We start from the raw sequence: 42,842 nt of genomic DNA, 5'->3' as shown, positions 1-42,842 counted from the left end.
TTTGCTCCTCATTCAGGAATCATCCAAAGAGCCGAGCAAAACAAGAGTTTCTACGAAGCAGTCCAACTTCACTGAGAAATCCAACCATTCCTTCACTCATGTTGGTTCAACGCGATGAAGAGAAGGGGAAAGGCGGCCACTAATCGGGCCATGCCTCGTAATAAATTCTCGCTATTCTCTGGATCCAATGCTACCCTTGGTGATTACTATATTTACGAATCACGAAGGCTCTTCGATGACAATATCGTTACCCTCAAGCTTCAACACTTTTGATCTGAAATTCTCTCCTCTCCCAAAACTTCAACAAGGAGATAAAGTAGCCATTCTCTCCCCGTCTTTCATAGCTCCTGCTTACTTTCCTCATATATATGAGCTAGGGCTTACACGACTACGAGATGTTTTTGGGTTAGAGCCAATCGCCTTCCCGTCCACAACGAATAAAGACGCTACTCATAAAGAGAAAGCTGCCGACCTCATTGAGGCTTTTGAAAGGCCTGATATCAAAGCAGTCATAGCGACGATCGGAGGCGACGATCAGATTGAGTGGGTCCGAGATCTTCCTCAAAGACCATTTCAAGAGAACCCAAAGCCTTTTTTTGGATACAGTGATAACACACATATTGCCCATCATCTTTGGCAATGTGGCGTTCCATCTTTTTACGGTGGAGCACTCTTTATCCAGTTTGCTCGTCAGTACGAGATGGACTCTTTCACTGTCGACTACCTCAAAAAAGCACTCTTCGAAAATAGTATTATTGAACTACGAGCATCAGAAACCTTTAACGACGAAGATCTTGCATGGGAAGATCCGGCAACACTCGCACAGAAAAGACGATATCAACCGAATGATGGTTGGCACTGGGACCTTGGAGAGATAGCGACTCCTGGTGATTTTTCAGGTATTACCTGGGGCGGATGCCTTGAGTCGATTGATGAGTTGCTCCGGCATAGGATGCCTCTTCCCACTCCGGAGCAGTTTACAAACATAGTGCTCTACTTCGCAACCTCTGAGGAGCTCCCTGAGGCTCCTTACGTTTCTCGGATTCTTCGAGCACTTGGTGAATTAGGAATCTTACAACGAGTTCAAGGAGTGCTTGTTGGAAGACCCAAAGCGTGGTCATTCGAAAAGCCGAACACAGATCAAATGAAAAAGGCATACACAGAGGCTCAGATGAAGGCTGTTCGAGAGACGGTGAGGCGATACAACAAGGAGGTCCCTATAGTGCAAAATATGGACTTTGGGCATACCGATCCCCAGATCTGCCTGCCAATGGGCAGCCACACGATAATCAACTGCTCAGACCAAAAGATAACTATCAGCTTTTAGAGAAGAGACGTCACAAATCAGATCGATCTCGGCACCGTTATGGGAATCGGGTTCCCCCCTTTCCGTGGAGGCCTTATCTCGTATGCGAATTCCTTAGGAGCCAAAGCAATACTTGAAAAATTGCGGCACCTCGAACGGTTTGCTCCTCATTCAGGAATCATCCAAAGAGCCGAGCAAAACAAGAGTTTCTACGAAGCAGTCCAACTTCACTGAGAAATCCAACCATTCCTTCACTCAGAAAAGGGGGAAGGCTCAGGGTGATCAGAAAGCCCTTCGTCTGCTTCCTATATGATGCACGAACGGCTCTGTTATGCAGGAGCTATTCACATTATTCAGGACACCTTCTCGATTAGAGCTTTTGCCCCAAGACGACACAGGTGGGTCTGCCCCTGGGACAGCCTCTCAATCTCGCCGCTTAGCGAATTAATAACACCGTCAAAAATGCCTATGCGGCATTTGTGCGTTCAGAGAACAGTTGAATCAGCCTAAAGCTCTCCTGATAGCTACAGCCATTCTAAACAACAGCGAATACTGCATTTTTAAGATTCTCTCCCTATTCTCATACGTTCTCCCTAAAACGCACATCTCGGTTCTTAACCTCATAAAGTAAAATTTCACACATGCGTGGGATAAAACCTCAATTTCCAGTCGGACATATGGTTTGATGAGTGGTCTTTCTGTATCGGAATCTGTACCCTTCTTTCGATGGTGTTTAGCTCGTTTATCTTCTTGTACCTCTTCCTTCCCTTGACGGTAGCAGTGTACTTTATAAGTCCTCGAACGTTACGAAATGGAGTGCTCCTGAGTGCGAGTGTCTTTTTCTATGCTTGGGGAGCACCCACACTTGTAATCCCTCTTCTCATCAGTTGCTCACTCGACTACGTGCTGAGTAATTATCTCTCTACAAACAGAAAATTAGCGCCTCAAAAACGAAAGCTCATACTTGCTCTCGCAATTACCCTAAACCTTTCTATGCTTGGGTACTTTAAGTACGCCAACTTTTTTATTGAACAACTCAACACCACTCTTGAGCGCCTCTCTCTTCACCCCTTTTCGTGGGTTGCAGTGGCACTTCCAATAGGAATTTCCTTTTTTACCTTCCAAAAGATCTCTTACCTCGTTGATGTCTACCGTGGAGTAACCCCCGTTGCTAGAAACATCTTTGACTACACCCTCTATGTACTTCTCTTCCCGCAACTCATCGCAGGGCCAATTGTTTGCTACCATGATATAGCGGAGCAACTTACGAAACGAAGAGAGACTCTTCCCCTCTTTCTCTCTGGGGTATTTCGATTTTGCCTCGGGCTGGGCAAGAAGGTCCTTATTGCAGACTCAATGGGCAGCGTTGCAGATGCCGTCTTTGCTCTTCCTGATGCTTCCCTGACCACCTCATGGGCTTGGGTGGGAATCGTCGCGTACGCATATCAGATCTACTTTGACTTCTCTGGGTACTCCGATATGGCAATTGGACTCGGCGCCATGTTCGGATTACGCTTTAAAGAAAACTTCAACCAACCATATATCAGTCAAACAGTCACTGAGTTTTGGCGGCGTTGGCACATCTCACTCACAACATTCTTTCGTGAGTATCTGTATTTTCCACTGGGTGGGAGTCGACGCTCCACTGTCGTAACATATCGCAATCTCCTCCTGGTATTTCTTCTCTCAGGACTTTGGCACGGAGCCGCATGGACTTTTATTCTCTGGGGGATATTCCACGGAGCATTCTTAATTCTTGACAGGCTCTTCTGGCTACGGCTTTCACGGACCATTCCAGCTCCTGTAAACACGCTCATTACTTTTATCATCATTCTCTTTGGTTGGTCGCTCTTTCGCGCTGAGAGCTTACCGGAGGCTTTACACTTCATGGAGATACTCCTTGGAGGCACTCCGTCCCCATACCTCCCCTCACCAGCAGGCTTTATCGTCGACAACAGGAGCTCCGTAATCTTTCTCGTGGCAACAATGCTATGTTTTACTCCCCAATTCCTTCCGCAAGCTCGCAAGCAACTCTTAGAGCTTCGAACAGAACTCTCAATACGCCGAACGCTTGCCTACGGCGGTATGAGCGTCGTGACACTACTCCTAGCCACCACGTTTCTCGCAGCGAGAGGACACACTCCATTTTTATATTTTAAGTTTTAATTATGCGGGTATCGGTTCAAAGGCTTGTAGCATTTATCATAGGAGGAGTTTTCTTCCTTCCGATCATAACTATGCTTATAGGACTCAAAAGCATTGAGCTTTCAGGGGTAACAACAGCACATGAAGAAAAAACATTTTCAGTCAGAGATCTTCTCAATCAATCCTTTCAGAGCTCATTTGAGAAGGAGTTCATTCATAAAACAGGTCTCCATGGCTACCTCATAAAATCTGACAATCAGCTGAACTATCTTGTTTTTCATCAACTCTCTTCAAATCCAAAGTCAAATGTTATACTTGGCAATGATCGTGAGCTACTAGAGCGTACCTATCTCAGAGCCAATGTTCAGCTGGGTCGGGTGCTTCAAAAGAGACAAGAGAAAGCGGTCTCGCGCCTCGTCGAGCTCCATCGGGCCCTTCAAGAACGCGACATCCCTATGCTGGTACTCGTGAGTCCGAATAAAGCAGCAATGCAACAGGAGGCGATTCCATCTCGGTATCGATTACGGCCTGTCGGTTCACACTTTGAAAATCTGAATCTTTTCGTCAAGAGTCTCACTGAAAAGGGTGTCCCATTGATAAATGGCTATGAGCACCTGAAGCGATTCTCCACCGAGCAAGGACGACCGGTTTTTGCAAATACTGGAACACACTGGAATCAACTTGGAGGATGCGTGATTGCTGCAGAGGTGTTTCGGCATGCCACAGCCCTCACGCGTGTTATACTTCCTGAGATTTCCTGCACTATCGAGGGGGAACGAACAAGACCAGCCTTTCCTGACACAGATCTCCTGCACATGACTAATCTATGGTGGCCAGAGGCACTCCTGAAACCTGCCCCGCTCGTTGTAACGCGTGGTCACTTTCCAGAAGGGAGCAAAAAGCCGCGGCTCTTAATCATCGGCTCCAGTTTTATGTGGGAGTTCCTGAGACAAGTGGAAGCTGCGAAGGTAGCAAAACAGACTGAATTCCTCTACTACTTTCAACGTCGTTCGGAAAGCTCAGCTGATCCTGGAAATCCATTAAAGAGAGCTACCTTTGATTTTGACGCTGCGCTGAAGGAGAAGACCCTAGTTCTTATTGAAATCAATCAATCTGCTCTCGGAAAAGCAAGCTTTGGATTCGCCGAACATTTTTTGCTGCATGTTTCAAATCAGAAGTTCCCCACAACGAACAAGAAGCCAAACGAAAAAAAAGCTGGGTCCTAATGAGTGGGGGCACTTGAGAAGGGGGAAGGCTCAGGGTGATCAGAAAGCCCTCCTCTGCTTCCTATATGATGCACGAACGGCTCTGTTATGCAGGAGCTGTTAAAGTTATTCAGGACACCTTCTGGATTAGAGCTTTTGCCCCGAGACGACACAGTGGGCCTGCCCCTGGGACAGCCAGATCACAAAGTTGTCCAGCGGCTTCAGTGGCTACTGCTGTACCAGCAATTTTTGCTGCTGCTTCGTAGTCTTCCCTCTGTGTTGCACGATAGATATCGATGGAAGCCCCAAGAACATTTGTCGCCGTATCAAGAGAAGGCAATCGGAAATCTGGAGTTTGAACTCCTGTTTCTGGCTCAGAATCGAACCCTTTTCTAACGAGCGAGGCTTCCATCTCCACACTGTATTCCACTCACAGCTCTTAAGCGAGAAAAGAGTACTTCCCTAGAATAAGTATTCATTCCATCGGCTTACGCCGAATCTTCGCTCTCTCGATATTCCCAGAAAAGTGTGCTCAAGACCCTTAGAGGGGATGGCGCGATTTTATGTCTCGTACCGTGGATATGATTGCATAGAGGCGAAATCCATGAGAACATTCTCATGTTTTGAATTACCGACCGCAGGTCTATGTAGCGCAGGTCTAAGGTGAAAGCGTCTGTGCCCGAGAATGTCTCTTCCCGAGAATATCTCTGGTAGCTGAAGCGCTCCTCTTGTCTTTGTCCTCCCTTCACGGTCTTGCTCAACGAGAGAAAAGCAAAGTGCGGCCTCTCGGGTAATGACTCTTTGAGTCTGTTGGGTGTGAGGGAGTTCCAGTCGTAGTTACTTGATAATCATTATTAAGAAAAGAACAACATTGGTTGTTGTTCAATGCTAGAACACCTCACCAGTCAGACTCCTCTTAAGGATTATGAAAGATGAAAAAATTGTACATTGGGAACTTAAGTTATGATGCATCAGAAGATGATCTCAAAGAGCTGTTCAGTGCTCACGGAGAGATTGCTTCTGTCAATATCATCAAAGACAAGTTCACCAATAACTCGAAAGGATTTGGCTTTATTGAAATGGAAGATGATAGCGCCGCTGAGGCTGCGATCACCGAGTTAGATGGAAATGAATTTCAAGGCAGAAAGCTCCGAGTGAGTGAAGCTCGAGCAAAAACTGAAGGCGGCGGCGGTCGCGGAGGTCGTAGAGATGGTGGTCGTGGCGGCTACGGCGGTGGCGGCGGCAGAAGAGATGGCGGTCGTGGCGGCTATGGCGGCGGCGGCGGCAACCGTGGCGATAGAGGAGACGGCGGTAACCGCTGGTAATCTCTATTCAGAATAAATCTGATATATAAAAATCCCCTCCTCCAGCCTTTACGAGCTGTGGGAGGGGATTTTTTTACCAAAGCTACGGGCATGAAACACTTCATAACAAGCGTCCTTGGAAGCCATCTCCTACGCTTTCTTCACTGGAGCATACAGTGGGAACGTGAGGGTCTGGAAGTAAATGGAATCCATTGGAGCTTCGGCCAACCAAGCATTCTCACGGTATGGCACGGTGATCAGCTCATGGCTCCCTGGGCATACCGTATCTCGCACTGGAGGTATTCTAATTCAGGGCCTCAGCCTTACTTTCTGAGGTCACTGCCACTAGGGGGAAACGCACCACGCAAGTTGAAGGCTCTTACTAGCCTGCACTCCGATGGGCGCCTTATTGCTGGCATCCTCGAAAGACTCGGTCTTTACAATATCGGAGGCTCTTCTTCTCGAGGAGCGGTGAAGGCAATGTTAACAATGAGAAAAACAATCGAAAAAGAGCAGTGCCATCTAGCGATTACACCGGATGGACCGCGAGGTCCGATATGGAAAGTAAAACTTGGGGTGATAAGTGTTGCCTCAATGACGGGGGCTCCGATCATTCCTGTTGCGTTCGGATATGAGCGCTCGTGGTCTGTAAAAAGCTGGGATAAAATGATCATTCCTAAACCAGGGACCAGAGGAAGACTCATTGGTGGCAATCCTTTTTTCGTACCAAAAAATATTTCAGCCGAAGAGCTTACTGAGTATGCGCTCCGCTTAGAAGAGGAGCTGAATCGGCTAAAGGAAGTAGCAAGTAGAACATTTATGAAGAAATGAGTGAGCAAATACGCTTTGAGTTATCGCAAAGAATACGCGGCTTAGGACAGAAAATTATGCCGCCTCTTTCTTGCGCTCCCACGCCCACTTCTTTTGAAGCCGCACTAACGCACCTCCATGTTTTTGTTCGACCTGGTCGATAAGCTGAGCAAGTGCATACTGTCCTTCCTCATCAAGAATTGAAGGATTTGGGAGCTGAGCCAGAATACTAAAGCAGATCTCTTTCTCATGTACGAGATATTTCGCTGCTCGTGAAATACGTTTTGATACATCAATAACATCAAAAATATGACTGTGGTCGAGTGCTACTCGAAAGCTCGGAGCGAGCTCACGTATCACAGCATGAACAAGACCAGGATAAATCTCTCCAGGGAAATTCTGAATGCCATAACACCAACCGTCAATTTCGATTGAAAATAACTCGTCAATATGCTCTTTCATTGATTTTTCGCTTTCCATTCTACTCCTCCAACTAAGCTGCTGCTTTTGTTGCCTCCTTTAATCCTTCCCAACGTTCCCGAAGCTCATATGTAATATTTTCATTGCGATGCTCCTCAGCCGCATGCTCCTTAGCCGCTTCTTCAATAACCCTCATATCCTCCCCGTTTACCAGCCCCAAGGACGGCAGTCTGTCTTTCGAAAATCCACCTGGCAACTCACTCGGAATATAACTTTGTGCCTTGTCCCTTATCTCTTGAAGATCTGGATGTTCTCGACCAATGGAATTACCCGTTCTGTGTTCTATTGCTGATAGCTGTCCGGCAGCTGGATCCATGAAAAGAAAATCTGGGTTATCTGCCAAAGTGCTCTGTAGTGCAGGTGAAAAATTGTAGTTCTGTAAAAATTCCTCATGAGCGCTTACTATTTCAGATAACGCAAATTCCTGCTGCGTCAGAGCACCAACTTCTGGAGCATTTGCAATCTCTTTCCCCTGCGCAAATGCAAGCATGCGGGCGACACCTACCTGTTTTCGCTCCTCGACAGTGGCTCCATTTATACCCCTCATTGCGTAGTTGGATAAATCCACTTCTTGAGAGGGATGCATGCTCTGATCCAGAGAGACGGATCCTTGCTGAGTGGCTTCCATTACGGACTCATGATCACTGCTCTCCGGAGAACCTTTCGATGTGCTGTGCTCTAACTCTTCTGCCATAAAATTCCTAAACAACCTATTTCCCGAGACAAGGTCAGGGTTCATTGATTGTTATGCGGAAGAAGATTGGAAATGTAGCAAACAAGAGATAAAATTTATGAGAAAAATTCTTATTCGTCCTACATTGGAGTTCTTCTGCTGTTATTCGGGAACCTCCCTAACTCTTAGCCCAACTTTTCTCTCCGAAACTCGCCTATTTGCAGTTGCAAAGGAGAGCAACCAAACTTAATCTCATGAGAAATCTCATGGGTGTCTATTATGCCAGTTGTTTGGAAGTTTGGGGGCTCCTCAGTTGGAAGCTCAGATAATATAAGAAGAATTATTAGTCTCGTTCATGCTACCAAGACGAATCCCCGAACTATCATTTTTTCTGCTTTAAGCGGCGTCACAGATTCGCTGCTAGAACTCGCTCAGTGTTCACCTGAACACCATTCACCTCTAGTAAATGAACTCATCGACCGCCACAGTTCGATGGCCTCTTCTCTCCTGACAGGGGATGCAGAAAAGCACTGTCTTGCTGACCTGAACGCTCTTTTTGAGGATTTACAGTCCTGCCTTGCCACCAAGCATTCTAATACTCTTCACCTGCCTGAATTCTCGGATTCTATACTTAGCTTTGGCGAACTGTTGTCAACTACTCTGTTGACCCATAGCCTGCAGTCAGCCGGAGTTCATGCTGAATTTCTCGATGCCCGCTTGTTAATTCGTACTGATGAAACTTGCGGGGGAGCTAGGCCTCTGAGACCCGCATCCTATGAGGCAATCAGAGAGTATTTTTCTCAACACCCTGCTCTTCAATGCACAACTGGTTTTATCGCAAGAAGCCAGTCAGGGAAAACTACTAATCTTGGACGAGGCGGCTCAGATTATACAGCCGCGTTAATTGCAAATGCACTCGATGCTTCCATGGTCGAGATTTGGTCTGATGTAGACGGAGTACTAACCGCAAACCCTCATTATGTCTCAGATGCTCAACTTGTTTCCGAGCTGTCTTATATAGAAGCTATGGAACTGTCTCACTTCGGTGCTAAAGTTCTCTATCCTCCTACACTTCAACCAGTAAGAGAAAAAGAGATCCCGCTGTACGTCAGAAACACTATGAATCCTCAGTGCCCAGGCACTCGAGTCTCTAATACTCCTCTCTTGGAAGAGCGTTTGCGGCCAATTACCGCAATCTCCTCCATTTCCTCTATCTCAACTCTCATTCTCTCTGGCTCAGGATTAATCGGAATCCCTGGGATTTCAAAACGTCTCTTCGGAGCACTCTCTGAAAGAGGAGTCAATATAGTACTGATTACACAAGCCTCCTCTGAGCATTCGATATGCTTTGCTGTTAAGAATGACCAAGTAGAGGCGGCAATTGATGCGACTAACGAAGAGTTTCATCAGGAACAAGTACGAGGCACCATCAATCCAGTACACTACGACAACGACTGCTCTATTATTTCTGTTGTAGGTGAAGGGATGAAACATCAGCCTGGAATCGCTGGAATTGTCTTCAGTGCACTCGGAGATCAACAGATCAATGTCATTGCGATTGCTCAAGGATGCTCTGAAGAGAATATTTCATTTGTGGTAAAAGGATCAGATGAGATTCTTGCTGTTCAAACACTCCATTCACAGTTTTTTCATGATCAGACCAAAGTACATCTTGTGATTATTGGCCCCGGAAAAGTCGGCTCGGCACTCATAGAGCAACTTGCCGCACACATTTCCGACGTAAGTACTACTCTGCGGCGTGACATACAACTTGTCGGGATTGTGAAACGAAATAAGGCATTCCTCAATAAAGCAGGAATAGCTTTTCATGAATGGAGAAAGGCAGAGCAACAGATTTCCCCTCAGCATTTTGATAGGCCCGATCAGCTTGCGACTGCTCTTACCACACTAAACCTTCCGAGGCTCATCGTGGCTGACTGCACAGCTGCTGATACTTTTCAAGATATGTATCAGACGCTTCTAAGGCATGGCATTTCAATCGTATCGGCTAATAAACACGTCCAGACAGGACCAATGCAATCTCTTGATGCAATTCATGACATTCTTCAGGAGAATTCGTCCGTTTCCTGGAGATTCGAGACAAGTGTTGGTGCTGCACTGCCCATTATCTCAACGCTCTCATCACTGATTGCTACTGGAGATTCAATCATCAAGATTGAAAGCACACTCTCGGGCTCACTCGCTTTCATACTGGATACCATGCAGAAAGGAGATTCTTTCTCGACTGCCTTCAAACAAGCTCAAATGGAAGGGTACCTTGAGCCAGATCCGAGAGAAGACTTGAGAGGATCTGATTTTAAACGAAAGCTCTTAATCCTATCTCGGCTGATCGGGATCCGAGCCGAGCTTGAAGATATAAGCGTTGACCCCTTGATTCCGAATGAGATTATTCAGGATGATGTGCCCTATGAAGAATTTCTCTTAGCTCTTCCAAAAATTGATCGATATTTTGAAGAACGATTCTCGCAGAACTCAAATGGGGAATCTCTTTTTCGTTATATTGGACGTGTGGATGGTAGAAAGAAAGAGGTCTCTATTCAACTAGAGGCGGTAAACAAAAATAGCCCTTTCTATAATTTAAGTGGGACACAAAATTTAGTGGCGTTTACCACTGAACGATACCGCAATGAGCCCATCGTTATTATGGGGCCAGGGGCTGGACCAGAAGTTACAGCCTCTGGTGTTCTCTTCGATATCATTGAGACGATACAGCACCTGAAAACAAGAGGTTCAAATTAGCAAGATGAGATATGTGAGCACACGCAGAAATTGCCAACCCGTTTCGTTCGAGGATGCAATTCTTCAAGGGTTAGCGCCTGACGGAGGACTCTATTTACCTGAGGTGACTCCTCAGCTCCCTCTCCACTTTCTCGAACATATTGCCGAATATTCCCTCCAAGAAATTGGCGAACTCACAACAAGCCTCTTCGTAGAGAATGAGGTTTCAAAAGAGGGCATCAATCACATAATTAAAAACTCGCTCACTTTCCCCGCTCCTATCACAAAACTTTCTGACTCTCTCAGCGTTTTAGAGCTCTTCCATGGGCCATCTCTCGCTTTTAAAGACTTTGGAGCACGATTTATGGCTCAGACGATGGGTTGGTTCGTTAAGCAAAAAGACAATCCACTTCATATTCTCGTTGCGACCTCAGGAGATACCGGTGGAGCAGTCGCGGATGGATTTCTTAATGTTCCGGGGATCACGGTATCAATTCTCTATCCTCATGGAGGCGTTACTGAGATTCAAGAGCGACAATTGACAACGAACGCAGGGAATGTTGAAGCATATAGAGTCGAGGGCACCTTTGATGACTGCCAACGGATGGTAAAAGAAGCATTTCTTGATAATGAGCTACAAGAGAGAAAAAATCTCTCTTCGGCAAACTCCATAAATATTGCTCGACTCATACCTCAAACCTTCTATTATCTGTATGCCCTCAGCACGATGTATTCAGCGGGCAGCCCTCAAAAAATCCCGGTTTCCTTCTCTGTCCCGAGTGGCAATCTTGGAAACATCACAGCAGGCGTGTTCGCAAAGAAAATGGGGGCTCCTATCAAACATCTCATTTCAGCCACAAATGTAAACGACACGCTCCCTCGCTATTTACAAAGCGGCTCCTTTAAACCGCGACCGGCAAAGAGTACGATTTCAAATGCTATGGATGTCGGCAATCCGAGCAACTTTGAAAGGCTGGATGCTCTTTATCAGGGAGAGCATACAGGTCTCTCTCAAGAAATATTAGGCTTTGCATTTGACGACCAGACAACTCGAGCAGAGATGAAAAAGTGCCTTGAGCAATGGTCATATCTCACAGAACCTCATACTGCTGTAGCAATATCAGCAGCTCGCGAATACCTCGAGAAACAGTGCGTTCAGTTAGCGAATGGCGAATCTGAAGTTGTTATTGCTCTTGGGACTGCCCATCCAATAAAATTTTCCGACACAGTAGAAGAAACCTGCGGAACCCTGCCACCGATGCCGGAATCAGTAAGAACAATATTTCAGAAGGAGAAGCAGTTTACAGCACTCCCGCCTTCATTTGCGAAGCTCAAAGAGTGCCTCTTATCTTCGTAAGAACAAGTCAGCTTACTGAATGATAAAGTCTATGAAGTAAACTGCTATGATAGCTGCATCTTCAAGCCCACCTGCATCGTTAATGACTTCAAGGAGCTCTTCTTTAAGAATCTCTTTACCTTCAGAGCTAATTAAATCTTCTCGGCGCTTATTCGAAATAAGCGTAAGAACAGCGTCTCGAATCATTGGCTCACGAACCCGCAACTTCCCAGGCAGATTCCCGGCTAGTGGTGCCCTCTCGCCAGAATTTGGACTTACTGGCGCTTCCTCATCTTGCTCTGGTAGTTCTCCAACAAGAGTAGGTTCATATTCGAGAAGCAATATTGTTTTGAGATAACTCCGGTTATCAGCGAGATTAATGATGAACGGCTTCATCTCCACAGTCCCGTAGGTAATCGTTACCTGCTCCTCCTCAACTTCTTCCCCCTCTGGGGTGTCTCCACCACTCATAAGGAAAAATGCAGCTCCACCACCACCTAAGAGGAGAACGACAGCAACAATGATGATCAAGAGCAACTTGCTCTTTTTCTTTCCCTCGGGTGCCTCTGCTCCACCTTCTCCCTCGGTTCCTTCTTCTTCGTCTTCTTCTGCCATTTTGCTTCTTTTCCAGTATTCCTTGTTCGAAGATCTCTCACCATAGTGTTAGATTCCTCAATACGCGACAAGGATTCACTGTAAGATCAATTATTTATCGGTTGAATTTCATAATGATGTTTCGTTAGGCGAAAAATACAGTGGAAAAGCGACAGATGGCAGGCAAGCTGCTATCCTCCTTAAGTTACATATGAAGATCCTATTTCTTGCTCCACAACCATTTTACCAAGAGCGCGGCACGCCAATCGCGGTTCGCCTTGCTTCTGAAGTGATCGCGAGACGACACGATGTTCGCGTCACCCTTATGACCTATCAAGAGGGTACAGACGTACCAATTCCGAATGTGTCCCATGTTCGAGTCTCTCCAATTCCAGCGCTCTCGAATATCCAACCAGGCTTCTCGCTCAAGAAGCTCTATACCGACCTGTTTTTCTTCGGTGCTATCCTCAAGGCGCTTTGGAAAAATCGAAATGACCAGTTTGAACTCATCCATGCGGTAGAAGAATCCGTATTTATGGCGCTCGTCATCAAGTGGGCTTTAGGAATTCCCTATATTTACGACATGGATTCAAGTCTCTCACTCCAGATTATTGAGAAAATGCCGTGGTGTAAATTCTTGGAGCCTCTGTTGCAGTGGCTTGAAAATCTGGCAATACGCAATAGTGTTGCCGTTGTTCCAGTCTGTGATGCCCTTGCGATTCTCGCAGAGTCCGGTGGTTCGAAAAGAACGCAAATACTCCCCGATATCTCACTTCTCGATTACAATCATTCTACAGATCCAGCTACTGACAGCTCTCTAGCTAGCGATGAACCGGACCTCAGAAGAGAGGCAGACATACCAGATGATGCGAGCATTATTCTTTATGTTGGGAATCTCGAAAAATACCAGGGCATCGATCTTCTCATAGAGGGGTTTGCTCATGTACATTTGAAACATCCAAATGCTTATCTTCTCATTATTGGAGGAACTGATAGACATATTACAGCGTACAGAGAAAAGATTCTGAGACTGGAGATTCCAAGCAAACGGGCACAACTTCTTGGCCCACGCCCCGTAGCAATGCTCTCTGCCTACCTCATGCAAGCTGACATTTTAACCTCGCCTCGAACGCTTGGAAACAATACGCCGATGAAGGTCTACTCTTATCTCCATGCAGGCATCCCGCTACTTGCAACAAAACTTCCGACTCACACCCAAGTTTTAACAGATGAGGTAGCGCAATTAGCAGAGCCAAGACCCGATGAGTTTGGTGAAGCGCTTGATACTCTGCTCACATCAAGAACTCGCAGAGATGAGATCAGTACAAATGCGCGAAAACTGGCAGAAGAGAAGTATACCTTTGAGGTCTTTGAGAGAAAGCTGAATCGACTCTACGACGGCGTTCACTCAGATATCAAGGAAGAACCAGCTACCTCTTTCCAGAGAAGAAGCTGACCGAGCATTGCATGAAGCGCTACCTCGACTCGGAAATGATCGTGACCTACTGAGACCTCTTTAAAGTCTGCGCTCTTAAAGCTCTCTAGCTCCTCGATATCCCACCCAGCCTCTGGACCAATTGCGAGAGCAATTCCTTCTGGAAACTGATTCGTCACTTGAGTCGCTGTGATGATGGAACGGACAAGATAAGAAGAGGCTCCAGGCTCACCTACCATGCGGACAGAAGACGCTGAGAGGTCTGACCAGAGTTCAGTAATACTATTCAGAACCTCAACTTTCGGAAGATATGCATTACCAACCTGTTCAGCGCCTTTCACAAGCTCAGCTTGTTGCCTCCGATATTGAAACATCTTTGACTGCCGATAACTTTTCTCGCCTAAGACGCTCGGGAAGAAGATTACTTTCTCTATCCGAAACATGGCAGCACATTGAAGAACCTTCTTCAATGTCTGCGGGCGACAGATCCCTTGCAATAACGTGACTGGCAAATAAGACGGTGCTTGCTCTGTCCGATCAAAAAGACAAAAAGATATTTCGCTGCTCGTTATCCGCTCACATCGTGCTTTGGCAATACCGAACGATTCTATGATGACTGGAAACTCGTCTCCGAGCTCCATTGCATGCAAATCGGAGACATACCTGAGTCGCTCACCAGAAACGACTGCCGTAGTATACTTGCCCTCCTCTTCGGCACACTCTGCTTGAAATAGAAACAGGTAGTTCATCTAGATACGTACTTCCGAACGGACTGACTTTATCTTGCGCAATCTTGTGGACAGGTAACAGGGGTTTCAGCACACGGACATCCAATGGCTTGGCATACCATTTCTTCACACCGCCCGTTACCACACCTATTCTGGCACACTCTCTTATCGGAAGGACGTGTAGGGTCTTTCTCCTGAATGGAAGGAACTTGATGGGGAACTGCAATCCCACGGGTAAACACCCTACCATCACCAGAGGAGCACTTCGGAGGCATACTCTTCATCATTGGAAATCCAGCCTCAATGCATTCCTCATAAGAACGGATCTCTCGATCAGAAGACTGCGCAAGACTACATGCCGAAAACAGAATAAGAGTAGCAACTGCCCATCCTCTCAATCCCCAGCATCGAGTTTTTGCTTTTCTCTGTTTCATACTCTTTCCTCTCCTCTCTCTCCTACACCTTCATGCTTTTTCGGAGTCATCACTTTCGGATGTCGTGATACCCATTCTACAAGCTCCTCGGCAGTTTGAGAAAATGTCGTATACTTTGTACTGAGGACAGACGCTATTCCTGCATTCGTTATTATACGATCACTCCCAAAAAACTGTGGCACATCTCCACAAAATCTGCGAACTGGAAGAACTCCACATTCTACACGCGCTATGTCTGACTGATGTAACGGCTGCTGAGGAGCTAATGTTCTATTTATCTCTTGTAGAGCTTGTTCTACGTGAGAATCGGGGACACGAAGCGGCTCATTCCCTTGCTCCGTACAGGGGATATACCAGGTGCCGACAGCAGTGTGTAATTCAGTCCCGTTTATACTGCCATTATCCTGTACCCTTACTCCCCGAGGACTAAAAAACAAGATTTGGCGAGTATCCGCGGATTCAAAACCGAGAGCATTCTCTCCCACTAAATTGCGGTGAAGCACCAGGTTAAAAGCGAGCGCCCAGTTTTCTACATCATGCTGAAGAGGCACTGGAAGCTCAATACAATTCGCCCACGGTCCAAGACAAAGAATTATGAGATTCGCTCTCTTCTTGCGTCCGTCTGCTATCTGCAGGACGTACTCATCAGCTTCCTGCTGAATGGAAACTACCTCCTGATTCTCATGAACGACTCCGCCGCAATCAATAAAACTACGGACCAGATGCGCCGCTAGCTCGGAGGGGTTAAGAATGCGAGCGTCACTCCACTGAAAGAACTTCTTTTCTTTACAATTTTTGAAAAACTGATTGAGCGCCAACTGTTCTTTGGAAGCAATTCCATTCCATTCCGTAGGAAATCCGAATAGGGTTGAGATAAATCCATACCCGATACCTGCAGTCGCTAATATACTCGCTCGCTTCATGCCACGCCCTGAAATACCGAGCGCACACCTCAAGGGAGCTACGTACTCACTGAGATTTTCCAGACAATAATTTTTTGCGGCTAGTGAACGGGCTAATCTTCTAAAATCACATTGCTGGAGATACCGTAATCCACCATGAATTATCTGATGACTATTATTTGAGGTCGCATGGTGAAGAGAGCCTCGCTCATATAGTGCAACTGAGTACCCTACACGAGCCAGCGCCTCAGCAGCTGCAGTGCCGAAGATTCCTCCTCCTACGATAGCAATCTGACTCTCACTCATTCAGCTCTTCTACCTACAATGCTCTTAGAATTTTACTCGTCGTTTTGCTTTTACAATTAACATCCCACCATGAGTAAATGGAAAGAGTGTATCGAGTACAATAGCCATGGAAAGGAGCGGGCCTACCAAACCGAGAATCAGGGAGTTCTTCTTGGCTCTTTGCAGGGTGCTTGGGGTCACGAGGTTTCCTTTCTTTCCGCCCTTGGCTGCCTTTAGTAACGTCAACCCCCCATTGATTACGGTATCAACCAACTGGGCAAAAAGGCGCGAGTAGCTGTATGATCGAGTAATATCAAAGTGAGGTGCTAAGAGCTCTGTTAGCTGTTCACCAGTATAACCTGGGCGAAGATGCCCATGAGCCTCGTCCGTTTGCCCAATCTGATGACGGAACCAACGGAGAATACCATTTTTGGGGTTCGGAACGTTAACGATTAACTCTCCGCTATCTTTCAGAACACGGTCTATCTCAGAGACAAAGGCCTTATCATCTTTTACATGCTCCAACATATCTACAACGAGAATATAATCCATGCTTTTATCAGCGAGGGGAAGCCGCTCAGCCTCTAATTTAAAAACTCGCTCTCCAACCATCATGCGAATTGATTCTACGGCTTCGTCAATGAGATCTAGACTGGACCATTCTCCGCCCAGCTGCCTTAATTTAAAACTTACTACTCCGCTATCTCCGCCAATATCACATAGGTTCTTCCCTGAGAGCTCTGATGGCAGGCATTTTTGTAGCATTCGAAACTTCTCGCGTTTCAAGGGCGAGTGCTTAAATATCTGCTGCACGAAGCGATATGCCTCGCTTTGAGTGTCACTGACCGCTGGCGCACTATGGTGATACAACACTATCCTCCGAGACGTTTCTTCCGAAAATTCTTCTTCTCAAACGAGCTACAAAATCTCTTATGAAGAACTTCAAACCACGACGCTTATTGTTCAGCCATAAAAGCGTATAACCGCCATTTCCAAGGAAAAATCGAAGCATCTTGCCTCTGATGGAGGGAAGAAAACAGGCAATATGAGTGAGCATATGAAGCTCGGTCTCTATAAACTGAAGTCCAGAGTGTCGGGGAAAATGCTTAGTCGTTCTCCCATAATTTGGAATACTCTTCCCCTGACGTCGATGAGTTTCGATCACTCTAAAAGCTCGCCAGCGTTTTTCAGTCACCATTTGCTTGTTACAACTCATGGCTTCAGCGTGCGTTAACGTTCGACATGAGATGTCCTGTGTTCTTTCTGCTGACTGAACAGCCTCCCTACCTCGATCGGTTCTGATCAAAGCAAAGCTCCATCCATCCGAAAATTGAATGTCATCCTCAGGAGGCGCCATCCATGGATCACCAACGGCAATATCCGCAAACTCTGAAAGACCATCAAAACAGGTTAGGCATCGAGAGGGCGTATAGAGTCGATACAAGATGTTAATCATTTCCATCGAAGAGGGGCGAAACCCCTTCTTCGAACCAAAATAGACGGGATAGGTGCTTCCATCTTCGTATTGAAGGTGTGGAGCTCCTGGATGCTTCCCTATACGGGAGATAAATCTCCTCGCCCCAGAGGTCTTTTCTCCAAGGGACTCCCAAATGATGCGAAAAGCTTCGTGTTCGATCGCGGCGTGACAGAACAATCCAATAGTGAGCACTATTCGCTCACGGAGTGCTTCTTGAAGCTTTGCTGCTTTCTCAAACCCATGAATCTGACACGGCAAACCAACAAGTGCATAGCGACCTGGGATACGAAGTATTTCTTCGAAGACTTGATTGGTCGGACTGATTGCATATTTCGATTTTGTAGCTCGCAGTAACTCGTCCTCTGTCCGAGCAATTACGGGCTTCCCTTTCCAAAGATGCCCTTCATCAGATTCAATAACCACAGCTCCATCAATCTTCCCTGTCTTCAGCAGGTGAATCAAAAGCGCCGTAACGAGCCCTCCGCTCGTTGAAGACTCACGAAGCGATTGCTCACTGGCATGAGCAAGCATGGCCGCCTGAAATTCACCGTGAGTTTCGTCCAAACTCGGAGTCCGACCAAATTTTTCGCGAAATTCATTCTCATAGCTAAACTCATCGCCGGGACACACCTTTACGCAAAGGTCACAATCGGTACAGGCAGAGAGATTTTGAACGGTCGGATATTCCTCTTCATCTAATCCCAGCACTTTGGTGGGGCAAATTCCAATACACGATCCACATCGATGACAAAGTCCACCGTCGATGATTCTTGAAAGCGCTCTCAGAGCCCTAGGCTGCTCTTCTTCAACAGATGGAGGCCACTCCATACTCTCAAGGAAGGGCGAGCTCTCCATTCGCAGAGGGCTCTCATTCGGTAGAATTCTCAGTCTTGTTTGCATGCGACAAAAAGTTGATGAGGGTGAAGCGCATTACCCAACTCATACCTTCCCCTGTGATGTACTCTTGAACGACACTCACCGTCCTAAAACGGTACAGCTTCAGGCGATGAATGTCCACTTAACCTATTGAAATATTTGAAAGCTACGAAATAGCTGCAAAGAAAATTTTGTGCTTCCGAGAAAGAGAATTTATACTCTCTAAAGAAGTTTAGGGGGTTATGCCACTTGGCAGGGTTGTTGAATTACCCCCATGAAGACATCAACTCTGTGAGCCCTAAAAATACTGGTGAACGATACCTTCTCTCTCTTTTGAGAGAGCAACTCTTCACGATACCCCCCCAAAAGGCCACAGCTCGTTTGCGGAAGGTACCAAGGATGGTCATATTGCTGATAATGCTAGATACGCAAGAAGTTTTCTTAGAATCTTCAAGAATCTACGTCACGTTCTGGCAAGATGGGCAATAACTTACGTAAGGATTTCAGATGGTGGGCAGTCTCTCATCATACGAAATATTTGCAGAAGAAAATCATGGACGAAGTGCAGAAAAAACCTACAGCAGAAAAGGATGAGGAAAATATGCAAGACCAAGAAGAAAATGCAATTGTAGATCGCCTTTTTCGTTCGTTCGAAGACCTTGAAAAGGCTATTGGCAGCGCTCGGAAAACACTCGAAGAGCGAGGAGAAGTACCAGAGGAAGTTGTTGCACGATTGAATTCGTACGACACCATCCTGGACAAACAACGGAAACTCGCCCATCGACTCTGCGAGAATATCAAAAAGGGAGATTGGGACGAGGTGACTCGTCAAGTCGGACTGATCAATGGTCTCTCTGGAATGATACGAGATGACGCTCGAGCCATCCTATCGTCACTCTCTTTAAATAGTGATGATGAGGTCTCAACAGATAAAATGCATTTCTGTTAAGATCATATCATCTTCTTGAATGCCGTCTGTAACCACATGGGTTACGGACGGCTAGAAACCCTCCACTGTTCGACGTTCCGCAATCCACTCCCAAAACCGTTCACTTTCAGTTCATGTCAGCCCCATGAAAAGTTTTTTGGGCAGACATATCCTCATTCCCGCTAACGGTAAAATGCGCTAAACTGACCATCTCATGAAAAAAGAGCAGCCCCCAAAGATATGTCATTCTCAGGAAACAGGCGTAGCGCTGGTTATGGTGCTCTTTGTAGTCGCTCTTTCATCAATTATCATTACTCAACTCACATACACCGGCAGCCTTGATACAAGCCTACACTTGTATTCGAAACGCTCGCTTGAAGCTGAGTACCTTCTCAAGTCAACTATAAACTTTGGCAGAGCGATTCTTAAAACAGACATATCGCCAGAAGATACAGAGCGTGATTTTTGGGCACCCTTCCTGACTGGATTAGAACTTCCGCGGGAGGTATTAAATATCGAAGACCCAGCGGTGCGGATTGAATTAGAGATTCGACCAGAGGAGGGGAAGCTCCCCCTCCGCTCCTTAGTAAGTGGAAGACGCGGCAATGAAAAATGGCGGGATGTTTTTGTCCGATTTTTTCGAAAAATGGGCTTCGATGATGACAATCTTCCTGATGAAAGTGGTCTATTCCCCGGGCGGGTCTTTAACGCGAGTGAGGTTGTTGCAAACCTGATTGACTACATGGACCCTGACAACGAGAACTATCAGGCGAACGAATTTCCTCTTGGCCTAGAGTCAACGTTAGAAAAAGACGTCTTTGCTAATCAGCATATTCGGTGGCTTGGAGAGCTTCATAACGTTCCTGGAATGAACCAGAGCAGAATTAGGCGGATCTCACCATTTTTGACGAGCTTTGGCTCTGGACGAAGGATTAACATTAACCTTGCCCCTCAAGTAGTGCTTGAGTCTCTGAGCCCTGAAATTGGCCCAGCCGAAGTTGAGGCTATATTGGAGATTCGACGGTCAGAAACCCCCTTCGATAACAAAAATCGAAAAGTCTTGTTATCTCAGATAATTGGTGCGGATATCTATGATGAAATTGCCTCGATGATCGATGTCCAGAGCCGTTGGTTTCAGATTATTGCAAAGGTTGATTACGGAGCCTCAACCTCTTTTATGAGAGCATACGTCTCTCAGACCCAGACGGGAGAACTCCCAATCGTTAGAATTTCAGAGATTTTTTCGTGAGCTATTGGATTTTTCACGCTCTTTCTGGCATCTTACAGCAGAATAGAGGGTAAGGCGGATACTTGGCCGGTGACGCAAAGCGTCAGAATCATGCCCGAGAAAAAGTGCACTCTGGCAAATAACAGCTCTCTCGCTGAAAGAGAGTGAAAGCTTGAGAGTACGCGAGAGAGTGGAGAGGTCGAAAGCTTGCGTCTCGCATGCTCCTTCGCAAAACGAGATTTAGAGAATTAGAAACAAAGAGGTCAAAAAAGATGGCACGTCGATGTGATATTTCAGGAAAACAGGGACAGTTTGGACACCGAGTGAGTCACGCAAAAAACCGTACCAAGCATCTTTTCAAGCCGAATTTACAGAGCCGCAAACTGTTTATTCCAGATGCGAGTGCTCCCGAAGGTGGAAAGTACGTTAAAGTGAAAGTTTCTACTCGCGTTATGAGAACCATCGACAAGCTTGGTGTTCGTGGTGCTCTTAAGAAGTACGGCATTAACGTGCAAGACATTCTCGCTTAGAACGACGAAAAATCCACTTCACCGAAAAATTACTGACATAAAGGCTCATCGCTATGAACGTTGAGTAAGGGCACGTGAGGGCTTCGTCCGAGACAGACCCCCGTATGACACCCCTTGTCACTTGATATTGCTGGGTTACATGACATCACTGGCGCTGCAAGCTCGGTAACCACCTAGCACTCCCATACCCGTTGAACACCGCCACAGAATCTCCCGCCGGTTTTACAGCTCGCCAACCAGCGTAGTAGAATCAAAAGTTATAGCTGGATCTTATGCAAATTACAGAAAGTATCTTTATTGGTATAACTGGCAGAGAGCCGCTCTGGTCTTTTGCCGCTGTCCTGTGACGCTCTTGTTACTACTCTATCGGCAGCTGAAGCTCCTGACTGTCTTCTGGTCCCTGAGTGTTCGTTGAGGGAAGATTGTCTACCAGCCCTGAACCTCTCCCAAGCGATGGTGTAGTCTCTCTCACCACATCCACGCTACCTGAGAGTTTATCGGCTGATGACATCCTCACTGCATCTTTCATTTGACGAGCGAGTAACTTTTCTGTGAAGCCAAAAAGAGAGTTGACCCCTATAAGAATCAGAGCCACACCAAATATCTTTTTCAAAAGAGGCGCAGAAAGATAGCTACTCGCGTAAGCCCCTAAATATGCTCCTATCAAGGCCGTTGGAAGAACTATAGCCACCAAACTCAGATCAACGCTCCCGCCCATATAGTGCCTCAAAGCTGCCACCGCAGAGCTTGGAACAATCAGAAAAAGGGAAATCCCAATGGCGGTATGTACGGGAACGGCCGCAAAGTACATGAGAGCTGGTACGTAGATAACTCCACCACCAATACCAAGCAGGCCACTTAAAAAGCCGGCCGCCGCCCCCAAAATTATGAGCACCGCACTTGATGCAAACATTGCATATCCCTTTTTATTGTATACGTCCGAATCCCCGAGAGCCCCTGTTGTAGGATACATTCGTGCGCTAAGCAAATAAACGCCAATATTTATTGGGAAATAGACTGATACCGCCCGTTTCCAGCACTCCGAGACAGGCAAGCCTCGCTTTTTCGCTCACCCACTTACGCGTATAACCTGTGAAAAATCTACTATCGGAGGCAACCCCAGATGCGAAGTGCCTAAACACCAGAACCAGCTTTTCTCGCTGATTAACTCCGTAGGAGCATAACGCACCTTCAGCACACCCCCAGACGGCTTCTATCCTAACTTCATGGATTTTGAGGAAAAACCTCCTCATCCGTATCGAATAGAAGACCTGGATTTCGAAGCTGAACACCTGCTTGCTTTACCCGTAACCAGATATCGCGAGCAATCTCTTTCGAATCCTTATCAAGAAGCTCTTCAATATTAGAGATATTGAAGATGTAGTTCATGACGCTGATAACATTCACTGGAGATGCTTGGTCATCTTCCATACGGTCGCGGATTGAAAGAAGGAACTCCTTCAAATCCTTACTGTTTGTAATTTCACCTTGATACGAGCTACGGGAGCCACCAGTAGAAGTGCCAGTTTGAGCCTTCGAATTTTTCTTTTTTGAACCAGAAGCCGCCATCGTATTTTTCTCCAATTCTATTCGTTACTGAGATACTTCCCCATGCTACCAATGAAAGGCAAGTCTAAAAAGTCCCAAGACGGCATTTCTAGAGGCCACCTGAGCAAGGACATACTAAAAAACGCCCCTCGTATTCCTAAGATGGGGAATTACCCTCATTCGGCTCAATCTTTTATCAATATTCGCTCTTTCGATAACTCTCTACTTTAAAACGCATCTACAGGAGCAAATTCAATCGCTGCTCCATAGCGCAAAGGGTCTGGATCAAGGGGATCTACAAGGATCGGCTCACTGACGAGGACCCCCTGCACTCTGATACGCCGCGGCTCTATCCCAAATCTGGCCAGCTGATTTCCTAACTCCTCTGCTCGGCGCTCTGCAAGATAACGACCATACTCGTTATTCACATCTTTCGACTTCACGTAGGAATAGACTCGAAATCTTGACCAACCAAATCTATCTCGGTGAATTGCTACGAGCTCCTCAAGAATAGGAAGGGCAGATGGTCGAAGAACAATCTCATCGGGCTGAAAAAACATATCGGCTGGGAATATATCGCGTGATGGATGAATCTCTTTCTTCCGTTCATAGTGATGCGCAAGCACCTCATGCGCGAATGCCCTTGCACGCTCACGACGGATATCGCGAGCCACCTGCATCAGGTCCTCCTCAAAGCTATCCTGGACAGCCCCCTGAATTCCTCCGAAGACAATACCGAAGCCCGCACCAATCAGTGCTCCCGGACCAGTAGCTGAGGCCACCTGAGCACCAGTAATCGCTCCCGTTCCTGCACCAGAAAGAGCGCCAAGTAGCGCCCCCTGCGACTGCTTATCAGGTCCTGGACGAGGTGTCGTGCAAGCAACCAAAGTTACGCACACTCCACATAAAAGAAAAAACAAAACAACACAGCGTGCCCTGAGGCTTCGTTTTGATACTGAAAGATTCATAACTCCTTCTCCTTCGGAATCTCATCAAATGCCAGGTCTCTCATCGTATATTGAGATAAGTACGGACTAGACCCAGCGTTTCTTTTTATCTCGGCAATTGCCTCGCTATTCCCTACCACAACAATTCTAAGCTCGCTTAAGTTCCACCATCGATTTGCCGCACTACTCACTGCATCACGAGAAACGGCAAAAATATTATCAACATATGCCTCATCATAGTCGGCAGGATAGTTGAAGTAATCGAGCAGAACCATGCGTTCCAAAACCTGCCCTGGAGAAGTAAAGCGAAAGACAAAACCGCTTTGTGCTGCATGCTGCACCACAGCTAATTCCTCGGCCGAAGGTGCAGCATTCCGTATCAAATCTAATTCATCAAACGCTCGCTCCAAGGCATCATAGGCTGATTCTGATTTTGTCTGGATGAAAAGCGTGTTCTTTCCCTCTTGATAGCCAGGAGATACGAATCCATAAACAACGTAGGCCAATCCGAGATCCGCTCTGATTTTTTTTGCAAGACGAGAATCCAATCCATCTCCAAGAATACTATTCAAAAGACTAATTGCGTACTTATCCTCGGTATGACGCTCAGGACCAGCTTGCACCATCTGGATGACGGCCTGAGTATGATTTCCTTCAACAAAATATATTCCGGGGGGTGCGACTTCAATATTCCGTTTCGGCTCGGGAAGTAGAGACCCACGAGGAGTCCACTTTGAAAGATATTTGGTAACGAGCTTATCTACCTCATCCCGCGAAACATCTCCTGTTATGACGAGAACAGCACCATCTGGCCTTACATAACGACGATGTGCCCTCAACAGTGCAAGCCGATTCAACTGCTCAACATCGCTCGACTCACTAACCGAGCCGAATGGCGACTTACGATACAGAAGGTAATTTGAGGTAATGCTCGCAATAGAGTTCGGATCATCATCACTACGCCGAATAGACTCTAGAAACTGTGTTTTTAAGACCTCCAGTCGCTTTTCATCAAATCGAGGATGGAGCAAGACATCCGTAAACAAAGCGAATACCTGGTCAAGATCGACAGAGAGCGAGTTAAATGAAACTTTGCCAAACTCAGCTGAGTATCCAGAGCTAATGGACGCCGCCAATTCACGTAAACGCACATCAAGTTGTTCAGCTGAAAGCTTCTTTGTTCCGCCGAATCGAAGCATTTCTCCCATGGCATCAAGAGAGCGGTACTCAGATTCTTCGGCATGGAAGATTCCACCTTTCAGAAAGAGTGCTCCAGAGACCATCGGCAACTCATCGTCTCGAATAAACATAACCTTCAAACCATTATCAATCTGCCACATCTCTGGCTGTGGGTACTGAATAGCTACTGGCTCTGGAAGTTTCCCGCTAAACTCTTGAAAGGCTCTTTGATGCGAACTCTGAAAAATACATCCCGAAAGACACACTGGAAGTGCAGCAAGGGCTACTCCCAGGAGCATTTTCAATTTCACCCAACGTCTTAGCCTTAAAAGAGAATGACACTGCAAAAGAGAATGACACTGCAAAAGAGGGGCACGCTGTAACATCCACGTTTTCATAGATTGCCATCCTTTCGTGAAAGAAAGCCGACGGTACGAGTTTTTTTCGTTAACAGCTCTTGCGCCACACTCCTTACTTCTTCTGGGGTGGCTGCTAACATTTGTGAATACCAGTCAAACATGACACGCCAACTACCAAACTGCTGCTCCAACTCAGCGAGCTGTTTTGCAAGGCCCATATTACTCACCAGACCCAGCATCGCATTTTTCATCAACGTCCTCTTGATAATCGTCAGCTCTTCAGCAGGGACTTCCTGCTGAAGAAGTTCTCGAAGGCTCTTGTCGAATGCCCGCAGTAGAGTTTGATTAGAATGCGATGCCGTGGGCTCACCATAGATCACGGCCAAATTGGGATATGCAACGCTAGGAGCTTCAAAAAACCCAAGGCTTGAAGCAATCTTTTTCTCAAGAACCAGCTCGCGAAAAATTGGAGACACTCGGCTGCCCATTGCATACTCGAGAAAAAGAGAAATTGCTACGTCCTGTGGATCGGGATACACGGGTTTTTTGTAACCGATAAACAGAGACGGCTCTGCATCATGAATGACTGTAAATCGCTTCTCACCATTTTGTTTCGGCTCAATTTCCGTCGGGCCCTCTGGACGCGGTCCGCGCAAGACCCGGCCAAAGTACTTTTCGATAATGGGCAAAGCCTGATCACTTGATAGTGCACCAACGATACTCACTACAATGTTAGAAGCAACGTAGTACTTTTTATGGAGATCCAAAACGTCTTGCGGCTGAATACGACGAATATCCCCTTCATACCCAATTACTGGATTGCGGTAAGGGTGCCGTTGAAACGCCTGGCTTAATAAGTGCTCATACAACTTTCCAGACGGGCTATTCTCATATCTCCCCCGACGCTCCTCTATGACAACATCGCGCTCTTTAAAAAACTGGCGGGCGACCGGACGCATTAGCCTCTCTGACTCCATCCAGCACCAAAATTCAAAAGAAGTAACCGGAAAGCTCGTGAAGTAATTTGTTAACTCCTTCCCCGTGGTCGCGTTCATCCCATGAGCACCCCACTTCCGGTAGAGATTCGTGAATTCTTCTACCCTCCATAGACGGTTTAACTCATCCAAGAGACTTGTCTTCATCGCAAGTTCTTCACTTGAGAGCGCTTCCCCGAAGTCACTTTTCCCGTAGAGCTTCTCAAGCTCTTTTAACAGCTCTCTTTCCCGCTCATAGTTAGAGGTTCCGATTTCTGGAGTTCCCTTAAACGCAAGGTGTTCAAACAAGTGTGAGGCTCCCGTCTTGCCGAGCACTTCATTCACTCCCCCTACCCGTACCGAGACGACTCCCGAGAACACAGGAGCAACATCTCGCGTATAAAACAATACCCGCAAACCATTGTCTAAAACGAACTCCTCTACACCCTCTTCAAGTCGTTCGAAAGACTGCACACTGAGAAGCTTATCGCCCGCTTGCTCGTTGGAATCAGCGTGAGAAAAAGGAAGACAAGTTATCAGAGGGAAAAGAATGAAAAATAAAAAACTTTTATAAAGAGTCAGCATAACACCAATGAGGAGATTTTTTCTGCAGAATAAACTGCCAAATCAATAGTCTCACTCCTCTCACAATCGGACAAGCATGCATCTTCAGAAGTCACCAAAAAGAGTTCTGAACAGGTGGGTAAGTGCGCACTAAAAATTTCGAGCTCGCTATCCTCCCTCTTCTGAACAATGCCTTAAGCGCTCTGAGAAATAGGTATTCGAATCTGCGCGGTCGTTCCACCCCCTTCCCGCTCATGAAGAGCGAAACTTCCGCTAAACAGCTCAATGTAACGGCTCACGAGAGCGAGGCCTAGCCCCCCGCCCTGTTGCTCCAACGTCTCTCTTCCTACCTGACCAAACATCTCCATCGCCTGCTCTACCTGCGAAGACGAGACACCAATTCCCCTATCATGGACCTCCAGCACTAAATATCCATCTTCACGTCTTAACTGCACTTCGATAGCACCTCCCTTACTCGAAAATTTCCCAGCATTCTCGAAGATTCGCACCATGACGTCCTGAAATTGCGGTCGATAAAGATAGGCTTTCTGATGAGGAGCCTGATTCTTGAAAGAAAATGAGCATTCATTACAGAGCTCAGCGTCATACTGTGACTCCATCGTCTCCTGAACGAGATCCGCCACCACCATATGCTCAGCTCGTTCCTGAAATAATCGACCTGCTATGCCAGCTTCTACTTGTTGGATGAGCATAAAATCATTCACGAGACGCTCGAGACGCTGCCCTCCTCGATAGATAGCCTCAAGCAATGTTCGCGTTCGGTCTTCCGAGAGCGATTCAGCATGTTCCAGCAAGAGCTCTGCCCCTGTATTAATCGCTACTAAAGGTGTACGAAACTCATGTGAGAGAGTATGAATAACCCGTTTTTGAAATTTCTCTTGGAGTTGCACTCCTCGCGCATGTAATTCACTTGAACGCGTTAGTTTTCCACGAACAACCGCAAGGAGGTGCTCTGGATCAAATGGCTTGGTCACGTAGTCATCCACTCCACTCTTCAAGCCAGCATGAACCTCTTCCTTTTCTGCTAACGCTGACAAGAAAACAAATGGGATATGAGAGGCCTCGGGAATTGCGCGAACTTCTTTCAGAAAATCAAATCCTCCCAGCTGAGGCATCATGACATCACAAATAACGATATCGCATCTTCCTTTTTGAACGAGGTCTAGAGCTGCCACTCCGTTCATCGCAGATTGCACTTGAAACCCGTTCGCACGAAAAAGCGTTCTGAGCATTTGAAGAATAGTCTCGTTATCATCAACGAGCAGGATTGATGGAAGATTTGATTCTTCGTCTGACAACATCATGAAAACCACACTAAGAACACACACTTTCTCGGCTGATACATGGAAAGGTCGGCATATTTTTCAGATATCTTGACGGAAATCTTCTATAACCCATTAAGATTACATATAGTGATTTCCTCTGGAAAGTCTGGGTATCCACCTGAAAAAATGGACAAAATCTGGTCAACTCGATAAGCTTTCCACCTTAATTTTACGGAGAAATGAATACATGGAAAATGCATCAATTTTTGCCCTTTTCCCCGGACAAGGCGCTCAAATGGTCGGTATGGGCAAGAGCTTCTTCGAGAATTCTTCACATGCAAAAGAACGGTTCCAAGAAGCAGATGACGCGCTCTCCATGAAGCTATCAACGGTTTGTTTTGAGGGACCGATAGAACAACTTACGAAAACCGAGATTACTCAGCCCGCCCTACTCACCGTCAGTGTAATCGCTTATGAAGCCTGGAGACAGAAAAATCCTGATATCCAGATTAAAGTAGCTGCAGGACATAGCCTTGGCGAATACTCTGCGCTCGTGGCAAGCGGAGCAATTTCATTCCGAGATGCACTCCTCCTCGTCCATAATAGGGGGAAATTCATGCAAGGAGCAGTGAAAGAAGGCGAAGGCAGTATGATTGCTGTACTCGGCAAAGAGCTGAGCGAAATTAAGGCTGCTATTACCGACTGCGCAGGGACGACAGTACAAATGGCTAATATCAATGCTCCTGGACAAGTGGTACTTGCTGGTACGGCGGGTGATATTGAAATTTTTTGTGAAAAAAATCCTGCGTGGAAGATAAAGAAACTTCAGGTGAGCGCTCCGTTCCACTGTAGCCTTATGAAGCCAGCTGAAGAACAACTGGCCCCGTTACTTGCTGAGGTAGAGCTTCATACCCCTCAGTTTCCAATCGTTCAAAATGTCTCTGCTGCACTCACGGAAGATCCGAAGATAATTCGAGAAAACCTTGTAAAACAGGTATGTGGTTCGGTACGGTGGGTTGAATGTGTAGAAAGTGCGATTCAATTATGCGGAGTAACGAATAGTGTTGAGTTTGGCAGCGGTAAAGTTCTCACTGGTCTCATGCGTCGCATCAACAAAACCGTTCAGACGATGAACATATGTGAGTATGAGGATATTGTCTGAAATATCGCAACGAGCAGAGCACATGAGTAGCATTGCTCCGATGAAGATGTCTAACAGGAAAATAATCGATATCATTCAAAAAGTGGCATAACAAACGAAAAAGAAATGACGACAAAAACTCTACAAAATCTCCAGAATCCACTGCTTTCTCTGATCGGTAACACACCACTCGTCCGTTTAGATCTCCCGACCGAGGCCACCGTATACGCAAAATTAGAGTTTCTTAACCCTGGGGGAAGTATCAAGGACCGAGCTGCCCTGTACATGGTAGAAGATGCCGAAGAACGTGGGCTCTTAAAGCCAGGAGGAACTATCGTTGAGGGCTCGTCGGGCAATCAGGGAATTGCTCTTGCAATGATAGGAGCCGTCAAGGGATATCGTGTCATCATCGTTGTTCCAAAACACACCAGCTCTGAGAAGAAAGCTGCTCTCCGAGCCTATGGCGCAGAGCTCCACATCGCTCCTGATGCTTCTAGTCACGATGATCCTGACTCGTACAGCAAGAGAGCGCAGAAGCTGGCTCAAGAGATCCCTGGGGCGTTCATGCCAAATCAATATTACAACGTAAAAAACGCAGAAGCACACTACGCGTCCACTGGCCCCGAGATATGGGAACAGACAAATGGAGAGATAACTCATTTCTTTTGTGGGATGGGGAGTTGCGGAACAATCTCTGGCACTTCAAAGTTTCTGAAAGAGAAAAACTCCCAAATAGTAGTAACAGGTGCGGACTCTGCCCATTCGCTTCTCTCTGCAAAAACTCCTCGAGCTTATGCAGTTGAGGGTATCGGAGTAGATGTCTTCTCAGAGGTTCTACAGCGCCAACTTGTTGATACCGTGGTGCCCATTTATGATGAGCATGCCTTTCAAACGGCTCGAGAGTATGCTCGGAAGGGATATCTGGTCGGACCAAGTAGTGGCGCAGTGCTCTATGCGCTGTCGACACAACTTCAACACCTAAAACGAGACGATGTGGCTGTTTGTATCCTGGCAGACTCAGGCAGAGCCTACTTAAGTAAACTCTTCTCTATACAGATGAGTGCTGCGGACCTCGAGGCCTATCACGAGGAACGAGAAGCAGAGCGTTCTGTTGCTCTCTAAGGCGAGACCAGCTCCAACACTCGAAAACATGAACGTTGATTCAAATCGAAATTGACAAGGTCAGTGCGGAACCCACTGTGTAATCAGCACATAAGACGGGACACTTCGATATAAACCGCACTCATTCACGAAACAAATCATTCGACCCTCACGAATAACAATGAGAACGAGACATCCTTTCACTTAACGCTGGAGTTGAATATGAATATTAATCCGTCGCTGCAATCACTCTCAAGAATCGATTTTGCTTTAACACCTCAACGAATCAATACGTTAAATGGTGAGATGGGACTCGATAACTCTGCTCCACCCCCGCTTGATAGCGATCCTTTCAAGATTGGAAATACCGGGGAAATTGATGAGGAAGCCTTTCAGCATGCGCTTGTTCGTTACCTACTTGAAGAGCAAGATCAATCTCTGGCAAGTGCTTATGAGAAGCAATTTAAGAAAGCACAAAAACAAGGACTCTCAGCTGAAGATGCGGTTAAATCTGCCCTCTCATCGCTTGTAGAGAACGGTCTGGTTACGAAAGATGTAGCAGAACGTGTTAACGGAATTTCATTTCGCGCTGCACAACTCGATGAACGGCTTGATGCGTTGTATGACGGCCGCGGTGGACCAGGCGATGATACAATTGCAACGGCGTCTGTGTCCCAGGCTACGCGTAAAGCAATCGATATCCTAAGTCGCGAAAAATCGGGAGAACTCAACATCGGGAGCCGCGCTTTAAATGCGCCATCAAACACCCTGCCTTCAACTCACAACATTGGAACGCATGCCTCTGGCGGGTCTGGCGAATTCCTTTGGAAACCAAGCTCAGAGAGCGATGGAAAGCTCGTGGTACTCTTTCCATCTCAATATACAGGGAATATTCTCTCGGCCGGCATCTATGAAGCAATGCCTCCCTCAAAAGAAAATCTTGTTGAGGAAGGGCGATTTAGTGGGGATTCTCATAATGGAGGTCGAGCGCATTTTCGATTTTCGCGCTCCGGAAAGAGCTACCCTGATAATGTTTATGTCGTTGCACAGCTAACGGACGGAAGAACGATTTCTTTTCCGATCGCTGATGGCGCAGCAAGAGTCAGTCGTTAAAGCAAACAACTGTGCTTCAACAATACAACGCTGGCATCCTGCATATTGATCATTGTCGAGGATCTCGCAAACTAACCTATCGACTGAGTTCGCAGATGATACGCACAGTTCTTTGAGCAGGTCTCTCCATAACTGAGAGACCTGCACTCCGCACACACAATGGCTTCTGATTCGCAAAGAGCACAGCTCACACGTACATTGCCCGGATCTCCACAGTGCGGACATAATTTGAAGGTAGTCGATGGAAGCAGCTCCTGATTCACTGCAACGCGGTGATCAAATACGAAGCACTCCCCTTCATACTTTGAATTGGGATATTTTTGGAGGTAGTTAAGGATACCTCCCTCTAGCTGATAGACATCTTCATAGCCTCTTGACTGCATTTCGAGAATTGCTTTTTCACACCGAATACCTCCGGTACAATACATCAAAACTTTCTTTTCTTTCGGAATCTCAGCTCGATCGATAAAGTTGCCAAACTCACTGAACATGTGCATTTCCGGATCAATGGCACCTTCAAACTTGCCAACCTCAACCTCATAGCTATTCCTCGTGTCGATCAGAACGTAATCCTCTTCACTTTGGAGCACCTTCTCCCACTCCTCTGGTGAAAGGTGATTGTTGTTTGATGAAGCAGGCACAAATTCTGGTCTTTTCAGAGTAACAATCTCGTCACGTCGCTTAATCTTAAATCGCTTAAATGGAATGCTTGCCGCTCTACTATCTTTGAAAATAGTATCTTGAAATCCATCGATTGAACGAATAAGTGCTTTAAACGAGCCGATGGTATCATCTGAGCCAGCAACGGTCGCATTTAACCCCTCTGCACCCGAAATAATCAGCCCAAATAAGCCACTCGACTCAGAAAACGTAAAGATTTTTTGTTCCCATTCGTTGAGCGTTTCTTCACTAAGGGGAGCAAAGGTATAAAATGTCGTGACTGCAATGGGATACTTTTCACTATTCATTTCTATCTCTCAGGCTTTCAATCAGTATGATTTTGCAATTATCGCCTCGCGCTGAGCAGGTCGGCCCGAAACGACACACTTTCCTTCAGCATGGTTGCCATCGAATGGGAGACATCGAATAGATAGCTTCATTTGGGCTAGCGTTTGTTCCGTATCTGGATCGCCACACCAGGGAGCCCGTACAAATCCTCCGTGAATTTCGGGCTTCTCGACATTTTGCGGAGTAAAGAACTCCTTCATCTCGTCAAGGCTGGTGATATCAGTATTGACATGCGAGTCACGATACGATTTGGCCTCAGAAAAGAGGGTGTTTTGGATAGTCTCCAGAATCTCTGGCACGCGCGAGACAAACTCTCTTCTATCGAAGAACTCTTTATCCTTTACTCCACGGTCTCGTCGATAACAAACGACTTTATCACTCTCGATATCTCGTGGACCTACTTCTATTCGTATCGGAACACCCTTTTTAACCCATTGCCAGGACTTTTCTCCACCTCGAAGATCTCTTTTATCAACCACCACTCGAACACGCTCGTCAGAATAGCGAAGGGAGGAAAGCTCCTTTTGAAGGCTCTCAGCAAATGCAAGAACACTTTCCCGATGCTCATCTTTTGGAATAACGGGGAGAATAACAATTTGTTGTGGAGCTAATTTTGGAGGCAAGCGTAATCCATCATCATCCCCGTGAGTCATGATCAGTCCGCCCACTAGTCTGGTGGAAACGCCCCAAGACGTAGTGTATCCAAATTGGATTTCTCCACTTTCGTCTACAAATCGAATTCCAGACGCTTTTGAAAAGTTTTGTCCAAGGTAATGTGAGGTGCCTGCCTGCAGTGCCTTCCGATCTTGCATCATACTTTCGATACAGAACGTTCTCTCAGCCCCTGGGAACCGTTCGCCTGCACTTTTCTCGCCCGTGAAGACTGGCATCGCCATTACATCCTCTGCCAACTCACGATACACCTCTAACATGTTCATCGTCTCTTCCATCGCTTCTGCCTCTGAAGCGTGTACGGTATGCCCTTCCTGCCAGAGAAATTCTGAAGTTCTCAGAAACAACCTTGTCCGCATCTCCCAGCGCATCACATTCGCCCACTGATTGATCAACAAGGGAAGGTCTCTATACGACTGAACCCATTTGGCGAAGGTTTCTCCGATAATCGTCTCCGATGTTGGTCGAATGACGAATGGTTCATCAAGCTCACCTGCTGGGATGAGCTTTCCATCTCTTTCTTCTAATCGATGATGAGTAACGACCGCACACTCCTTTGCAAATCCTTCGACATGCTCAGCCTCTCGCTCAAGAAAGCTTAGCGGAATAAGAAGTGGAAAGTATGCATTTTCATGGCCTGTAGCCTTGATTCGATCATCGAGCTCTCTTTGAATTCGTTCCCAGATTCCGTATCCCCAAGGCTTAATGACCATACATCCACGGACCGGTGAGTTCTCAGCTAAATCAGCAGCTCGGACTATTTGTTGGTACCACTCAGGGTAATCTTCTCCCCTCCGCGGAGAGATTGCATTCTTCTCGCTTTTCGTCATAACACTCTGTAGAGCTCCAAGTACATCATGGTAGTGAACAATAGTATGGACGCTTGCTCAATATTTCTCAATACTTACTCTTTTTAGAACTCGCCCTTTGTTGAATGCGCCGCTATAATAACGGTAATAAGGGTTGAATCCAAAGGAGATGGTATTCACTGAGTGTCGCCGTCCAAAGGCACTCTCGCTAATTCCTAAGCGGGCATAGCAGGAGTTATCAGCAATGGAACCATTCTTGTTGTTGAGGGCTGTATCGGGGGAATAGAAAATAGGCATGAGATACACTGGAGTAAAACTACTGGAGCAACTCCGCGCGTTCACGAGACAGAGTAGCGTTTGCGGCCTTTCAAACGATGAAGTTGAATATTTTTTCTCGCGTGATCCCCTATTACGACAGGCTATTGAGCAAGCAATCGACAATATTCAATTCATCGATCTGGAGTTTCCTGGACTGAAAGAACTCACCGAAGATGCGCTTCAACAATCTTTGGGACAAGATTTCTTAAATTTCTATCCTCCCGAGACTTCAAGCCCATACGTTCCACTTGCTGCACGCGGGCCTTGGATAGTTACCGCTGGTGGAGCCGTTATCTATGAAGCTGGTGGGTATGGAATGCTCGGGCATGGCCATGATCCAGACTGCATAAGAGAAGCAATGGCAACTCGTCAAACAATGGCGAATATCATGACACCCTCTTTTTCTCAGCATCGCACCGGCAAACAGTTAAAGGCCTTGATTGGTCACAAACACTCAACGCAGCAGTGTCCATTCTCTAAATTTATCTTTATGAACAGCGGTTCCGAGGCGATGGGAGTCGCTCTGAGAATCTCCGATGCACATGCGAAGAAAGCCACAGATACTGGGGGACAGCATAGAGGGAAACGTGTCCGAATAATGAGTTTTCGAGGCTCATTCCATGGCCGCACTTACCGCGCTGCGCGAATCTCAGGTTCAACCAGTAATAAATATGAGGCTGCATTGGCGTCCTTCTCAGATCATTCAGACTGGATTGAAGTCCCCGTAAACGATGTGAGTCGATTTCACGAACTTTTTGACAATCTCGTTCGAGAAGAATGCTTCATCGAATCCCTGGTCCTTGAACCTGTCATGGGGGAAGGGAATCCAGGCTATCCGCTCTCCCGTGAATTTTATGATGCTGCGAGAGCACGGACGAAAGAACACGGATCGTTCCTCATCATCGACTCAATCCAAGCTGGTCTAAGGGCTCATGGAGTCTTAAGTGTTATTGACTATCCAGAGTTTGAAACCTGCGAACCGCCTGATATGGAGGTGTACTCTAAGGCTCTCAATGGCGGGCAATATCCACTTTCCGTTTTGGCAATGCAACAGTGGGCTGCTGACGAATATGCGTTAGGCACGTATGGAAATACAATGACGGCAGCTCCTCGCGCACTTGATGTTGCTTCTCAAGTCTTAAAGGCATGCTCCCCATCTTTGGAAAAGAATATCTGCTCGAAAGGGAAAGAGTTTCTTACAAAGCTGCAAGCACTTCAGCAAGAGCTTCCCGACTTAATTCTAAAAGTTCAGGGCACAGGACTCCTCTTGTCAGCAGAACTCTCGCCAGAGATTCTTGTCGTTGGAAATGATGGGGCTGAGCAACGGCTGAGAAGAACAGGAGTAAATGTCATCCATGGAGGAAAGAACTCCCTCCGTTATACGCCCTGGTTTTTAATCTCCTCAGATGAGATTGACCTCGTAATCAGAAAATCTCGAGAAACGATTTTAAGTCTTGTCAGTAAGTAGAGAGGGAAGATTCTTGATAAGATTCGGATTAGTCCGTCCGTCTTTCTAATTCCTGCCTGATTCTTCGAAGCGTAACTTTGCTAAAATGATGTTCTGCACCCTCCACATCATGTTCGGCTATCTCTCTTGGCACTCCTAATGATACAAAAAAATCAACTAGCATCTCATGACGAGCTTTGGATGCGATAGCGAGCTTTCTTCCTTTGGCCGTAAGTTCTACTGGCTTTTGACGTGCCGTTTTCAGATATCCAAGTGCCTGCAATCGCTTAATCGTCCGAAGTGCCGTAACGTGGGAGATGCCGAGGTGCTCTGCTATTGTGCCGGTACGGGCCTCACCAATCCGTTGTTCAAGTTCGTATACGAGCTCAGTATAATCTTCCGCGGCCTCAAGATTGTGTTGCTCTCGCTTCGTCTCGAAGTGGCTTGCCCGAAAACTCAAACTCTTCGCATCTGAGGAATCTCTGGGCTCACGCCGCTTTTTACTATCTTTGTTCGGTTTTCTCCTCATCTTCTCTCTTCCACCATAAAAGCACCCAGATAAAACCTTGATTTGTCCTCTCGAGACCTTGACATGTAGCATATGCTACACTGATAATAGTAAGGTACGCAAAGAAAAACGAATATGAATACTTATGGGTCTAGGAAGCTTCTGTGCTCCAACTGGAATGCAAACTGCACAGCGGACCCTACGCGCTTTGACGCTTCCTTCAAGCATCATGCTCTCATCACCCTCCGAATAACTACAGCTCTTGTTCTTTGCATTCTGCTCTCGCCCTCCACCTCATATTCAGATACCAGAACACCAATCATTGTTACTACCACCGGCATGTTAGGAGACACGATAAGAAATCTCGTTCAAGAGCATGCGCACGTTCAACATCTGATGCGTTCTGGAGTTGACCCTCATATGTACAAGCCAACGAGGGACAACATCGCATCTTTATTAAAAGCAGATCTTATCTTTCTCAACGGCCTGAAACTTGAAGGTCGTTTTGCACATGCCTTAGAGCGAATTCAAAAAGTAAAGCAGAATGTGATTGCTGTTGGAGATTTGCTCAATCCCCTCCTTCTTCACGCACCGGAGGAATACACTAAAGCTTATGACCCGCATATATGGATGGATCCCATCCTCTGGAAAGAAGTAACAAGAATCATTTCGGATTCACTGATTACGCATTTCCCAAACATGGAATCCGTCATTCGTAAAAACACGAATAATTATCTCTCTCAACTTGATGAACTCAACGCATTTGCTTCGGATTCAATTCGCTTAATTCCTGAGCGCAAAAGAGTGCTTGTGACCGCTCATGATGCATTTCACTATTTTGGGACTCGCTACCGCGTTCGTGTAATTGGCATTCAAGGAATCAGCACTGAATCTGAGGCAGGGATTCGCGATATTAAGGGAATAGTCAGCCAACTGATCGAACGTGAAGTGCCAGCCGTATTCATTGAAAGTACTGTTTCCGACCGCAATGTAAGAGCAATCAGAGAGGGAAGCGAGGCACAAGGACATACCGTACAACTCGGAGGCACGCTTTTCTCTGATGCGATGGGTGAAGAAGGAACCCCAGAAGGGACTTACATAGGAATGATAAAACACAACATTACTACTTTCGTAACTGCTATGCGAAAAGAGCCCAATCAGTCACACAAGGAGGATCTCTCGTGAGTGGAAAGAAACAAATCGGAAGAACTCAAACTCTTGAGGCTATGCCCGAGCATAGCGCAGCAAATCCTCTCTCCGTGCATTCCATGACCGTTGCATACGACCAAAGACCCGTCCTATGGGATATGGAGTTTGATTGCCCTACCGGAAAACTCACTGCGATTGTCGGACCCAACGGGGCAGGCAAATCGACTCTGATCAAGGCCTGCCTAGAACTGATCCCCCGTGCGACGGGAATTGTTGAGTTTTGGGGCAAAGCATATCACGAGGTACAGCATCGCATCGGATATATCCCTCAGAGAGAATCCGTAGATTGGAATTTCCCTATATCGGCGCTTGAAGTTGTCTGTATGGGGCGGTACCGAAAAATTGGTTGGCTAAAAAGAGTGAAAAAAGCAGATCAAGAGGCTGCTCGGCACTACCTCCATCAAGTCGGTCTTTCTGACTTTGCCTCTCGGCAAATTAATCAACTTTCCGGCGGCCAACAACAACGAGTCTTTCTGGCAAGAGCGCTTGCTCAGGAAGCAGAGTTATACTTCATGGACGAACCATTCGCAGGTGTTGATGCAACAACGGAAAAAGCAATTATCGAAATTCTCCACACACTGCGAAAAAGTGGTAAATCTGTCATTGCGGTACACCATGATCTTTCAACGGTCAAAGAATACTTCCAGCATGTACTCATGCTTAATACTCGTATCATTGCTCATGGCGCAGTTGAGAATGTTTTCAATGAGTCCAACCTCAGAAAAACATTTGGTGGAAAACTATCTCTCCTCGATGAAGTGGGTGAGGCGCTTGCCAGAGCGACCAGAGGAGAAAAGCTTCCCGAGTAGTGGGGCGCGTTAAGTAAGAGCTATGGCAACACCCCTCTCCACAGCACATTTCAGTGAATCCGCCCTTTGGAGCGAATGGATCAGTATCGTATCATTTCAGAGTGGCTTAAATGCGAATCTGGTCCTGCTCGGCACCTCGGTACTGGGAATCGCTGCAGGGGTCGTTGGAACGATGAGCATCCTCCGAAAACGAGCACTCATGGCAGATGCGATTGCTCACTGCACACTTCCAGGCCTAGCTCTTGCATTCCTCCTTGGAACGACAATCGGAGTCAATGGGAAGCACCTGCCCTCACTTCTTGTGGGAGCAAGTTTTACAGGGATATTAGGTGTAGGACTTGTGCAGTGGATCGTTCGCTCTTCTCGTCTCCATGAAGACACTGCTATCGGTGTTGTACTCAGCTCTTTTTTTGGGCTGGGCATTGTCCTGATTAGCGTAATTCAAGTGCTCGGGACTGGCGACGAGGGCGGTCTTAGCCACTTTATTTTTGGACAAACTGCTTCGTTAAATTATGATGATGCACGTCTCTTACTGTTGATTGCCTGCCTTGTCACCATTGGAGCTCTTATTCCACTCAAAGAGATAAGACTTATTTGCTTTGATGAAGATTTTGCGCGCTCTGATGGCTGGCCAGTACACCTTCTTGATTTATATCTTATGACACTCCTCGTGGTCGTAGCAGTGGCAGGGCTACACGTTGTGGGAGTACTCCTCATTGTGTCACTTCTCATAATTCCTCCTGCAGCAGCACGTTTCTGGACCGATCGGCTAACTACCATGACCCTGCTCAGCGCAATAATTGGTGGTGCAAGCGGTTTTTTCGGCTCAGGACTCTCCGCCCTTCTTCCTCGTCTCCCGGCAGGGGCTGTGATTACCCTTACCGCAGGAGTATTCTTCTTCTGTAGCCTACTCTTCGCACCTCAGCGAGGTCTTATCGCATCAGGATTCAGACAACTTCGGTTACGATTACGAGTATTGCGGGATCACGTTCTGAGAGAGGTTATTGGCTGTCTTTCAGAAAAGAACACTCCCTTCGATTCTTCACCACTCCCACTCATACGCTATAGCGAGCTAAGCATAGCTCAAAACTGGTCTCTCAGTCTTCGCATCATTCATTCACTCCTGTTTTGTCTTCGAGGGCTTGCATACTTTTCTTCTCAGGGCATACAACTCACTACGAAAGGATACCGCATAGGACAGATGCGAGAAAAAAGTCATCACTTATGGGAGGCCTATCTCTCCTCCGTCCAGGAGGAGCTTCCTCCTTCTCATCTCGATCTCTCTGCTGATTATGTCGAGCACTTCATATCTTCAGATATTCTTGAAAAACTAGAAAAGAGATCTCAAGGTGCAGGCCAAGACCCCATTGATGAGAATGAGCAGGGGCAAGAATTATGACTTCCTGGGAATTCATCGCTATTGACCTTCCTCCACTCCTTACTGCGATCCTATCCTCAAGCGCATGTGGACTTCTTGGGAATTATCTGATCTTACGGCGACAAAGTCTCATGGGAGATGCGATTGCTCACTCTGTTCTTCCAGGAATTGTTATTGCTTTTCTTCTTTCCTCTCATCGAAGCAGCCTATCAGTATTTTTGGGAGCAGCTATTGCGGGTGTCGTAAGCGCACTTTGCATCGAATTCCTCCGTCGGAATCGCTTTGTTGAAACAAGTGCAACAATTGGGATAGTCTTCCCACTTTTTTTCGCCTTGGGCGTATTACTAATAGAGCAAGCGGCTGCACGACATGTGGATCTCGATGCTGATTGCTTACTCTACGGGCAACTTGAAAGCATATTCTGGCTTCCACCATCCGATATCACCACATTGCTAACGGCATCATCTCTTCAATTGCTTCCAGAGGAGCTGATAACTTCAGCGCTCTGCTTTCTTTCGGTTCTCTTCATCATCCTCCTATTCAAGAAAGAGCTAACTCTCTCCTCCTTTGATCCAACACTTGCGACTTCAATGGGATTTTCAAGCAACATGCTTAACAACCTGCTGATGCTTGTGCTGGCGGTTGCCGTGGTGGCTTCCTTTAAAGCGGTCGGTTCTATTCTTGTTATTGCGATGATTATTTCTCCAGCTGCATGTGCGCGACTGTTCACCGATAAGTTGAATACGCAACTCATGCTCAGCGTTCTGTTTGCAATACTCATGAGCGTAGGAGGATATTGTGTAGCAGTATTTCTGCCTCTCATTCTTGGGAGCTCCTCCTCATTGAATGCTGCTGGGATGATTGCTGCACTGGGAGGCATCCTCCTGATCGGCTCAATTTGCTTCTCACCTCGCTATGGGACTATAGGGCGTCGTTATAGAAAAAATGTGCTGCAAAATAGAATCCTACAAGAAGATATTCTCGCCGCGCTATTCCGTTTAGAGGAAGACGCTAGTAAAGAAACTCGTCTCTTCTCACAAGCAGCCGTCCAAGAGATTCTTAAAAAGTCATCTGCTACATCCGATACTGCGGACTATAGAAAGCGAGAACGGCGCACCGTCAAGAGACTTGTTGATAACAATTTTCTTGTCAGGAAGGGAGCGCTTGTCGGGCTCACAGCAGATGGTCGAAATGAAGCGCGAAAACTGATCAGAACTCATCGATTACTCGAGAGCTACCTTGTTGAAGAAGCCGGAGTTGAGCCGGATCATGTCCATGAAACTGCTGAAGCTCTTGAACACTTTACCTCGGAATCACAAGACCACGCTCTCGCTCGTGCAACGCCTGAGCCCAGGAATGACCCTCATGGGAAACGTATTCCTCTCTCTCCTTCAAAAATAGCGAGCAGAGAGATTGATAAAAGTTAACATTCGTACCCTTTCGCCAAGAAATTATTGTGCTGAGATGCCAAAATTGATAGTTCTCTTGTTAAGGATCGTCTCTCCTCCTGGGGTCACAAAAAGCGATGCTCTCAGGTTTTGTCTCCTGAGATTCATTGTCTCGAAAAACTCGTAGGTTGTCGTAGGTCGGGTTATCGTAGGTCGGGTTATCGTAGGTCGGTTATCGGAAGTAGGTTGTCTGAGTGGGATACCGGAGGGAGAAACCATGAAGGGAGTTGCTATACGAGTGGCTGTCGACGGCAGCAGCTGCGCTCTCCGAAATATGCTATTTCCCCCTCGTCTATCAGAGCAAGGAGTATGATAGTAAGGAGCCGCCGTCGAAAGGAACCATTGGTGGAACCAAGGAACCATTAGGGCAAGAGGGCTGTAATACTCTAGGCACGTGTCACTACAGGCATGTAGCACGAGGAAAAAGAATAGCTCATGAAGATAAAGAACATGAAGTTAAGGATACTGTTAATATGAATTGGAATAGGCGGCATAATGGAAACGGACCTGAAAGATCTTTTGAGGAATACCTGCAAGATATCATTGACCGACCGAGTGCACTGCTCTTTGTTATCCTCGCTATTGTAATCGGCTCGGGTATTTTCTCCTCTTACTACATGGTCCGACCCCAAGAGAAGGGGGTAGTAACTCGCTTTGGTGAATTCATTCGGATTGCTGATGAAGGTCTGCACTTCAAGCTGCCATTTGGTGTGGATCGGGTTGTCCTTGTTCCGACGAAAGTTCAAGAAGAAGCTTTTGGGTTTACCCCGACGGGACGAGAGCTCGGGTTGGATAGGAGAACGACAGACTCTCGCTCAAGAGATAATATTTTCCTGCGTTCCTCACGAACGAGCGGGAAACGGAATGTCGACGAAGAGTCGCTCATGCTTACTGGAGATCTGAACGTAGCCGACGTTGAGTGGGTTGTACAATATCGTGTTATTAATCCCAAAGACTTCCTTTTCAACGTTGCGGACCCAGTAAAGAACATTCGTGACCTCACTCAGACCACTATGCGTAAGGTCGTTGGCGATAGGTCTATTAACGATATTCTCACTACGGGTCGAGGAGAAATACAGTCGGCCGTACAGGTTGATATGCAAAAAGTTATTGATGAGACCTACAAAATGGGAATCTCGATAGAGGAAGTAATTCTTCAGGACGTGGCTCCCCCAGAGCCCGTACAACCGTCTTTCAACCAGGTCAATTCGGCACTTCAAGAGCAAAAGCAAGAGATAAACAAAGCTCTCGAGGATCAGAACAGCAAAATCCCTGCAGCGCATGGTGAAGCAAACCGAAGAATTTCTGAAGCACGCGGTTACCGAGAGGCAGTTGTGAATCGCGCCATCGGTGATGCTTCCCGATTCGAGCAAATCTTAGAAGAATATGAAAAAGCTCCGGCAGTAACGCGAACACGTATTTATCTTGAACTTGTACAAGACATGTTTAAAAAGGTCCGTAATTTCACCGTGGTCGACCCTGCGATAAAGGGACTGCTTCCTATTTTTTCATCACCTCAGGACAGTGGAAGAATCGGGGGGACATCCCAAGGAAGAGCCTCTCTATCTCCATCTTCAATGGGGGCACCATTAAATCAGGGAAATGAAGG

39 protein-coding genes are annotated in these 42,842 nt (G+C 46.6%); 21 read left to right on the top strand and 18 right to left on the bottom strand.

What is annotated here, in order from left to right; translation table 11 throughout:
- The first annotated feature begins 187 nt into the window (after positions 1 to 187).
- The 3 genes from EBR25_04365 to EBR25_04355 all read left to right on the top strand — a co-directional run bounded on the left by EBR25_04365 (position 188) and on the right by EBR25_04355 (position 4,677).
- A complete protein-coding gene (locus EBR25_04365) occupies positions 188 to 1,327 on the top strand; it encodes an LD-carboxypeptidase (protein ID NBW40224.1) in 1,140 nt (379 codons plus the stop codon).
- A gap of 705 nt (positions 1,328 to 2,032) precedes the next feature.
- Positions 2,033 to 3,472, top strand: a complete 1,440-nt coding sequence (locus EBR25_04360) for an MBOAT family protein (protein NBW40223.1) — start codon at positions 2,033 to 2,035, stop codon at positions 3,470 to 3,472.
- 2 nt (positions 3,473 to 3,474) lie between these two features.
- Positions 3,475 to 4,677 (top strand): hypothetical protein, encoded by a 1,203-nt coding sequence (locus EBR25_04355; protein NBW40222.1) that lies wholly within the window; start codon positions 3,475 to 3,477, stop codon positions 4,675 to 4,677.
- A gap of 109 nt (positions 4,678 to 4,786) precedes the next feature.
- On the opposite strand, the gene EBR25_04350 is transcribed toward EBR25_04355, so the two are convergent.
- Positions 4,787 to 5,068, bottom strand: coding sequence for a hypothetical protein (locus EBR25_04350; GenBank protein NBW40221.1), 282 nt, complete (start codon positions 5,066 to 5,068; stop codon positions 4,787 to 4,789).
- A 520-nt stretch (positions 5,069 to 5,588) separates the two neighbouring features.
- Here EBR25_04350 and EBR25_04345 point away from each other — a divergent pair.
- A complete protein-coding gene (locus EBR25_04345) occupies positions 5,589 to 5,981 on the top strand; it encodes an RNA-binding protein (GenBank protein NBW40220.1) in 393 nt (130 codons plus the stop codon).
- Between the two features lie 90 nt (positions 5,982 to 6,071).
- Entirely contained in the window at positions 6,072 to 6,791 is a 720-nt protein-coding gene (locus EBR25_04340; protein NBW40219.1) for a DUF374 domain-containing protein, read from the top strand.
- Between the two features lie 54 nt (positions 6,792 to 6,845).
- On the opposite strand, the gene EBR25_04335 is transcribed toward EBR25_04340, so the two are convergent.
- Together EBR25_04335 and EBR25_04330 are read right to left on the bottom strand one after the other, a co-directional pair.
- Positions 6,846 to 7,250, bottom strand: coding sequence for a hypothetical protein (locus EBR25_04335; protein NBW40218.1), 405 nt, complete (start codon positions 7,248 to 7,250; stop codon positions 6,846 to 6,848).
- A 13-nt stretch (positions 7,251 to 7,263) separates the two neighbouring features.
- Complete coding sequence (locus EBR25_04330) at positions 7,264 to 7,944, bottom strand: hypothetical protein (GenBank protein NBW40217.1); 681 nt, start codon at positions 7,942 to 7,944, stop codon at positions 7,264 to 7,266.
- Positions 7,945 to 8,202: 258 nt separating this feature from the next.
- Here EBR25_04330 and EBR25_04325 point away from each other — a divergent pair, with 258 nt between their 5' ends.
- Both EBR25_04325 and EBR25_04320 read left to right on the top strand, forming a co-directional pair.
- The gene (locus EBR25_04325; GenBank protein NBW40216.1) at positions 8,203 to 10,683 is read left to right on the top strand and encodes a bifunctional aspartate kinase/homoserine dehydrogenase I; all 2,481 of its coding nucleotides are present in this window, start codon (positions 8,203 to 8,205) and stop codon (positions 10,681 to 10,683) included.
- 4 nt (positions 10,684 to 10,687) lie between these two features.
- Complete coding sequence (locus EBR25_04320) at positions 10,688 to 12,019, top strand: threonine synthase (GenBank protein NBW40215.1); 1,332 nt, start codon at positions 10,688 to 10,690, stop codon at positions 12,017 to 12,019.
- Between the two features lie 12 nt (positions 12,020 to 12,031).
- Here the strand turns inward: EBR25_04320 and EBR25_04315 are convergent, their stop codons facing one another.
- A complete protein-coding gene (locus tag EBR25_04315; GenBank protein NBW40214.1) occupies positions 12,032 to 12,613 on the bottom strand; it encodes a hypothetical protein in 582 nt (193 codons plus the stop codon).
- A 190-nt stretch (positions 12,614 to 12,803) separates the two neighbouring features.
- Here EBR25_04315 and EBR25_04310 point away from each other — a divergent pair, with 190 nt between their 5' ends.
- Positions 12,804 to 14,048, top strand: coding sequence for a glycosyltransferase (locus EBR25_04310; protein NBW40213.1), 1,245 nt, complete (start codon positions 12,804 to 12,806; stop codon positions 14,046 to 14,048).
- Here EBR25_04310 and EBR25_04305 read toward each other — a convergent pair.
- From EBR25_04305 to EBR25_04285, 5 genes are read right to left on the bottom strand one after another with little or no spacing between them, the layout of a single operon-like run.
- The gene (locus EBR25_04305) at positions 13,997 to 14,776 is read right to left on the bottom strand and encodes an RsmE family RNA methyltransferase (protein ID NBW40212.1); all 780 of its coding nucleotides are present in this window, start codon (positions 14,774 to 14,776) and stop codon (positions 13,997 to 13,999) included. The genes EBR25_04310 and EBR25_04305 overlap by 52 nt on opposite strands.
- Positions 14,777 to 14,805: 29 nt before the next feature.
- On the bottom strand, positions 14,806 to 15,189 hold the full coding sequence (locus EBR25_04300; GenBank protein NBW40211.1) for a hypothetical protein: 384 nt from the start codon (positions 15,187 to 15,189) through the stop codon (positions 14,806 to 14,808).
- The gene (locus tag EBR25_04295; GenBank protein NBW40210.1) at positions 15,186 to 16,397 is read right to left on the bottom strand and encodes an FAD-dependent oxidoreductase; all 1,212 of its coding nucleotides are present in this window, start codon (positions 16,395 to 16,397) and stop codon (positions 15,186 to 15,188) included. Before EBR25_04295 ends, EBR25_04300 begins: the two co-directional genes overlap by 4 nt.
- 24 nt (positions 16,398 to 16,421) lie before the next feature.
- On the bottom strand, positions 16,422 to 17,246 hold the full coding sequence (locus EBR25_04290) for a class I SAM-dependent methyltransferase (protein ID NBW40209.1): 825 nt from the start codon (positions 17,244 to 17,246) through the stop codon (positions 16,422 to 16,424).
- Positions 17,233 to 18,753 carry a 4Fe-4S dicluster domain-containing protein gene (locus tag EBR25_04285; protein NBW40208.1) on the bottom strand — a complete coding sequence of 507 codons (1,521 nt, stop codon included), beginning with the start codon at positions 18,751 to 18,753 and terminating at the stop codon, positions 17,233 to 17,235. Before EBR25_04285 ends, EBR25_04290 begins: the two co-directional genes overlap by 14 nt.
- A 267-nt stretch (positions 18,754 to 19,020) precedes the next feature.
- Here EBR25_04285 and EBR25_04280 point away from each other — a divergent pair, with 267 nt between their 5' ends.
- The 4 genes from EBR25_04280 (at position 19,021) to rpmB (ending at position 21,415) form a co-directional block, all read left to right on the top strand.
- Positions 19,021 to 19,218, top strand: a complete 198-nt coding sequence (locus EBR25_04280; GenBank protein ID NBW40207.1) for a hypothetical protein — start codon at positions 19,021 to 19,023, stop codon at positions 19,216 to 19,218.
- Positions 19,208 to 19,678 carry a DUF1313 domain-containing protein gene (locus EBR25_04275; protein NBW40206.1) on the top strand — a complete coding sequence of 157 codons (471 nt, stop codon included), beginning with the start codon at positions 19,208 to 19,210 and terminating at the stop codon, positions 19,676 to 19,678. The genes EBR25_04280 and EBR25_04275 overlap by 11 nt, the downstream gene beginning before the upstream one ends.
- Positions 19,679 to 19,871: 193 nt before the next feature.
- Positions 19,872 to 20,906 (top strand): hypothetical protein, encoded by a 1,035-nt coding sequence (locus EBR25_04270; GenBank protein ID NBW40205.1) that lies wholly within the window; start codon positions 19,872 to 19,874, stop codon positions 20,904 to 20,906.
- A gap of 251 nt (positions 20,907 to 21,157) precedes the next feature.
- Positions 21,158 to 21,415: a 50S ribosomal protein L28 gene (rpmB, locus tag EBR25_04265; protein NBW40204.1), complete on the top strand. Its 258-nt coding sequence runs from the start codon at positions 21,158 to 21,160 to the stop codon at positions 21,413 to 21,415.
- Positions 21,416 to 21,773: 358 nt separating this feature from the next.
- On the opposite strand, the gene EBR25_04260 is transcribed toward rpmB, so the two are convergent.
- The 6 genes from EBR25_04260 to EBR25_04235 form a co-directional block, all read right to left on the bottom strand.
- Positions 21,774 to 22,388, bottom strand: coding sequence for a sulfite exporter TauE/SafE family protein (locus tag EBR25_04260; GenBank protein NBW40203.1), 615 nt, complete (start codon positions 22,386 to 22,388; stop codon positions 21,774 to 21,776).
- A gap of 251 nt (positions 22,389 to 22,639) precedes the next feature.
- Positions 22,640 to 22,984 (bottom strand): hypothetical protein, encoded by a 345-nt coding sequence (locus EBR25_04255; GenBank protein ID NBW40202.1) that lies wholly within the window; start codon positions 22,982 to 22,984, stop codon positions 22,640 to 22,642.
- A gap of 206 nt (positions 22,985 to 23,190) precedes the next feature.
- Positions 23,191 to 23,931, bottom strand: coding sequence for a hypothetical protein (locus EBR25_04250; GenBank protein ID NBW40201.1), 741 nt, complete (start codon positions 23,929 to 23,931; stop codon positions 23,191 to 23,193).
- Complete coding sequence (locus EBR25_04245; GenBank protein ID NBW40200.1) at positions 23,928 to 25,487, bottom strand: insulinase family protein; 1,560 nt, start codon at positions 25,485 to 25,487, stop codon at positions 23,928 to 23,930. Before EBR25_04245 ends, EBR25_04250 begins: the two co-directional genes overlap by 4 nt.
- Positions 25,484 to 27,007, bottom strand: a complete 1,524-nt coding sequence (locus tag EBR25_04240; GenBank protein ID NBW40199.1) for an insulinase family protein — start codon at positions 27,005 to 27,007, stop codon at positions 25,484 to 25,486. Before EBR25_04240 ends, EBR25_04245 begins: the two co-directional genes overlap by 4 nt.
- 173 nt (positions 27,008 to 27,180) lie before the next feature.
- On the bottom strand, positions 27,181 to 28,311 hold the full coding sequence (locus EBR25_04235) for a hybrid sensor histidine kinase/response regulator (GenBank protein NBW40198.1): 1,131 nt from the start codon (positions 28,309 to 28,311) through the stop codon (positions 27,181 to 27,183).
- A gap of 208 nt (positions 28,312 to 28,519) precedes the next feature.
- Between EBR25_04235 and fabD the strand changes: the two genes are divergently transcribed.
- The 3 genes from fabD (at position 28,520) to EBR25_04220 (ending at position 31,627) form a co-directional block, all read left to right on the top strand.
- Positions 28,520 to 29,434 carry a [acyl-carrier-protein] S-malonyltransferase gene (gene fabD, locus EBR25_04230; protein ID NBW40197.1) on the top strand — a complete coding sequence of 305 codons (915 nt, stop codon included), beginning with the start codon at positions 28,520 to 28,522 and terminating at the stop codon, positions 29,432 to 29,434.
- A gap of 105 nt (positions 29,435 to 29,539) precedes the next feature.
- Positions 29,540 to 30,535: a cysteine synthase family protein gene (locus EBR25_04225; protein ID NBW40196.1), complete on the top strand. Its 996-nt coding sequence runs from the start codon at positions 29,540 to 29,542 to the stop codon at positions 30,533 to 30,535.
- A 201-nt stretch (positions 30,536 to 30,736) separates the two neighbouring features.
- Positions 30,737 to 31,627, top strand: coding sequence for a hypothetical protein (locus EBR25_04220; GenBank protein NBW40195.1), 891 nt, complete (start codon positions 30,737 to 30,739; stop codon positions 31,625 to 31,627).
- Between the two features lie 71 nt (positions 31,628 to 31,698).
- Here EBR25_04220 and EBR25_04215 read toward each other — a convergent pair whose 3' ends face one another.
- Positions 31,699 to 32,595 carry a hypothetical protein gene (locus EBR25_04215; GenBank protein ID NBW40194.1) on the bottom strand — a complete coding sequence of 299 codons (897 nt, stop codon included), beginning with the start codon at positions 32,593 to 32,595 and terminating at the stop codon, positions 31,699 to 31,701.
- Between the two features lie 21 nt (positions 32,596 to 32,616).
- Positions 32,617 to 34,137, bottom strand: a complete 1,521-nt coding sequence (locus EBR25_04210) for a proline--tRNA ligase (GenBank protein ID NBW40193.1) — start codon at positions 34,135 to 34,137, stop codon at positions 32,617 to 32,619.
- Positions 34,138 to 34,411: 274 nt separating this feature from the next.
- On the opposite strand from EBR25_04210, the gene EBR25_04205 reads away from it, so the two are divergent.
- Positions 34,412 to 35,902 (top strand): aminotransferase class III-fold pyridoxal phosphate-dependent enzyme, encoded by a 1,491-nt coding sequence (locus EBR25_04205; GenBank protein NBW40192.1) that lies wholly within the window; start codon positions 34,412 to 34,414, stop codon positions 35,900 to 35,902.
- Positions 35,903 to 35,930: 28 nt separating this feature from the next.
- Here the strand turns inward: EBR25_04205 and EBR25_04200 are convergent, their stop codons facing one another.
- Positions 35,931 to 36,410 carry an HTH domain-containing protein gene (locus EBR25_04200; GenBank protein ID NBW40191.1) on the bottom strand — a complete coding sequence of 160 codons (480 nt, stop codon included), beginning with the start codon at positions 36,408 to 36,410 and terminating at the stop codon, positions 35,931 to 35,933.
- 114 nt (positions 36,411 to 36,524) lie between these two features.
- Between EBR25_04200 and EBR25_04195 the strand changes: the two genes are divergently transcribed.
- The 5 genes from EBR25_04195 to hflK form a co-directional block, all read left to right on the top strand.
- Positions 36,525 to 37,574, top strand: coding sequence for a manganese transporter (locus EBR25_04195; GenBank protein NBW40190.1), 1,050 nt, complete (start codon positions 36,525 to 36,527; stop codon positions 37,572 to 37,574).
- Positions 37,575 to 37,615: 41 nt separating this feature from the next.
- Positions 37,616 to 38,407, top strand: coding sequence for an ABC transporter ATP-binding protein (locus EBR25_04190; protein NBW40189.1), 792 nt, complete (start codon positions 37,616 to 37,618; stop codon positions 38,405 to 38,407).
- Between the two features lie 22 nt (positions 38,408 to 38,429).
- Positions 38,430 to 39,806, top strand: coding sequence for a hypothetical protein (locus EBR25_04185; protein ID NBW40188.1), 1,377 nt, complete (start codon positions 38,430 to 38,432; stop codon positions 39,804 to 39,806).
- Positions 39,803 to 41,212: an iron ABC transporter gene (locus tag EBR25_04180; GenBank protein NBW40187.1), complete on the top strand. Its 1,410-nt coding sequence runs from the start codon at positions 39,803 to 39,805 to the stop codon at positions 41,210 to 41,212. The genes EBR25_04185 and EBR25_04180 overlap by 4 nt, the downstream gene beginning before the upstream one ends.
- Before the next feature lie 494 nt (positions 41,213 to 41,706).
- A partial coding sequence (gene hflK, locus EBR25_04175) for an FtsH protease activity modulator HflK (protein NBW40186.1) occupies positions 41,707 to 42,842 on the top strand: 1,136 nt, incomplete at its 3' end.

The organism is bacterium, from assembly GCA_009926305.1.
Classification (GTDB): domain Bacteria; phylum Bdellovibrionota_C; class UBA2361; order UBA2361; family RFPC01; genus RFPC01.
The sequence above is the reverse complement of the archived record's forward strand: the minus strand, read 5'-3'. Positions and strand labels throughout refer to the sequence as shown.

What these genes read in the sequence shown, in the direction of transcription:
- EBR25_04365 (NBW40224.1), top strand. Translation starts at nt 188, where the DNA reads ATGCTACCCTTGGTGATTACTATATTTACGAATCACGAAGGCTCTTCG.
- EBR25_04360 (NBW40223.1), top strand. Translation starts at nt 2,033, where the DNA reads ATGGTGTTTAGCTCGTTTATCTTCTTGTACCTCTTCCTTCCCTTGACG.
- EBR25_04355 (NBW40222.1), top strand. Translation starts at nt 3,475, where the DNA reads ATGCGGGTATCGGTTCAAAGGCTTGTAGCATTTATCATAGGAGGAGTT.
- EBR25_04350 (NBW40221.1), bottom strand. Translation starts at nt 5,068, where the DNA reads ATGGAAGCCTCGCTCGTTAGAAAAGGGTTCGATTCTGAGCCAGAAACA.
- EBR25_04345 (NBW40220.1), top strand. Translation starts at nt 5,589, where the DNA reads ATGAAAAAATTGTACATTGGGAACTTAAGTTATGATGCATCAGAAGAT.
- EBR25_04340 (NBW40219.1), top strand. Translation starts at nt 6,072, where the DNA reads ATGAAACACTTCATAACAAGCGTCCTTGGAAGCCATCTCCTACGCTTT.
- EBR25_04335 (NBW40218.1), bottom strand. Translation starts at nt 7,250, where the DNA reads ATGGAAAGCGAAAAATCAATGAAAGAGCATATTGACGAGTTATTTTCA.
- EBR25_04330 (NBW40217.1), bottom strand. Translation starts at nt 7,944, where the DNA reads ATGGCAGAAGAGTTAGAGCACAGCACATCGAAAGGTTCTCCGGAGAGC.
- EBR25_04325 (NBW40216.1), top strand. Translation starts at nt 8,203, where the DNA reads ATGCCAGTTGTTTGGAAGTTTGGGGGCTCCTCAGTTGGAAGCTCAGAT.
- EBR25_04320 (NBW40215.1), top strand. Translation starts at nt 10,688, where the DNA reads ATGAGATATGTGAGCACACGCAGAAATTGCCAACCCGTTTCGTTCGAG.
- EBR25_04315 (NBW40214.1), bottom strand. Translation starts at nt 12,613, where the DNA reads ATGGCAGAAGAAGACGAAGAAGAAGGAACCGAGGGAGAAGGTGGAGCA.
- EBR25_04310 (NBW40213.1), top strand. Translation starts at nt 12,804, where the DNA reads ATGAAGATCCTATTTCTTGCTCCACAACCATTTTACCAAGAGCGCGGC.
- EBR25_04305 (NBW40212.1), bottom strand. Translation starts at nt 14,776, where the DNA reads ATGAACTACCTGTTTCTATTTCAAGCAGAGTGTGCCGAAGAGGAGGGC.
- EBR25_04300 (NBW40211.1), bottom strand. Translation starts at nt 15,189, where the DNA reads ATGAAACAGAGAAAAGCAAAAACTCGATGCTGGGGATTGAGAGGATGG.
- EBR25_04295 (NBW40210.1), bottom strand. Translation starts at nt 16,397, where the DNA reads ATGAGTGAGAGTCAGATTGCTATCGTAGGAGGAGGAATCTTCGGCACT.
- EBR25_04285 (NBW40208.1), bottom strand. Translation starts at nt 18,753, where the DNA reads ATGCAAACAAGACTGAGAATTCTACCGAATGAGAGCCCTCTGCGAATG.
- EBR25_04275 (NBW40206.1), top strand. Translation starts at nt 19,208, where the DNA reads ATGGGCAATAACTTACGTAAGGATTTCAGATGGTGGGCAGTCTCTCAT.
- EBR25_04270 (NBW40205.1), top strand. Translation starts at nt 19,872, where the DNA reads ATGAAAAAAGAGCAGCCCCCAAAGATATGTCATTCTCAGGAAACAGGC.
- rpmB (NBW40204.1), top strand. Translation starts at nt 21,158, where the DNA reads ATGGCACGTCGATGTGATATTTCAGGAAAACAGGGACAGTTTGGACAC.
- EBR25_04260 (NBW40203.1), bottom strand. Translation starts at nt 22,388, where the DNA reads ATGTATCCTACAACAGGGGCTCTCGGGGATTCGGACGTATACAATAAA.
- EBR25_04255 (NBW40202.1), bottom strand. Translation starts at nt 22,984, where the DNA reads ATGGCGGCTTCTGGTTCAAAAAAGAAAAATTCGAAGGCTCAAACTGGC.
- EBR25_04250 (NBW40201.1), bottom strand. Translation starts at nt 23,931, where the DNA reads ATGAATCTTTCAGTATCAAAACGAAGCCTCAGGGCACGCTGTGTTGTT.
- EBR25_04245 (NBW40200.1), bottom strand. Translation starts at nt 25,487, where the DNA reads ATGAAAACGTGGATGTTACAGCGTGCCCCTCTTTTGCAGTGTCATTCT.
- EBR25_04240 (NBW40199.1), bottom strand. Translation starts at nt 27,007, where the DNA reads ATGCTGACTCTTTATAAAAGTTTTTTATTTTTCATTCTTTTCCCTCTG.
- EBR25_04235 (NBW40198.1), bottom strand. Translation starts at nt 28,311, where the DNA reads ATGATGTTGTCAGACGAAGAATCAAATCTTCCATCAATCCTGCTCGTT.
- fabD (NBW40197.1), top strand. Translation starts at nt 28,520, where the DNA reads ATGGAAAATGCATCAATTTTTGCCCTTTTCCCCGGACAAGGCGCTCAA.
- EBR25_04225 (NBW40196.1), top strand. Translation starts at nt 29,540, where the DNA reads ATGACGACAAAAACTCTACAAAATCTCCAGAATCCACTGCTTTCTCTG.
- EBR25_04220 (NBW40195.1), top strand. Translation starts at nt 30,737, where the DNA reads ATGAATATTAATCCGTCGCTGCAATCACTCTCAAGAATCGATTTTGCT.
- EBR25_04215 (NBW40194.1), bottom strand. Translation starts at nt 32,595, where the DNA reads ATGAATAGTGAAAAGTATCCCATTGCAGTCACGACATTTTATACCTTT.
- EBR25_04210 (NBW40193.1), bottom strand. Translation starts at nt 34,137, where the DNA reads ATGACGAAAAGCGAGAAGAATGCAATCTCTCCGCGGAGGGGAGAAGAT.
- EBR25_04205 (NBW40192.1), top strand. Translation starts at nt 34,412, where the DNA reads ATGAGATACACTGGAGTAAAACTACTGGAGCAACTCCGCGCGTTCACG.
- EBR25_04200 (NBW40191.1), bottom strand. Translation starts at nt 36,410, where the DNA reads ATGAGGAGAAAACCGAACAAAGATAGTAAAAAGCGGCGTGAGCCCAGA.
- EBR25_04195 (NBW40190.1), top strand. Translation starts at nt 36,525, where the DNA reads ATGAATACTTATGGGTCTAGGAAGCTTCTGTGCTCCAACTGGAATGCA.
- EBR25_04190 (NBW40189.1), top strand. Translation starts at nt 37,616, where the DNA reads ATGCCCGAGCATAGCGCAGCAAATCCTCTCTCCGTGCATTCCATGACC.
- EBR25_04185 (NBW40188.1), top strand. Translation starts at nt 38,430, where the DNA reads ATGGCAACACCCCTCTCCACAGCACATTTCAGTGAATCCGCCCTTTGG.
- EBR25_04180 (NBW40187.1), top strand. Translation starts at nt 39,803, where the DNA reads ATGACTTCCTGGGAATTCATCGCTATTGACCTTCCTCCACTCCTTACT.